50 protein-coding genes and 1 tRNA gene (2 of these 51 running past the window's edge) are annotated in these 57,671 nt (G+C 60.1%); 24 read left to right on the top strand and 27 right to left on the bottom strand.

Going from position 1 to position 57,671, the window contains the following annotated elements; all coding sequences use genetic code 11:
• Both IC235_RS10995 and IC235_RS10990 read right to left on the bottom strand, forming a co-directional pair.
• Window positions 1–288 carry the 5' portion of a hypothetical protein gene (locus IC235_RS10995; protein WP_191005224.1) on the bottom strand. It extends 150 nt beyond the left edge of the window, so only the first 288 of its 438 coding nucleotides appear in the window; it begins with the start codon at window positions 286–288; its stop codon lies beyond the left edge, outside the window.
• A 147-nt stretch (window positions 289–435) separates the two neighbouring features.
• Window positions 436–1,440: a tryptophan 2,3-dioxygenase family protein gene (locus tag IC235_RS10990; RefSeq protein ID WP_191005223.1), complete on the bottom strand. Its 1,005-nt coding sequence runs from the start codon at window positions 1,438–1,440 to the stop codon at window positions 436–438.
• A 316-nt stretch (window positions 1,441–1,756) separates the two neighbouring features.
• On the opposite strand from IC235_RS10990, the gene sdaAB reads away from it, so the two are divergent.
• The 6 genes from sdaAB to IC235_RS10960 all read left to right on the top strand — a co-directional run bounded on the left by sdaAB (window position 1,757) and on the right by IC235_RS10960 (window position 8,151).
• Complete coding sequence (gene sdaAB / locus IC235_RS10985; RefSeq protein ID WP_191005222.1) at window positions 1,757–2,437, top strand: L-serine ammonia-lyase, iron-sulfur-dependent subunit beta; 681 nt, start codon at window positions 1,757–1,759, stop codon at window positions 2,435–2,437.
• Between the two features lie 75 nt (window positions 2,438–2,512).
• Complete coding sequence (locus IC235_RS10980; RefSeq protein ID WP_191005221.1) at window positions 2,513–4,072, top strand: TolC family protein; 1,560 nt, start codon at window positions 2,513–2,515, stop codon at window positions 4,070–4,072.
• 117 nt (window positions 4,073–4,189) lie between these two features.
• On the top strand, window positions 4,190–5,596 hold the full coding sequence (locus IC235_RS10975) for an efflux RND transporter periplasmic adaptor subunit (RefSeq protein ID WP_191005220.1): 1,407 nt from the start codon (window positions 4,190–4,192) through the stop codon (window positions 5,594–5,596).
• Window positions 5,597–5,804: 208 nt separating this feature from the next.
• Window positions 5,805–6,794 (top strand): NAD(P)H-dependent glycerol-3-phosphate dehydrogenase, encoded by a 990-nt coding sequence (locus IC235_RS10970; RefSeq protein WP_223847212.1) that lies wholly within the window; start codon window positions 5,805–5,807, stop codon window positions 6,792–6,794.
• 9 nt (window positions 6,795–6,803) lie between these two features.
• Window positions 6,804–7,676 (top strand): glycosyltransferase family protein, encoded by an 873-nt coding sequence (locus IC235_RS10965; protein WP_191005219.1) that lies wholly within the window; start codon window positions 6,804–6,806, stop codon window positions 7,674–7,676.
• A gap of 49 nt (window positions 7,677–7,725) precedes the next feature.
• Complete coding sequence (locus IC235_RS10960) at window positions 7,726–8,151, top strand: EamA family transporter (RefSeq protein ID WP_191005218.1); 426 nt, start codon at window positions 7,726–7,728, stop codon at window positions 8,149–8,151.
• A 6-nt stretch (window positions 8,152–8,157) separates the two neighbouring features.
• Here IC235_RS10960 and IC235_RS10955 read toward each other — a convergent pair whose 3' ends face one another.
• The 5 genes from IC235_RS10955 to pdxH form a co-directional block, all read right to left on the bottom strand.
• Complete coding sequence (locus IC235_RS10955) at window positions 8,158–10,050, bottom strand: hypothetical protein (RefSeq protein ID WP_191005217.1); 1,893 nt, start codon at window positions 10,048–10,050, stop codon at window positions 8,158–8,160.
• Window positions 10,051–10,143: 93 nt separating this feature from the next.
• Complete coding sequence (locus IC235_RS10950; RefSeq protein ID WP_191005216.1) at window positions 10,144–11,919, bottom strand: hypothetical protein; 1,776 nt, start codon at window positions 11,917–11,919, stop codon at window positions 10,144–10,146.
• Window positions 11,920–11,931: 12 nt separating this feature from the next.
• Window positions 11,932–12,525: a Maf family nucleotide pyrophosphatase gene (locus IC235_RS10945; protein ID WP_191005215.1), complete on the bottom strand. Its 594-nt coding sequence runs from the start codon at window positions 12,523–12,525 to the stop codon at window positions 11,932–11,934.
• Window positions 12,526–12,542: 17 nt separating this feature from the next.
• Window positions 12,543–13,862: a DUF1015 domain-containing protein gene (locus IC235_RS10940; protein ID WP_191005214.1), complete on the bottom strand. Its 1,320-nt coding sequence runs from the start codon at window positions 13,860–13,862 to the stop codon at window positions 12,543–12,545.
• A gap of 161 nt (window positions 13,863–14,023) precedes the next feature.
• Window positions 14,024–14,674 (bottom strand): pyridoxamine 5'-phosphate oxidase, encoded by a 651-nt coding sequence (gene pdxH / locus IC235_RS10935; RefSeq protein ID WP_191005213.1) that lies wholly within the window; start codon window positions 14,672–14,674, stop codon window positions 14,024–14,026.
• 313 nt (window positions 14,675–14,987) lie between these two features.
• On the opposite strand from pdxH, the gene IC235_RS10930 reads away from it, so the two are divergent.
• The 3 genes from IC235_RS10930 (at window position 14,988) to IC235_RS10920 (ending at window position 18,262) form a co-directional block, all read left to right on the top strand.
• Window positions 14,988–15,545 (top strand): YqgE/AlgH family protein, encoded by a 558-nt coding sequence (locus tag IC235_RS10930; RefSeq protein WP_191005212.1) that lies wholly within the window; start codon window positions 14,988–14,990, stop codon window positions 15,543–15,545.
• Window positions 15,546–15,635: 90 nt separating this feature from the next.
• Complete coding sequence (locus tag IC235_RS10925) at window positions 15,636–18,059, top strand: DUF349 domain-containing protein (protein ID WP_191005211.1); 2,424 nt, start codon at window positions 15,636–15,638, stop codon at window positions 18,057–18,059.
• 130 nt (window positions 18,060–18,189) lie between these two features.
• A tRNA-Thr gene (locus IC235_RS10920) sits at window positions 18,190–18,262 on the top strand.
• A gap of 342 nt (window positions 18,263–18,604) precedes the next feature.
• Here the strand turns inward: IC235_RS10920 and IC235_RS22615 are convergent.
• Window positions 18,605–20,821, bottom strand: coding sequence for a M43 family zinc metalloprotease (locus IC235_RS22615; RefSeq protein ID WP_191005210.1), 2,217 nt, complete (start codon window positions 20,819–20,821; stop codon window positions 18,605–18,607).
• 964 nt (window positions 20,822–21,785) lie between these two features.
• Between IC235_RS22615 and IC235_RS10910 the strand changes: the two genes are divergently transcribed.
• From IC235_RS10910 to IC235_RS10890, 5 genes are all read left to right on the top strand, one after another.
• The gene (locus tag IC235_RS10910; protein WP_223847211.1) at window positions 21,786–22,436 is read left to right on the top strand and encodes an HD domain-containing protein; all 651 of its coding nucleotides are present in this window, start codon (window positions 21,786–21,788) and stop codon (window positions 22,434–22,436) included.
• Window positions 22,437–22,497: 61 nt separating this feature from the next.
• Window positions 22,498–22,728: a hypothetical protein gene (locus IC235_RS10905; RefSeq protein WP_191005209.1), complete on the top strand. Its 231-nt coding sequence runs from the start codon at window positions 22,498–22,500 to the stop codon at window positions 22,726–22,728.
• 144 nt (window positions 22,729–22,872) lie between these two features.
• On the top strand, window positions 22,873–25,464 hold the full coding sequence (gyrA, locus tag IC235_RS10900; protein ID WP_191005208.1) for a DNA gyrase subunit A: 2,592 nt from the start codon (window positions 22,873–22,875) through the stop codon (window positions 25,462–25,464).
• 199 nt (window positions 25,465–25,663) lie between these two features.
• Complete coding sequence (locus IC235_RS10895) at window positions 25,664–26,824, top strand: tetratricopeptide repeat protein (protein ID WP_191005207.1); 1,161 nt, start codon at window positions 25,664–25,666, stop codon at window positions 26,822–26,824.
• Window positions 26,825–27,194: 370 nt separating this feature from the next.
• Complete coding sequence (locus tag IC235_RS10890) at window positions 27,195–27,998, top strand: T9SS type A sorting domain-containing protein (protein WP_191005206.1); 804 nt, start codon at window positions 27,195–27,197, stop codon at window positions 27,996–27,998.
• A 268-nt stretch (window positions 27,999–28,266) separates the two neighbouring features.
• Here IC235_RS10890 and IC235_RS10885 read toward each other — a convergent pair whose 3' ends face one another.
• The gene (locus IC235_RS10885; protein ID WP_191005205.1) at window positions 28,267–28,473 is read right to left on the bottom strand and encodes a hypothetical protein; all 207 of its coding nucleotides are present in this window, start codon (window positions 28,471–28,473) and stop codon (window positions 28,267–28,269) included.
• A gap of 1,748 nt (window positions 28,474–30,221) precedes the next feature.
• Between IC235_RS10885 and IC235_RS10875 the strand changes: the two genes are divergently transcribed.
• Window positions 30,222–31,238 carry a hypothetical protein gene (locus IC235_RS10875; protein ID WP_191005203.1) on the top strand — a complete coding sequence of 339 codons (1,017 nt, stop codon included), beginning with the start codon at window positions 30,222–30,224 and terminating at the stop codon, window positions 31,236–31,238.
• 141 nt (window positions 31,239–31,379) lie between these two features.
• On the opposite strand, the gene IC235_RS10870 is transcribed toward IC235_RS10875, so the two are convergent.
• The gene (locus IC235_RS10870; RefSeq protein WP_191005202.1) at window positions 31,380–32,246 is read right to left on the bottom strand and encodes an SDR family oxidoreductase; all 867 of its coding nucleotides are present in this window, start codon (window positions 32,244–32,246) and stop codon (window positions 31,380–31,382) included.
• Window positions 32,247–32,330: 84 nt separating this feature from the next.
• Here IC235_RS10870 and IC235_RS10865 point away from each other — a divergent pair, with 84 nt between their 5' ends.
• Window positions 32,331–32,714 (top strand): winged helix-turn-helix transcriptional regulator, encoded by a 384-nt coding sequence (locus IC235_RS10865; protein WP_191005201.1) that lies wholly within the window; start codon window positions 32,331–32,333, stop codon window positions 32,712–32,714.
• A 64-nt stretch (window positions 32,715–32,778) separates the two neighbouring features.
• On the opposite strand, the gene hisIE is transcribed toward IC235_RS10865, so the two are convergent.
• The 7 genes from hisIE to hisG form a co-directional block, all read right to left on the bottom strand.
• Window positions 32,779–33,447 carry a bifunctional phosphoribosyl-AMP cyclohydrolase/phosphoribosyl-ATP diphosphatase HisIE gene (gene hisIE / locus IC235_RS10860; protein WP_191005200.1) on the bottom strand — a complete coding sequence of 223 codons (669 nt, stop codon included), beginning with the start codon at window positions 33,445–33,447 and terminating at the stop codon, window positions 32,779–32,781.
• Between the two features lie 92 nt (window positions 33,448–33,539).
• Window positions 33,540–34,295, bottom strand: a complete 756-nt coding sequence (gene hisF, locus IC235_RS10855) for an imidazole glycerol phosphate synthase subunit HisF (RefSeq protein ID WP_191005199.1) — start codon at window positions 34,293–34,295, stop codon at window positions 33,540–33,542.
• Window positions 34,296–34,373: 78 nt separating this feature from the next.
• Window positions 34,374–35,090: a 1-(5-phosphoribosyl)-5-[(5-phosphoribosylamino)methylideneamino]imidazole-4-carboxamide isomerase gene (locus tag IC235_RS10850; protein ID WP_191005198.1), complete on the bottom strand. Its 717-nt coding sequence runs from the start codon at window positions 35,088–35,090 to the stop codon at window positions 34,374–34,376.
• 20 nt (window positions 35,091–35,110) lie between these two features.
• The gene (gene hisH, locus IC235_RS10845; RefSeq protein WP_191005197.1) at window positions 35,111–35,698 is read right to left on the bottom strand and encodes an imidazole glycerol phosphate synthase subunit HisH; all 588 of its coding nucleotides are present in this window, start codon (window positions 35,696–35,698) and stop codon (window positions 35,111–35,113) included.
• 98 nt (window positions 35,699–35,796) lie between these two features.
• A complete protein-coding gene (gene hisB, locus IC235_RS10840; protein WP_191005196.1) occupies window positions 35,797–36,897 on the bottom strand; it encodes a bifunctional histidinol-phosphatase/imidazoleglycerol-phosphate dehydratase HisB in 1,101 nt (366 codons plus the stop codon).
• Between the two features lie 86 nt (window positions 36,898–36,983).
• On the bottom strand, window positions 36,984–39,416 hold the full coding sequence (hisD, locus tag IC235_RS22610) for a histidinol dehydrogenase (protein WP_317173555.1): 2,433 nt from the start codon (window positions 39,414–39,416) through the stop codon (window positions 36,984–36,986).
• Window positions 39,417–39,427: 11 nt separating this feature from the next.
• A complete protein-coding gene (gene hisG / locus IC235_RS10825; protein WP_191005195.1) occupies window positions 39,428–40,279 on the bottom strand; it encodes an ATP phosphoribosyltransferase in 852 nt (283 codons plus the stop codon).
• 93 nt (window positions 40,280–40,372) lie between these two features.
• On the opposite strand from hisG, the gene IC235_RS10820 reads away from it, so the two are divergent.
• From IC235_RS10820 to IC235_RS10810, 3 genes are all read left to right on the top strand, one after another.
• Window positions 40,373–40,561, top strand: a complete 189-nt coding sequence (locus tag IC235_RS10820) for a hypothetical protein (protein ID WP_191005194.1) — start codon at window positions 40,373–40,375, stop codon at window positions 40,559–40,561.
• A gap of 167 nt (window positions 40,562–40,728) precedes the next feature.
• A complete protein-coding gene (locus tag IC235_RS10815; protein WP_191005193.1) occupies window positions 40,729–41,295 on the top strand; it encodes a Crp/Fnr family transcriptional regulator in 567 nt (188 codons plus the stop codon).
• A 96-nt stretch (window positions 41,296–41,391) separates the two neighbouring features.
• Window positions 41,392–42,111 carry a sterol desaturase family protein gene (locus IC235_RS10810; RefSeq protein WP_191005192.1) on the top strand — a complete coding sequence of 240 codons (720 nt, stop codon included), beginning with the start codon at window positions 41,392–41,394 and terminating at the stop codon, window positions 42,109–42,111.
• A gap of 10 nt (window positions 42,112–42,121) precedes the next feature.
• Here IC235_RS10810 and IC235_RS10805 read toward each other — a convergent pair whose 3' ends face one another.
• Both IC235_RS10805 and rpe read right to left on the bottom strand, forming a co-directional pair.
• Window positions 42,122–44,692 (bottom strand): TonB-dependent receptor, encoded by a 2,571-nt coding sequence (locus tag IC235_RS10805; RefSeq protein WP_317173554.1) that lies wholly within the window; start codon window positions 44,690–44,692, stop codon window positions 42,122–42,124.
• 60 nt (window positions 44,693–44,752) lie between these two features.
• A complete protein-coding gene (gene rpe, locus IC235_RS10800) occupies window positions 44,753–45,475 on the bottom strand; it encodes a ribulose-phosphate 3-epimerase (protein WP_191005191.1) in 723 nt (240 codons plus the stop codon).
• A gap of 137 nt (window positions 45,476–45,612) precedes the next feature.
• Here rpe and IC235_RS10795 point away from each other — a divergent pair, with 137 nt between their 5' ends.
• The 4 genes from IC235_RS10795 (at window position 45,613) to IC235_RS10780 (ending at window position 48,843) form a co-directional block, all read left to right on the top strand.
• Window positions 45,613–46,209 (top strand): beta/alpha barrel domain-containing protein, encoded by a 597-nt coding sequence (locus IC235_RS10795; RefSeq protein WP_191005190.1) that lies wholly within the window; start codon window positions 45,613–45,615, stop codon window positions 46,207–46,209.
• Window positions 46,210–46,718: 509 nt separating this feature from the next.
• A complete protein-coding gene (gene adhP / locus IC235_RS10790) occupies window positions 46,719–47,753 on the top strand; it encodes an alcohol dehydrogenase AdhP (RefSeq protein ID WP_191005189.1) in 1,035 nt (344 codons plus the stop codon).
• 401 nt (window positions 47,754–48,154) lie between these two features.
• Window positions 48,155–48,586 carry a spore germination protein GerW family protein gene (locus tag IC235_RS10785; protein ID WP_191005188.1) on the top strand — a complete coding sequence of 144 codons (432 nt, stop codon included), beginning with the start codon at window positions 48,155–48,157 and terminating at the stop codon, window positions 48,584–48,586.
• 83 nt (window positions 48,587–48,669) lie between these two features.
• Window positions 48,670–48,843 (top strand): hypothetical protein, encoded by a 174-nt coding sequence (locus IC235_RS10780; RefSeq protein WP_191005187.1) that lies wholly within the window; start codon window positions 48,670–48,672, stop codon window positions 48,841–48,843.
• 320 nt (window positions 48,844–49,163) lie between these two features.
• Here the strand turns inward: IC235_RS10780 and IC235_RS10775 are convergent, their stop codons facing one another.
• The 3 genes from IC235_RS10775 to IC235_RS22945 all read right to left on the bottom strand — a co-directional run bounded on the left by IC235_RS10775 (window position 49,164) and on the right by IC235_RS22945 (window position 52,963).
• On the bottom strand, window positions 49,164–50,531 hold the full coding sequence (locus tag IC235_RS10775; RefSeq protein ID WP_191005186.1) for a L,D-transpeptidase family protein: 1,368 nt from the start codon (window positions 50,529–50,531) through the stop codon (window positions 49,164–49,166).
• A gap of 250 nt (window positions 50,532–50,781) precedes the next feature.
• On the bottom strand, window positions 50,782–52,290 hold the full coding sequence (locus tag IC235_RS10770; RefSeq protein WP_191005185.1) for an amidohydrolase family protein: 1,509 nt from the start codon (window positions 52,288–52,290) through the stop codon (window positions 50,782–50,784).
• 28 nt (window positions 52,291–52,318) lie between these two features.
• The gene (locus IC235_RS22945) at window positions 52,319–52,963 is read right to left on the bottom strand and encodes a hypothetical protein (protein ID WP_191005184.1); all 645 of its coding nucleotides are present in this window, start codon (window positions 52,961–52,963) and stop codon (window positions 52,319–52,321) included.
• A 153-nt stretch (window positions 52,964–53,116) separates the two neighbouring features.
• Between IC235_RS22945 and IC235_RS10760 the strand changes: the two genes are divergently transcribed.
• Entirely contained in the window at window positions 53,117–53,932 is an 816-nt protein-coding gene (locus IC235_RS10760) for a universal stress protein (protein WP_191005183.1), read from the top strand.
• Window positions 53,933–53,992: 60 nt separating this feature from the next.
• On the opposite strand, the gene IC235_RS10755 is transcribed toward IC235_RS10760, so the two are convergent.
• The 5 genes from IC235_RS10755 to IC235_RS10735 all read right to left on the bottom strand — a co-directional run.
• Window positions 53,993–54,463, bottom strand: coding sequence for a MarR family winged helix-turn-helix transcriptional regulator (locus IC235_RS10755; RefSeq protein WP_191005182.1), 471 nt, complete (start codon window positions 54,461–54,463; stop codon window positions 53,993–53,995).
• A gap of 77 nt (window positions 54,464–54,540) precedes the next feature.
• The gene (locus tag IC235_RS10750) at window positions 54,541–54,960 is read right to left on the bottom strand and encodes an SRPBCC family protein (RefSeq protein ID WP_191005181.1); all 420 of its coding nucleotides are present in this window, start codon (window positions 54,958–54,960) and stop codon (window positions 54,541–54,543) included.
• A gap of 120 nt (window positions 54,961–55,080) precedes the next feature.
• Window positions 55,081–55,746 (bottom strand): tRNA (guanosine(46)-N7)-methyltransferase TrmB, encoded by a 666-nt coding sequence (gene trmB, locus IC235_RS10745; protein WP_191005180.1) that lies wholly within the window; start codon window positions 55,744–55,746, stop codon window positions 55,081–55,083.
• 85 nt (window positions 55,747–55,831) lie between these two features.
• Window positions 55,832–57,142: a bifunctional folylpolyglutamate synthase/dihydrofolate synthase gene (locus IC235_RS10740; RefSeq protein WP_317173553.1), complete on the bottom strand. Its 1,311-nt coding sequence runs from the start codon at window positions 57,140–57,142 to the stop codon at window positions 55,832–55,834.
• Window positions 57,143–57,303: 161 nt separating this feature from the next.
• Window positions 57,304–57,671 carry the end of a hypothetical protein gene (locus tag IC235_RS10735; protein WP_191005179.1) on the bottom strand. Its footprint extends 514 nt past the window's final position, so only the last 368 of its 882 coding nucleotides appear in the window; its start codon lies off the right edge, out of view — the gene reads right to left on this strand; the stop codon is at window positions 57,304–57,306.

Below are 57,671 nucleotides of genomic sequence, written 5' to 3'. Positions count from 1 at the left end.
CAGCATCATCTGCACCAGGGTTTGCAGCTCCAGGGTGCGCTGCAGGCCCTCGGCGGGTACCACAAAGCTGAGCACCCCGAGGTTGTCGGCAATGGGCATTACTTCTGCCGGCTTCAACCCGAGCTTGTTGCCGAGTTGCAGCAAAAAGTCGCCTTCGTCGGTGCTCAGGCGGCCATCGGCCGCGGCGAGCAGTATCACGTTCTGAAAGAAAGCCAGCTTTTTCTGCGGCGTATTCAGCACGTCTTCGAGATAGTGGGTCTCTGGCATGTCCTTGGTGGGTTTGTTCAATGGAGGGGACAAACGTCCCCTTGGGCTATCCAATTGAACGACACCTTAGGCGGAAGGTTATCCAGCCGGGTGCTGGTAACGGGCTGGCGCGGGGCCGGTCCGGGCGCGTGGGGCCTACCCCGTGTGGGCGGTCCGCCGCCTGGGGCTTTAGCTTCGGTTCTTGCGCTTGGGGCCTTCGTCCAGCACCTGCTCTACCCAGCCTTTGCCCCAGTCGGCGAGTTCTTGCGCGGTCCAGAGCTGGGGGTAGAAAATGCGCCGCTGAAACTTGGGGGGCAGGTAGCTGCGCCAGTTAGTGCCACCGGTCGCGGCCAGGTCGGTGGGGTTGCGCTGCAGGTAGCGCACCGCCGACTTGAAGTGCATCAGGGGCCAGTTCACGTTCACGCTCACGTCGAGCTGGCGCAGGGCGCGGAGCAGGTGGGGGTGCTCGCGGTCTTCCTGGGGCAGGCGCTGGACCACGACCCACACGTTGCGGTCGTGGTAGGCTTCGGCGTGCCGTACCAGGTCGGCGGTGTATTTGCGCTCGAACTCGATGAGAGTAAGGGCCTTGGCCCCGCTCTCTTCCACGGTGGCACCCGCTTTCCAATAAATGCAGCCCAGCAGCTGGCCGTAGTCGTGGGCCGACGCTTCGCCCAGGGCCTGGCGCTTCACCTGGTCGGTGAGGTTGTCGAGGCTGGTGCTGGCAATCTCAATCATTCGGTACTGCACCGACTGGAAGCCCGAGGCCGGCATCAGGGCCATCCGGAAGTCCAGAAACTGGTGTTTGTCCATGCCGTCGACCATCACGTCGAACGAATCGATGAGGTTTTCGAAATAGCGGTTGATGCGGCCCAGGCGCAGCACGATTTCTTCGAGGGTCGGCGCGGTTAGGTTGCCGATTTGCTCGTACTCGCACAGACAGAGCTTGAAGTACAGCTCGGAAATCTGGTGGTACATGATGAAGATCCGCTCGTCGGGGAAGTTGGTGAGCGGTCGCTGCAGCGACAGCAGCGTATCGAGCTCAATGTAGTCCCAATAGTTGACGTACTTGGCGTGGTACAGGCCTTCGAGGTAGGCGGCCAGGTCTTGGCCGTCGGGGGCGTATTTCTCCTGAAGCCGGCGCAGCTGAGCGAGCACGGCAGGAGAAAATTCGTCCGGGGTGGGAGGTGCGGACATGCAGGAGAAGGAGAGGGGTGGAGGGCAAAGCGCCCGGACTGGGGCCGGCAAATATCGGTAAAATAGCCAGGTTCCGGGACGCCGATTCGCGCGCCGCCCCAGTCCGGACGCAACTTGCGCGCCGGAGCGGCATCTTTGCCCCTGATTCTCGCAACCCGTGCCGGGCGCTGCCGGGGTTCGGCCCGGGGGCCGGGCAACGAATAATGAGCACCCGGCATCTGGTAATCCGCGACGAGCACCCGGCCACCATCGCGGCGGATGGTATGGCCTCAATCCGCTAATTTTAGCCCCAAAGCCGTTAACCCAGCGTAAGCGCATGGCCGAGAAATCAAGTATTTTCGATATGATTGGGCCCGTGATGATTGGGCCCAGCTCGTCGCACACGGCCGGGGTGGTGCGCATCGCACGGGCCGCCATCCGCATTCTAGGCGCCGTGCCCACCGAGGCGGTGGTCACCTTCTATAACTCCTTCGCCCGCACCTACGAAGGCCACGGCTCCGACCGCGCCATCGTGGCCGGCTTGTTGGGCTACGCGCCCGACGATACCCGCATCCGCACGGCCTTCGACCACGCCGCCGAAGCGGGCCTGCGCTACACGTTTCAGAGCGTGGGCAATGCCTCGACCATGCACCCCAACACCATCAAGCTGAACCTGCTGGACGGGGCCACCGGCCACCGGGTGGAGGTGGTGGGCCAGAGCCGGGGCGGCGGCGTTATCCGGATTGTGGAAGTAGACGGGTTTCCGGCCGATTTTTCCGGCTCCCTGCACACGCTCATCATCGATGCCCACGACGTTCCCGGCTCCATCGCCTTCATTGCCTCGGTTATTGCCCACGACGACTGCAACATCGCCACCATGTTCGTGAGCCGGAAGGGCCGCAACGACGCGGCCCGGCAGTTCATCGAAATGGACAGCCCCATCAAAGAGATAACCCTGACTTATTTGCGACAGCTGAGCTGGGTGCAGCGCATTACTTCCATTCCGACGCTGGAATAGCCGCTCCGGCCCGTCGTAACAAGAGCGGGCCCCGCAACCGTTTTCCCGTTCTCCAAGCACCAACTTTTCTGCGCGATGAAACAAACAACCACCGTCAATGCGCCCGCTACCCGGTCCTTCACCCTGGCCGCGGTAGTTGGCACCCTGCTGGCGGGAGCCCCGGCGCAAGCCCAGACTCCGGCCCCCACCAGCCCCCCCGCCGCGGCCCTGGGCACCCCCGCGCCGACCACCACCGGCCCCTGGACCCTGCAACGCGCCGTCGAACACGCCCTGCAACATAACCTGAGCGTGCGCCAGAGCGAGCTTACGGCGCAGCAGCAGGAAGCCACGCAGCGCCTCAACCGGGCCGCGCTGCTGCCCACGGCGGGCGTGAGTGGCACCCAGGGCTATAACTTCGGCACCAACCGCGACCCGTTCACCAATCAGTTTCAACAGCTGAACGTGCGGTCTAACAACTTCTCAGCCACCGCCCAGGCCACGCTGTTTTCGGGGTTTCAGCTGCGCAATACCGTGAAGCAGGGAGTGCTGGATGCTCAGGCCGCGCGGGTCGACATCGACAAGGCCCGCAACGACTTGTCGCTGAACGTGGCTTCGTCCTTCTTGCAGCTGCTGTTGGCCAATGAGCTGATTCGGGCCGCCGAAGCCCGGCTGAACTCCGTGCGCGAACAAGTGACGCGCAGCGAAAAGCTCCTCAAAGCCGGGGCCGTGGCCGAAGGCAACCTGCTGGACAGCCGCGCTCAGCTGGCCAGTGAGGAGCGCACCCTGGTAACGGCCCAGAACCAGCGGGCCCTGGCCCAGCTGGCCCTGGTTCAGCAGCTCAACCTCGACCCGGCCACGGCCGCTCAATTTGAGGTGGTCGTACCGGACCTGCCCGATCCCACGGCCTTTGCCGCCAGCACGACCAACGAGCTCGACCCCAACGCCACGTTTGAGCTGGCCCGCCAGCGCCTGCCCGAAATTCAGGCCGCTGATTTACGCGTGCAAAGCGCGCAGCGGGGCATCGACATTGCCCGGGGCGCCTACTACCCGCGCCTGACCGTTGCCGGCGGCGTGCAAACGGGCTTTTCGTCGGTGCGCACCCAGCAGGTGCGGGTAAGCGGTGAGCCGGTGCCGGTGCCGGTGCTGCAGCCCGACCCCACCATGCCCGGCAAGTATGTGCCTTCGCCCTACGTGTTGCTGAGCCCGCAAACTTCCTTTGAGCAGCTGCCCTACAAGTTTCTGGATCAGCTGGCCGACAACCGCGGGGAGTTTCTGCAGTTCAGCCTCAACATCCCGATTGTGAACGGGCTCCAAAACCGGGTGGGCGTGCAGCGGGCCCAGCTCGGCCGGCAGCAGGCCGAGCTCCGCGCCGAGCAAGCCCGGCTGCAACTGCGCCAGACCATTCAGCAGAGCTTCGCCGACGTGCTAGCGGCTCAGCGCCGTTTCGCGGCCAGCTCGCGCCAGGTAGAGGCCCTGAAGCTGGCGTTTCGCAACGCCGAAATCCGCTTCAACAACGGCCTGCTGAACGGCACGGACTTCAACATTGCCCGCAACAACCTTACCGCCGCCGAGTCAGACATGATTCAGGCGAAGTACGAGTTCTTCTTCCGGCGCAAGGTGCTCGATTTTTATCAGGGCAAGCCGTTGGTAATGTGAATGATGAGCTAGCGAAGAAGGGTGGCGGTGCACCAAAGCGTGGTTTCCGTTGGTCCGGGCTTCCAGCCCAATTCTCCCTCATCACCTCACTGCCTGATTATTCCATCACCTGATTACATGAAAAACAACCGTTTACTCTACCTGCTCATTGGCGCGGTGGTGGTGCTGCTCGTAGGCTACACCGTGGCTAAAAAACAAGGCTGGATAGGCCAGCCCCCGCCCGTGGAGGTGCTCGTGGCGAAAGCCGGCCCGGCCAACATCGTCGAGAAAGTGAGCGCCTCGGGCAAGGTGCAGCCGGAAACCGAAGTGAAAATCTCGCCCGACGTGTCCGGCGAAATTATTGCCCTGTACGTTCAGGAGGGCGATTCCGTGCGTAAGGGCCAGCTGCTGCTGCGCATTCGTCCCGATAACTACCAGGCTCAGGTGGCCGTGCAAAGCGCCCAGGTAGGCACCCAGCGCGCCAACGTGGCCCAGGCGCAGGCCCGCCTCCAGCAACTGCTGGCCAACGCCAAGCAAACCGAGCTGACCTACCGCCGCAATGCCTCGCTCTACAAGCAGAAGGTGATTTCCTTGGCTGACTACCAGGCCAGCCAGGCGGCTTATAATGCCTCGCAGGAAGAAATCAACAGCGCCCGCGAGCAAATCCGGGCCTCGCAGAGTACGGTGAGCGCGGCGGCGGCTTCGCTGGAAGAAGCCCGGAAGAACCTCAACAAAACCACCATTTACTCGCCCGTGAGCGGCACGGTGAGCAAGCTCAACGTGAAGAAGGGGGAGCGGGTGGTAGGTACCACCCAGATGGCGGGTACCGAAATCATGCGCATCGCCAACCTCAACAACATGGAGGTGCGGGTGAACGTGAACGAGAACGACGTGAACAACGTGAACATCGGCGACTCGGTAAACGTCGAGGTTGATGCCTACAGCAGCAAGGACGAGCAGTTTAAGGGCTTGGTAACCAACATTGCCAACACCGCCAAAGATGCCCTGACGGCCGAGGCCGTAACCGAGTTTGAGGTGCGCATCCGCCTGCTGCCCGAAAGCTACCGGCACCTGGTGCGCACCGTGGGTGGGCAAACCATCGTGCCGTTCCGCCCCGGCATGACGGCTTCGGTCGACATCATCACCGACCGTAAAACCGGGGTGTTGAGCGTGCCGCTGGCGGCCGTTACCACCCGCTCCGACTCGGCTACCGTGAAATCAGCCGAAAAGAGTGGCCCCCGGGGGGGCAGTGGGCGCGGCAATGGCACGGCTACCATCATGGAGCCGACCACCGCGCCTAAAGCGGAAATTCAGGAGGTGGTGTTCGTCATCGAAAACGGCAAGGCGGTGCTCACCCCGGTGAAAACCGGCATCAGCGATTTCCAGAACATTGAGATTCTGAGCGGGGTGCCGGCGGGGGCCCAGGTCGTCAGCGGACCGTTCCGGGCCGTGGCCAAGACCCTGAAGAACGGCTCCCTAGTCGAAATCAAGGATGCCAAAAGCCTGAATAAGGAGGCCCTGAAGGAAGACGCCGACGCTAAATAGCGGAAAAGACGCGGCCACCGGCCGAAGCGTTTTCGCGCCGCGAACAGGGGAGAGGTAACCGGATTGAGCGGCTGGTCTGAACCGGGCCGTGCCCTGGTTCAATGGTCGTACCCGGCCTGGTTCGGCGTAGGCAAAAACGCCCCGGGCTCGTCGGAGGAAGAGAGTTTGTCGTTCTTTGCGTCCCAATCCCTCCCAACTTCCTCTTCCCTTGGAAAAAATTGCCATGCTCGGTGGCGGCTCCTGGGCCACTGCCCTTACTAAAATCCTCAGTGAAAACGGGGCCCGGGTCGACTGGTGGCTGCGGGCCAAAGACGACATCCAGCACCTGCTGCGCACGCGCCACAACCCCCGCTACCTCTCGGCGGTGCAGTTCGACCTGAACCGGGTATACCCCACCGCTGACCTCGACGAAGCCATTGAGGAAGCCGATTGGCTGGTGCTGGCCGTGCCGGCCGCCTTCGTGCAGCCCGTGCTCGACAAGCTGGACCGCGACGCGCTCAAACACAAGCGGGTGGTGTCGGCCATCAAGGGCATGATTCCGGGCAAGAACCAGCTGGTAACCGACTACGTGGCCGAGCGGTTTCGGCTGGGGCGGGCTCAACTCGGCGTTATTGCCGGGCCGTGCCACGCCGAGGAAGTGGCCCTGGAAAAACAGAGCTACCTAACCATTGGCTCGCCCGATGCCGAGCTGGCGCTGGGTTTTTGCGAGCTGCTGCGCAACCGCTACGTGCGGGCTCACCCGGCCAACGACCTCGATGGCATCGAGTACTGCGCCGTCATGAAAAACATCATTGCCCTGACCGGCGGTATTGCCCACGGCCTGGGCTACGGTGACAATTTCCTGGCCGTGCTGGTGAGTAATGCGGTGCAGGAAATCCGCCGCTTCCTGCAGGCCATCAACCCCCAGCCGCGCGACCTCTCGGCTTCTGCCTACCTCGGCGACTTGCTCGTGACGGCTTACTCGCAGTTTTCGCGCAACCGCACCTTTGGCAGCATGGTGGGCCGCGGCTACTCCGTGAAATCGGCCCAATTAGAGATGAACATGGTGGCCGAAGGCTACTACGCCGTGAAAAGCATCTTCGAGCTAAACAAAAAGCTCAAAGTCAACATGCCCATTACCGCGGCCGCGTACCGGGTGCTGTACGAAAGAGTGGCTCCGGCCGTGGAGCTGGAGATTCTCAAAGAACAGCTTCGTTAACCTACCGCCATGAAAGCAGTCGGCTTCACGTTTGTCCGCAATGCCGTCAAATACGACTACCCGGTGCTGGAAAGCATTCATTCGTTGCTGCCCTTGTGCGACGAAATAGTAGTAGCGGTGGGGCAGTCCGACGACGACACCCTGGGCCTGATTCGGAGCATCGGCTCGCCCAAGATTCGCATCGTTGAAACCGTGTGGGACGACCGCCTGCGCACGGGCGGCCGGGTATTGGCCGTGGAAACCGATAAGGCCCTGGCGGCCGTGCCCGCCGACGCCGACTGGGCCATTTACCTGCAGGCCGATGAGGTGTTGCACGAGGCCGATTACCCGGCTATCCGGGCCGGTATGGAGCGGTGGGCTGGCGACCCCAAGGTGGAAGGACTGCTGCTGAGCTACCGTCATTTCTACGGCTCCTACGATTACGTGGGCGATTCGTACCGGTGGTATCGGCGCGAAATCCGCATTGTGCGCCCGGGCATTGGCGTGCAGTCCTACCGCGACGCCCAAGGCTTTCGGGTGGACGGCACCCGCAAGCTGCGGGTGAAGCTGCTGGCGGCCACCGTGCACCATTATGGCTGGGTGAAGACCCCGGCCGCCATGCAGCGAAAGCAAGAATCCTTCGGCAAGCTATGGCACTCCGATGAGTGGATGACCCAGAACATCGCTCAAGCCGAGGAGTTTGACTACAGTCAAATTGATTCGCTGCAGCGCTTCACGGGCACCCACCCGGCCGTGATGACCACCCGCATTCGGGAGAGAAACTGGAGCTTCGACCACGACCTGACCCGGAACCGCTACCGGCTGAAAGACCACTTCAAACGGGTAATAGAGCAGCTAACGGGGTACCGCGTTGGTGAATATCGGAACTATAAGCTGGTGTAGGAATTATGCCCCGGCCGCCCGGTCGGCCACAAGCTTATTGGAATTACTTATGAATTGGCTGCCCCTTGCTTTGCTCACGGCCCTGTGCCTGGCGCTCTACAACTTCTTCCTTAAGCTCGCCGCCAGCCACATACCCCCGGCGGTGGGGGCGGTGGTGCTGCAGTTGGTCGCCGCGGCCCTGGGCGGCGCGTGGCTGCTCAAGCTTCGGCTCCAAGGCCAACCATTGCCCATCACCAGCCAAGGCCTAGGTCTGGCGGCCCTGGCGGGCCTGGGAGTCGGGCTGGCCGAGATCCTCTCCTTCGTCGTGTTTCGGCGCGGGGTTCCGGCTGCGGTGGGCACGCCGGTAATTGTGGGCGGCTCGGTGCTGTTGGCGGCCGTGCTCGGGGTAGTGCTGCTGCGGGAGGCCCTCACGCCGGCCCAGGTCGCCGGCTTGGGGCTGATTGTGGTGGGTATTGCGCTGCTGGCTCGTGGTTAGGCGCACTTATGGATTTTCATGTAAATACCAGTAAGGCGGTAGGCCCGCCGGAGCCGGCCCGACCGTCGGCACGCGAAATATCTCCACTTCCGCGTTGCGGAAAGCGGGCTCGTACGTGAATTTCGGCTGAAAATACCCGCGCTTATTGGGAAAGGCTACCACATACTGGTAGGCCCGGCCGGGGTGGGGCCGGCCATCGAGCTGCCACGTTTGGGCCGGGAGCTCCGACTTAAAGTACAGCCGCAGGAAAATGCTGTGCCGGGGCTCGGGCACCAGCACGGGGCCGCGCGGCTGGCGGGCCAGCCAGGTGAAGGCCGCGTGATACTCGACGTTCTGCTGGTGGGGCCCGCGGTTGTCGCGCCACAGATTAACCAATTGGTAGCTGGTCCACACAATAGCCAAGGTGCCCAGCCACGGGCGTAGGCCCCGCCACTGGCCGAGCCTGGGGTGCCGCAGTAGCCATTCAACTACCATTGCCAGCAGCACGAATAAGAAGAAGGCCTTGTAAAGCAGTGTCCGGTCCGGAGCAAATACGCGTTTGGCGACAATGATGGCGTATGGAAGGGCGTAAAACCACCAGGCCGCGGGAGCCAGCTGCCGCCAGAAAACGGCGTGCTCCGCCGGTAGCTGGCCGTTGGAAGCCCGCCGCATCAGGACTGCGCTGCCCACCCCGACCAACACCGTGAGCACGGCCCCCACCTGCATCTGACCCGTCAGAAAACCTTCTGACTGCCACAGGTAAGTGGGTAGCCCCGCCAGGAACTCACCGAAGGGGTGAGCGGTCACGTAGCCGTTGCTGAAAAAGAGGGTGGGGCCCGATACAAACAGCATTGGCGCGTACAGGAGCAAGGTGGCCGCCACCACGAGCAGCCCGGCCACCCCTAGCCGCAGGATATTCGCCGCGGCCCTTTGCCGACCGAACTGGTAGCCCAACCACGAGAAAGCCGAGGCAATGACCAGGGCAAAAGTGGGGACGGTATAAGCGCCGAGCACGCCGCTCACGACCAGCAGTACCCAGGCCGCCCGCGGCTGCCGGGTGCCGTGGGTGAGGGCCAGGGTAGCAAAAAACACGACCGCCGCAAAGGCCGTTAAGAGCCAGTAGCCGCGGCCCACGGCGGAATGATGCACGATTAATTTCGAGAGGCTGAACAGCAATACCGCCACCACGGCGGGCCGGAAAGCCAGGCGCCAGTGCCGCAAGCCCAGAAATAGCAGCACCGTGGTAGCCGTGGTGGTTAGCAGCACCGGCAGGCGCATGGTCCACCAGAAATCGGGGTTTACCCGGTAGAACAGCCAATCCAGGATATTGGACAGCACGTGGTTGTTGGGGACCGGATAATAGGTAGCTGTCGCAAACAAGCCCTGGCTCACGAAAAGCGCGTAGGAACCAGCGTCATCGCGCTCGGGAGTTACCGAAGCCTGGCTCAGGTACGCCCGCAACAGCGTCAGGGCAGCCAGCAGCCCCAGGGCAGTGTACCTTTCCCGGGTGGTTAGCGAAACGGCCGCGTCGACCAGGGCTTGCCAGGCCGCGTGGAGGCTTTTTCCCAGTGAAAACACTTCCCGTCGGCCCGGGGCGCCGAAGGCCAGGGCTCCCGTACCAATGCCGCCGGCTCCGGCCAGCGCGGCCAGCAGCTGCCACGCCTGCCGTAGGTCCTGGGCCGAGAAGAGCCGCGTATTCCAGGGGAAAAACGGACAGATAGCGTCCAGCTGGCGGGCTTCGGCCCAGGTAACGCTGTGCAATATCGCGGCGGCATACCCCGCACAAAGCGTCAGTAGGAACAAGCCGACCAGCGAAAAGAAGCGCCAGCCCGGAGTACTGAAAGTCTCATTAGCCCCATTCTCCGGTTGATTAGATGGTCGGGGATTAGGCGCAGGAGCAGAATGAGGAAATGAGGGCATGGCAATCGGCTGCACCGTGAATTCAGGCAAGGCGCTACCTGGAACTGTTGACGGAGAAGGGGAGGGTAAGCCCGCCAGAGCTGGTTCGGGCGGCTACGGAACCAGCTTCGCGGGGGTGGTTTTAAAATTGGGTGAGGTATAGATAGTAACTATATCATCCTGATACCGCACTTGCAACGGCAGGCTAGCCGCCCATTCAATGGGGTTTATCGGCTGGCCTTTGGGCAATACCACGTACCGAGGGCTGGTGGTGGGATGGTGCTCGTACTGCAACAGCAAGGGGGTAGGCTCGAGCAGGTTAAAGTGATAAAACAGCAGCCCGTGATAGTGGTCTTCCGTGAACACCGGGCCGGTTGGTTGCCGGCGTAGCCACTGATAGGCCCGAGCAATCGACTCCGTTTTTTCGCGGCTGCGTAGTAAAACTGGTAAGTGCTTGCTCAGGGCGAACAGTTTTATCAAAATCACCGCGGCTAGGGTACTCGCGACGGCGCGGGTAGCCCACGGCCGGGGCCAATGCCGCCACCCGTAATCGGCCGCCAGCGCCACCAGCAAATACAAAAAATAAGTGGTGAACAGCAGCGCTCGGGCGGGAATAAACAGTTGTTTCACGACCATTAGGGCCGCGGGAACCGCCAACAGGACCCAGCAGGTACTGGCTAACCAACGGGTAGACGAATTGAGCCCTGGTCGGACCAGCATCAACGGAGTGACAACCATGATGCCCGCCCAGAGCAAGAGGGCCGCTCGGGGCGGGCCGTAAAGCAGATTGGCCGCTTCGTACAGATAAGATTGCTCCCGGTGCAGAAATTCAGCCAGTGAACAGGACGCCAGGTAGCGGTTTTCCAGCAGCCGGGACCAGCCGGAAAGGCTGCCAACCGGCCAATAAAGCAGCGCCGAGATTAGCCCAATAGCCAACGCCGCCCCACCGACTTGTAGGAGAAAAGGCTTTCGGAGTCGCGCCGGGGCCGTAGCTCCGGCCGCGAGCAGCACCAGTAGCAAAGCCAGCATTGGCATCGCAAACGTGGGCACGGCGTATAGCCCCGCCGGGCAACCCACGATAAATGCCGCCCACGCCAGGCGTCGGCCGCGCGACCGGCTCACCAGCGTGAGCACCGCAAAAAAAGCCAGTTCCAGGCACACGAACTGCAGGTAGTATCCGCGTCCGGAAGCCGCGTAGGTGACGGTAATTTCACTAAGCCCAAATAAGGCCGTGACCACGGTAGCTACTCGAAAACTCCGAAAATAAGTGAGCAGCAGGTAGCTTACAGCCGTGCCCACCGTGGCCATCAGGAACGAAGGCAGACGCATGATGGCGCGCACATGGCCGGGCATAACCTGTTTTAGTGGCCAGCAAAGCAAGTTGTACAGAACGTGGTTATTCGGAATGGGATAAAATCCGGTGGTTGCCACCGGCCCTTGATGCACGAAAGCATCGTAGGACAATAGCTCGTCGGGGCTAAGGGAATCGATTAACAACTGAACCAACGGCGCCCCAACAAGGGCGAGCAGCAGCAGGCCCGCCAGCCACAATTCGGCTGCGCTGAGGGCCGCGATAGTGCGACTTAAGGCCGAAAGGGCCCTGCGTAGTTCCTGAAGGAGCCGTTTGCCCTCTCGTTGGAAAGACGGTCTTAGCAGTAAGAAGAACGTGCTGACCAAGCTAATGGCCAACGCAACCAGGATGCCAATGCGAAACTGGGCATAAGCAGCTAGTGAAATGTCGAGCGGCAGATAGCTCGGTCCGGCGGATTCGAAGTAAGCAATATGGCTTAATTCCGCGATTTGCGCGTAGCCAGCCGGGCCGTAAATCAATCCGAGCAGGGCACTCGCGGCCAGTAAACCCAGCACAGTCACCAGTAGTATTAAGCGCATGTCGAAGGTGGTTTAACGACTGCCGTGCCCAAAGGCTGGCAAAGCGCCCAGCGCCTCCAACTCAGCCCAGACCCGGTGCACGGGCAGGCCCATCACGTTAAAGTAGGAACCTTCCAGACGGGTGACCCCCACCATGCCTATCCAGTCTTGCGCGCCGTAGGCCCCGGCTTTGTCGAAGGGCCTTGCGGAGGCAATGTAGTGAGCAATTTCAGCCGAAGTGAGTGGGCGAAAATGAACCGTAGTTTGGTCGGAAAATATAGTTTGGCGCCCGTCGCCGCAGCGCAGGCACACCCCCGTGAAAACGTCGTGGGCCCGGCCTTGCAAGCGAGTGAGCATGGCGGTGGCTTCGGCCACGTCGGCGGGCTTGTTAAGCACATCCTCATCCAGGCACACGATGGTATCGGCCGTTAGCAGCACTTCGTCCGAGGCCAGGTCGCTGGCGTAAGCGGCGGCTTTGCGGGCGGCCAGGTATTCCGCTACCTCAGCCCGGCGCAGGTGCGCCGGGAAGTCCTCGTCGACTTCCCGCAGCCGAATCTCATAGCTCAGGCCCAAATCGGTGAGCAATTGGCGCCGCCGGGGCGAATTAGAAGCAAGGACGAGTCTCACGCGGATACGGTTGGGGCTTAGTGGGTGAGAAATTGCTCAGTGAATATGTTGCCCGCTTCGTCGTCGGCAATGCTGCTGAACAGGAAGCCGCCAATGGTTTTGGGATAGAAAAAGGTCGACTTCGGCGGCATCACGGCCCCGGAATGGCACACGGCTTCTACTTCGGACATGCTTACCTCGTTCACGATAAAGGCCGCACGGGCTTCGCCCCGATCCACGCGCTGCAAACACTCGGCGAAGTTGCGTACGTAAGCCACGCCCGGCCAGGCCCGTTGGGCGTCGGGCCCCACGATGCCAAGCGCTTTTTCCAGCACGAAAAAGTGGAGCACCGTCAAATCCAGGGCTTTTACTTCCGGGGTGGTATCCCAGTCCAGCAGGGGGTGAACCTCGGGCCGCAGCCGCAGCTTGTAGGCTTGCCCGCCGAGGTATAGCCCAAATGCCCACGGCTTGCCCGCAATTATCTCGGGCAAATCGTGCGCGGCATCCTTCAGCAGCACGTTGAAATACGGGGTCAGGCGGTCCAGCAGCTCGGCTTCACTCAGCTGGTCGGGCAGCTCCAGCAGCAGGCGGTGGGTGGCTAAAATGCGCAGGTCGTCGGCCGCCGCGTTGGTGAGGTACATCAGGTGGTAGTTCCACGGCTCGCGGCCGATGGCGGCCGGGTTGGCGGCCTGCCGGGCGCGGCGGTAGGTTAGCGAGCCTTCGTAGCGGTGGTGGCCATCGGCTAGAATGACTTGCCGGCTCGCCAATACCGCCTGAAAGCGCCGGATTACCGCCGCGTCCTGAATCACGGCCAGTACGTCGCGCGCGCCCTGGTAATCTTCCACCGTTTCGTAAATCGGCGACCGCATGGCCTCGTCCAGATAAGCTTCCAGCGCGAAGTCCTCGTCGCGGTACAGGCCGTGAGTGGCGCTGGTCTGGAACTGCGTGCGGGCCAGCAGCTGGGCCCGGTCATTCACCGAAGCGGGCAGGGTGTCTTCGTGCCGCAGCACCACGTTCTCGGCCCATTCGTAGGCCCGAATGTGGCACATAAAGCCTTTGCGGCAGTATTCGCGGGTGCTGCCCGGCAGCCTGAAATATTGATAATACGCGTAGAGGCCCGGCAGCTCATCCTGGCACAGCACGCCGTTGGCTTGCCATTCGCGCAGTCGCGCCAGGGCCGCCGCCGCGGGGTCATCGGTGCGGGGTACCGACAAATGAATGGAATTGAGTGGGTTGCGGTAAAGGGCTTCCCGCTGCTTCGCGGAAACTACATCGAACAGCGGCGACACGTACGCATCAATGTCAGCGCTCAGCGTCGGGTTGTAGCGCCAGCCGCGCAAAGGTTGAATCTCAGCCAAAATGCTTCGTTTAACATTTTACAAAAAAGCCCCGTCCCGCTCGGGCTGGTGCTGCTAACTAAACCTGGGGCTTCGCGCCTCCAGCAAACCGGAGTCGTACCCGGTAGGGGGCACCTGAGGTTCCCACGGCCAACCGGGGTATGCCGCCAATCGGGGAGAAGCTAGGGGGCCAGCCGGGTTCGGTGCCAGCTATTGTCCGTCGCGCGCTCGTACACAATCCGGTCGTGCAGGCGGCTGGGGCGGCCCTGCCAGAATTCCAGCCGCTGGGGCCGCAGCAGGTAGCCGCCCCAGTGCGGAGGCCGCGGTAGCGGGTCCTGGGAGCCAAACTGGCGGCTGAGGGCCGCTTCGCGGGCTTCTAATTCCTCGCGGCTGCCAATCACCTGGCTCTGGGGGGAGGCCCAGGCCCCCAACTGGCTGCTGCGCGGCCGGCTTTGAAAGTATTCGGTCGACAGGCTTGCGGGAGCTTTTTCTACCCGGCCTTCCACCCGGACCTGCCGCTCCAGCCCCGGCCAGAAGAAGTTAAGGGCCGCCAGGGGCTGGGCGGCCAGCTCCTGGCCCTTGCGCGACTCGTAGTTGGTGTAGAAGAGAAAGGCGTCATCGGGCAGGCCCTTGAGTAGGACCACCCGGGAAGAGGGCTGCCCGTTGGCCCCCACCGTGCTCAGCGTTAGGGCCGTGGGCTCGTCGAGCTGGGCAGCCACGGCTTCTTCCAGCCACAGCCGAAACTGCTGCATGGCATCGGGCCGCACGTCGGCTTCGGAAAGGGTGCGCTGGGCGTATGTTTTTCGTAAATTGGCAAGGTGCGGGTCGGTCATTCGAAGGGTAATCAATAGCGACTGCTCATTTCCGGGTCTTAGGGGCCCGAAGTACGCTGCCGAACGGGCGTCAAAGGAACAAATTTGGACCAGCGGCAGTCTGGGAAAATAACAAGGAAGATTCTGGTTAAGAACCACGCTCAGGGTACAAAGTAACGACAGTTGCGAGGCAGCTGGGCAACTGAGCTGATCACCAATTATTCCTTGCTTATTTCCCGCTGATTGAAACCTTAGCGCGGTCCGTCTCGTGCCAATACCAGCTAGTGGCCTGCTCTAGTGGTTTTCGCGGCCTTCCTCCTTAAAAAAAATACGTATGCGCCCCGGTACTCTGCTCATTTCTCAGCCCTTTCTCGGCGACCCTACTTTTGAGCGCAGTGTGGTTTTGCTCTGTCGCGATGAGCCTGACGAAGGCACGTTTGGCTTGGTGCTTAACCGCCTCACTACCCTTACCCTGGCCGACGTGCTGGACCTGCCCCCCACGTTGGGCCCGGCCGTGGCCGACCTGCCCATCTACGTGGGCGGCCCCGTCGAGCCCGATACCCTGCATTATCTGCACCGCCGGGCCGACCTGCCCGGCGCGACTGATTTGGGCCAGGACGTGTACTGGGGTGGGGATTTTGAGCTGTTGCTCGGTCTCATTAGCAGTGGCGTCGTCGAGGGCGACGACGTGCGCCTGTTCGCGGGGTATTCCGGGTGGTCAGCGGGCCAGTTAGCTAACGAAATGCAGGGGCAGAGTTGGATACGACACCCGGCAAGCGCGGGGAAAGTGTTTACTTTGGCATCGGATGCCTTTTGGCGGGACATTTTGCGGGAAAAAGGTGGCCGGTTTAAAGTACTGGCTAACTATCCCGTCGATCCCCGCCTGAACTAACGCAGCCTTAGGTTATATCGCTATTTCAATTCTCCACTTTTTTGCGCTCGCTTCTGGCTCCTAGCGCGGAGCTGGCTTTTTCGAATCTATATGGCTGCTGAAGAAAACCCTACCGCCCCGCACACTCCCGGCACTCCTGTGCCTGCCGAGGACAACATGACCATTCTGCAACGTCGCCTGGCTGAGATACAAGCTGGTTCTGGCCAGCCGGCTACGGCCGAAGGTCAGACGGAGCAGCCCGCCCAAGGCACGCCCGAGCTTCCCGCCGACCAGCCTACGGGGGCTGGTACCGCCGAGCCCGTCGTGGCTGCTTCGGCGGCCTCAACCATCGGCGAAACCGTGCCCGATGCTGGCACCCCCGAAGCCCGGGCGGCCGCCGAAACGGCACGGCACGTCGCCGAGCCGAGCTCCGTCAGTGGCCACGACATCTCCGCGCCGCAAGCACGGGCGCTGGATCACTACGGGGCCAAAACGCCCGCTGTCGAGGCGCTGCCCGCCGCTGAGCAGATTGCCAGCGCCGCCCCCGCGCCCCTGGCCGACCCCGAAACCCTCAGCAGCTCCGGCGCTGCCGCCACGGTAGAAGACCAGGCCCCCGCCGTGCCGACTACCTCCCTGGTGGCGGCCCATGACTTGGATGCCGCCCCCGCCGCCGTAGCTCACCTGTCAACCTCCGAAGCTACCCCCCTGAACGCGGCCCCGGCCGACGTGGCAGCCATTGACGCGGGGGAAGAGCCCACCGGCGAGGCGGAGGGGACTGAGGGCGATAATGCCTACGTACCCGAAACGGCCGCCCCCGATTTCACGGCGCTCGACCTGCCCGCGCAGGCGGCCTACCTGGTTGAACTGCTGCGCCGGCCCGACGCCCGCCAGAACCGCAAGCAGATTCAGGACCTCACTCGTCAGTACGAGGCCAACGTGGGCTTGGCCCGCAGCGCGGCCCGCCAAAAGTTTGCCGAAGGTGGCGAGGGGGCCGAGGCTTTCGCCTTCCAGCAGCCCGAAGGGCAGCAGGAGCTGAATAAGGCCCTGCAGGAGTTCCGCGAGAGCCGCGCCAAAGAGGCCAAGGCCGAAGACGTAAGCCGCGTCGAAAACCTGGCCAAGAAAAAGCAGCTGCTCGACCAACTGCGTGGTATTGTGGAGGCCGCCGAAACCAAAGACAGCTCCGCCCGGCTCAAGGCCCTGCAAGCCGAGTGGAAGGCCACGGGTGCCGTGCCCCAGGCCGACAGCCAAGCCATCTGGGATACTTACCACGGTCTGCTCGACATTTACTACAGCAAGCAAGGGCGCTTCCTGGAAATGAAGGACCTGGACCGCCGCCGCAACTTGGAGGCCAAAGAAGCTCTGATTAAGCGGGCCGAGGCGCTGATCCAGGTGCCCGGCATTAACAAGGCCCTTGATGAGCTTACCAAGCTGCACGAGGAATGGAAGCACATCGGCCCCGTGCCCAACGACCAGCGCGAGCCGCTGTGGCAGCGGTTTATTGCCGCTTCCGACGCCCTCCACCAGCGCCGCAAAGAGTTTGTGGACCAACGCTCGGTTCAGGAGAAAGCCAACCTCGTGGTGAAGCAGGCTCTGCTCGAGCGCGTACTGCCCTTCGCTACCTTCGATACCGACCGCGTAAACCTGTGGCGCTCGAAAACCGACGAGCTGCAGGAAATTAAGGCTGAGTGGGAGGCCGCCGGCCTCGTGCCCCGCGCCCAGGCCGACGCGCTGAACAAGCAGTATTGGGGAGCCTACAAGGCCTTTTTCAACCGCAAAAATGAATTTTTCAAGTCGCTCGACAACGAGAAGTCAGCCAACGTGAAAGCGAAGGTCGCCCTCATCGAGCAGGCGGAAGAAGCGGCCCAGAACCCCGATGCTGATGCCGCCCGGCAGGTCGTTATTCGGGTTCAGAAGGAGTGGAAAGAAGTGGGTCGCGTGCCCGATAAGCTGGCTGACAAGCTCTGGCACCGCTTCCGGACCGCCTGCGACGCGGTGTTTGAGCGGCCCAAGCACGAGGCCCGCCAGCGCGAAGAGAAAGTGAAGCAGTCATCCGTGGAGCAAACCGCCCACCTTGACCGCATTGCCGAGCAAGTGAATGCCCTCAGCGCTGATAACCCTGGTACGCTGGAAGGCTTCCGGGAATTGTTGGCCGGCTGGGCGGCCGAGTTTGACGGGCCCGACGGGGGGGGGACTTCCGACCACAGCGAAGAACAACTGCTGGGCCTGCTCGGCAAATACCTCGACCACGTGCCGGACCTGAGCTACGCCGACCGCCACGACTTGCTGTTCCAGGTGGAAGTTGCCCGCCTCAAAGCCCGTCCCCAGGCCCAGCAGGAGCTATCGCGTAAGGAAATGGCCCTGCGTAAGGAAATCAACGAGCTGGAGAACGATCATGCCACGCTGCAAACCAATCTGGACTTCTTTGCCCGCTCGAAAAATGCGGCTCAGCTGCGTCAAGAGTACGAAGGACGGATCGCCGAAGGCCAGAAGCGTATCGAAGCCCTGAAAAAGCAGCTTAAATTTATTCGCAGCTAATAAGCCGGAATATTCTGCTAATCAGCGAAAAGAAGCCCTGCGTTAACAATGCAGGGCTTCTTTTTTAATAGAAAACGGGTGTTAAGGCTGGCAAAAGCGCGGGCGTTGCGTACTTTTGCGCCACCTCAACGCCTCCTTAGCTCAGCTGGTAGAGCAACTGACTTGTAATCAGTAGGTCGCTGGTTCGATCCCGGCAGGAGGCTCTTGGTAATTTTAAAGCCCCTCCACAGTACCGTGGAGGGGCTTTTTATTTGTAGCTACCTTTTCAGCTAACAGTTAGCTCACGACGGTGTTATGGACCTGTGAGTAAATTGAGGCTGGTGGCTTTAGCGAGCATGAGTCCGACAAAGGCCCATTCGTCGGTGACGTCGCTGTGATAAGCGCGGCGGGTAACTTGCATCCCCGCTAATTTCGCCCACAAGTTCACAACACCCTCTTAGTCATTGACTGCGGTCCCACAGGCGGGCAGGAAAGAAGGGTGTAGGGCTGGGGTTGGCGCCCCGGCACCCGCATTCCTTCTTTCCGCCGTCGCCAATGGGAAGGCATTAGTTTTTCAGCACCTGAATGAGCTGGCTTTTGCCGCCGGGGGTGGTGAGCTTCACGAAGTACAGGCCCTGCTTGGCCAGGGCCTGCGCGGGCACCGTGGTTTGGTGGGTGCCCGCAGCTTGCCGGCGCACCATGCGGGCGAGGCGGGTGCCCTGGCCGTCGAGGAGCTCGATGGTGACTTCGCCGGCCGCCGCCATGCTATAGCCCACGGTGAACTGACCATCGGTCGCCATGACGGGGTTAGGATACACGCTGGTTGCCCCAGCGGTGGACGGGGGCGTGGCGGTGGCCAGTCGGGCGGCGGCGATGGTGATGTTCACGTCCAGGTTGCCGGGGGCCGACCAGTTGTTGGCTGCGTCCTTGACCAGACTCTTGATCTTGGCCCCGGGCGTGCCCGAAGTGCGCACGTCGTTCGTGTTGGCCGAGCCCACGGTGATAGTGGCCGAGGCGCCGCGGCTCTTGTACACCTTCAAGTCGTCGAACTCCACGTCGGCCGTGGCCGTGCGCAAGGAGATGTACGTGCCGCTCGTCAAAGGCGTCGTGTCGGTCCAGCTCGCCACCAGGTTGTTGTTCTGGAAGACCTGAATGGTGCCCGTGCTCGTGTCATACAGCACCTTGTAGTCGCTGAACGTGCCGCTGGTCAGCACGGCCGGGGCCGACACGCGCGCATTGAGCACGTTGTCCACGGTTTCGATGATGGACACGGTCTGCTGGTCGAGCGAGAACCAGACCAGGTAGGAGTTACCCCGCTCGCGCAGCGTGTTGCTGCTGGCCATCAGGTGCAGGCCGAAGCGCCGCGTGCCGCTGGTGCTGTTCACCTTGGCGGCGAAGTTGTACACGTAGGCGTTGCCGCCGGCTGTCTGCGAGAGGAACGTCGAGAGGCCGGTGTTGGTGGCCGTCGTGTTGCTCTGGCGCAGCGTACCCGCCGCCGTTTCGGCCCAGGTGCCCTGCCAGTCGTCGAGGCCCGTCACGTAGTCCGGGTGCAGGGCGGCGTTGCCAAAGTTGTCGTTGTAGAAGCCGTTGCCCCGGTTGGCCCGCCACTCGTCCGTGCGCCACTCCAGCGGCTGGTAGAACCGGTTGGTCACCCCCACGTTGTCGGCGTCCGTGAACGTGGCCGTGAAGCTCGCCGAAGCGCTCGATGGGCCCGTAACTGCCGTCGTCGGCGCCTGCGTGTCGTCCGGTCCGCCGGGAGTCGGTCCGCCGGGACCTGGTCCGCCAGGAGGCGTGCCCCCGAGCGAGGTCTTGAGCGAAGCGCGGGCGCCACCGGTGGCAAACAAGGCGTTCATGCGGGTGCTCTGGCCGGTAGAGAACATGTACATGCACCTGTCGTCGGTGTAGTCCATGTAGTTCATGAACATGTCGCCGCTGGTGGTGTTGCCGCAGCTGCGTTTTGGGAAAGACGGGCAGCCCGAGTTAGGGGCTTGCTGAGTAGGCGTGTCGCTCACGCCGTCGTTGCCGCAGGAAGCATCGCCCCAGATGTGGCGTAGGTTCAGCCAGTGGCCCACTTCGTGCGTGGCTGTCCGGCCCTGGTTGAAGGGTGCCTGCGCCGAGCCGTTGCGGCCAAAGGCGTTGGTGAGGATAACAACGCCATCGGTAGAAGCCGCGCCGCCGCCGGGGAACTGGGCGTAGCCCAATAATCCTTCCCCTAGGTTGCACACCCAGATGTTGAGATACTGGCTGCTGTTCCAGGCGTTGAGGCCGCCGGTGGCGGTGCTCTTCATTCGGTCGTCGGAGCCCCAGCTGGTGATGGTGGTCGACTTGCGCTCAATGCCCGTGGTGGCCTTGCCGGTGGGGTCGCGCTTGGCCAGGGTGAAGGCAATGTTCACGTTGGCTGCCAACCCGGCAAAGGCCGAGGGCGTCTTGCTCACGTCCGCGTTGAGTTTCTGATAGTCTTCGTTCAGCACAGTAATCTGCGAGGCGATTTGCGCGTCGGAGATGTTCTGCGCGGCTGTGCTATACAGCACGTGCACTACCACCGGAATGGTAACCGAAGCCATGGTGCGCTGGGCCGTCCCTTTGGATTGAGCCGCGTACTGCAACGCCTGGTTATCGATGTCTCTCATTCGCTGGGCCAACGCGGGGTCGGCTGCCATGTGGGCGGCTAGGGCTTCCATGCTGGCACAGGTACGGGTAGCGGGCGCCTGCGCGCTGGAGGAGAGTGAGGGTAGCACCAGACCAGCAAGGCCCAGGGCGAATGCGTGAAAATTTGTCTTCATGAAAAAGGTTTGGTAGATAATTATGACTTTGGTGGTAAGCTGTCAGATGCTTGCCTTTCTGGGCCCAGGCCCCTAGGATGGCCAGTGCCAGCCCTCGGTCAAGAGGGGTTGCGGAAGTGTAAAGCTGTCGTCACGGTAGGTTTATTAGGGTTGGTGGTGAGGTTGATTAACGGCTTTGGCCATTGACTGATAACTCATAAGAAAACGGGAAAAAAGTATGGTAAATCAAATTTGCCCAATTCCTTGCCCGCTTCCTAGCTCCTTTCCCACCACTTGGACCAACGACAGCAGCAGTAGGACCAACGACATAATTTCTTTGTTCAAGAACCTCGTCCTCCCTGGCTCGCTTTGGCATACCTCGCAACGTTTATAGGGATAGGGGTGGCTCTCCTGCTCTACGCACCCATTTTTTAGTTAGCTCGAAAGGGCGCTTCCTCAACCGCACAAGTTGTGGTCCTGCTGTTGGCTTTTGCGCTTATCGTTTTAGACAACGGGGCTTTCGGCCCCATCATGATGTTGAGCCCCCCGAAGCTTCCTGTTTGCCCGGCTTCCGTTTCTTATGTGCCTGCCCTCGTCGTGTTTTACAAGTGGGTGCAAAACCGCTAGCCCGTGGAGAAATTAAGTCCCCTGCGGATTTTGCACAACCACCGTTTAAAATGAGGTTCCTTTCTCTGAACCGCTAAACTAAATGCAGGAAGAAGGTAGTATCGTGCTGCTGCATAGCGAGCAATTTTATTTTGGTGCCAAATTAGTGGATGTTAGACATCACCTGAAGGAGCTTGGACTGCTTGAAGTAGTCGTTAATTTCCCAATGAATGGTCCTGGCTATATTGTATTGGGTATAAGGAATGCAGCTCCACTTCTCAGAACAAAGACTAGTATCGATGAGCACTGCTTGATGCAACCTTGTGAGCCCATTTTCATGCATTCATTTTAGTAGGTGACTCAAAACCTGAACTTTCCATTGGATTTAATCATTGCCACCGCCCATTTTATCGAACAAAAGTTTGCCCAGGAGGGCAGCGGGCACGACTGGGCCCACATCCGCCGGGTATGGCTGATGGCGCGGCGCCTCGCCGCGGCCGTTCCCGAAGCCGACCGGGAGGTGACCGAGCTAGCCGCCCTGCTGCACGACATTGCCGACTGGAAGTTTCACAACGGCGACTACGAAGCCGGTCCCCGCGCCGCCCGGGAATGGTTGCACCATCAGGGGGCCCCGGAAAGCGTGATTACGCGGGTGGAGACCATTATCCGGGAGGTTTCATTCAAGGGGCTAGGGGTACCTACACCGGTTTCCTCCATCGAAGCCGCTTTAGTCCAGGATGCTGACCGACTTGACGCAATTGGGGCCATTGGCATCGCCCGCGCCTTTGCTTACGGGGGGCACAAAGGGCGCCCCCTGCACGACCCGGCCGTAGCGCCCGTAGCCCACGACAGCTTCGCCAGCTACCAAAAAAACGCGGCGCCCACGCTCAACCATTTCTACGAGAAGCTCCTGCACCTTAAAGACCGGCTGCACACCGCTGAGGCCCGGCGAGTGGCTCAGGAGCGGCACGCTTTCATGGAAAGCTACGTGGCCCGGTTTTTGGCCGAGTGGGATGGGGTGGACTCCTAGCGGCGTTTTTTCCTGGAAAACAGCCGCCTCGACCGCTTCCTTTCTCCGTTACCTTTGCGTTATGAAGCTGCTCTGCCGTCTGGTTCCTTGTTTGTTGCTGCTCGTGGGGGTAAGCTGTCGCACCTGCCCCATGGAATCGTGCCACGTGCGCAAGGTGCACCTGCACAGTGGCGTCAAGTACCGGGGGCAGCCCTGGTTTAAGAAACAGAATCCGGAAATCGGCGAGAAAATCAAGATTTATACGCCCGAAAAGGATAAGCGCGGTAACGACCACAGCAAGACGCTGAAGTAGGCGGGCTAAAACGCCTGAAAAAGGCCGCAGCGCTTGTCGTTGTGGCCTTTTTGTCGTATCTTCGCACGCGTATAAAGAACCTCTCACTTGCGGCTTAAATCCCCCCTCTAAGGGGATTATTTCGGCTGCCTATAAACCCCCTCAATGGCGGAAGGCGAAAAAATCATTCCGATTAATATCGAAGACGAGATGCGGGGCGCCTACATCGATTACTCGATGTCGGTTATCATCTCCCGGGCCCTGCCCGATGTGCGCGACGGCCTCAAGCCCGTGCACCGCCGGGTACTCTACGGCATGAGCGAGCTGGGCGTGAGCTACAACAAGTCCTATAAAAAATCTGCTCGTATTGTTGGCGAAGTACTGGGTAAATATCACCCTCATGGCGATACCTCCGTGTACGACACCATGGTGCGCATGGCCCAGGATTGGAGCCTGCGCTATCCCCTGGTGGATGGCCAGGGTAACTTTGGCTCGGTCGATGGCGACTCGCCGGCTGCCATGCGCTATACGGAGGCCCGCCTCAAGCGGCTGGCCGACGAGATGCTCAGCGACCTGGACAAGGATACCGTTGACTTCCAGCCCAACTTTGATGACTCGCTGGAAGAACCCAGTGTAATGCCGGCCCGATTCCCTAACCTGCTGGTTAACGGTACCTCGGGTATCGCCGTGGGCATGGCCACTAACATGGCCCCGCACAACCTTACGGAAGTAGTCAATGGCATTATTGCCTACCTCGAGAACCCCGACATCACGGTGGCCGAGCTCATGCAGTACGTGACGGCTCCCGACTTTCCCACGGGGGGCATCATCTACGGCTATGAGGGTGTGAAGCAGGCCTTCGAAACCGGTCGCGGCCGGGTCGTGATGCGGGCCAAAGCCAGCTTTGAAACCAGCAAAACAGGTAAAGAGCAAATTGTCGTCACGGAGATTCCCTACATGGTGAACAAGGCGTCGATGATTGAAAAAACGGCCGCCCTCATCAACGACAAGAAAATTGAGGGTATTTCCGACATGCGCGATGAGTCGGACCGCGACGGCATGCGCATTGTGTACGACCTGAAGCGCGACGCCATGCCCAGCGTGGTGCTCAACAACCTCTATAAGTACACGCAGCTGCAAAGCTCCTTCGGCGTCAACAATGTGTGCCTGGTCAAGGGCCGCCCCATGACGTTGAACCTGCAGCAGCTCATCCATTATTTCGTTGAACACCGGGCCGAGGTTGTTATCCGCCGAACCAAGTACGAGTTGGCCGAAGCCCAAAAACGGGCCCACATCCTGGAAGGCTTGCTTATTGCGCTCGACCATCTCGACGAAGTTATTGCCCTGATCCGGGGCTCGCGGGACCCCGAGGTGGCCCGTGGCCAGTTGATCACGCGCTTTGCTTTGAGCGAGGTGCAGGCCCGCGCCATCCTCGACATGCGCTTGCAGCGCCTTACTGGCCTGGAGCGCGATAAGATCGTGGCCGAGTACGAAGACCTGATGCGCTTGATTGACCATCTGAACGCGGTGTTGGCGTCGGATGCGTTGCAGCGCGGCATCATCAGAACAGAACTGGAGGAGCTCCGGGAGCGGTACGGCGATGCCCGCCGCACGGAAATCAACTACGTGGGTGGCGATTTCTCGACCGAGGATATGATTGCCGACGAGGCCATGGTTATCACCATTTCCCGCGAAGGCTACATCAAGCGTACTTCGCTCGACGAGTACCGGGCGCAGGGCCGGGGCGGGATGGGCTCCCGCGGGGCCGTTACTAAAAAGGACGATTTTACCGAGCACTTATTCGTGGCCACTACCCACGAGTACCTGTTGTTCTTCACGGAATTGGGCCGGGTGTTCTGGCTGAAAGTATACGAGGTGCCAGAAGGAGGGAAGGCTACCAAAGGCTTGCCCATCCAGAACCTCATCGAGATTCCGCGCGAAGACAACGTTCGCTCCGTGCTCAACGTCCGGGGCCTGAAGGACCCGGATTACCTGGAAAATACCTATCTGATGTTCTGCACCGAGCAGGGCACGGTGAAGAAGACGCCGTTGGAAGCTTATTCACGCCCTCGCACGGCCGGCATCAACGCCATCACCATCAACGAAGGCGACCGAATCCTGGATGTGCAGTTGCTCGCCCCGAATTCAGAAGTAGTGCTCGCCTTGCGCTCCGGCCGGGCTGTGCGCTTCAACGAGTCCAAGGTGCGCTCCATGGGCCGGTCGGCGGCGGGGGTGCGGGGCATTAGCCTCACCGAGCCCGGCGACCGCGTGGTGGGCATGGTTTGCTTGACCGATCCTTCGCAGGAACTCCTGGTAGTGAGCGAAAACGGGTACGGCAAACGTAGCGCGCTCGATGAGTATCGCGTAACTAACCGCGGTGGCAAAGGCGTCCGGGCAATGAAAATAACGGAGAAAACCGGCCGTCTCGTCGCCATCAAGGCCGTGAGCGACACCGATGACCTGATGATTATTAATAAATCAGGTATTACTATTCGTTTGCGAATGAACGAGTTGCGTACCATCGGCCGCGCTACTCAAGGGGTTCGTCTGATTAAGGTTGGTAGCAACGATGAGATTTCCTCCGTGGCTAAAGTGGCCGCCGAAGAGAAAGACGAGTCGGAAACCGATGGTGCTCTGCGGATCAGTGCAGGCTCGGATGATCCTGCCGAAGCCAATAACGGAGTCGATGGGGACGCTGACCTTGAAATCGAGGAGATTATTACCGACGACGGAGCAGATTCGGAAGATCTGGCATAATAGCTGAATAGGAGCGGGGCGGTCCATTTGGACCGCCCCGTTTATTTTTGGCGAACTCAATGGCGGCTTTGGTCGTTTTTTGCCGTGCTGGAATAGCACTTTTTCTCACCCTTTATTCCAAACTTTTTCGCCTTTGCCGGGGTGGCTGGTAGTTTAGACCATCTTCAGTCACTGGAAAAGGACCCATCATCTCACTTTTATGAAGAAAACTTTTTTCATCCTGGGCGCCTCCGCTTTGCTCACGGGAGGTATGCCTTCGCTAGCGTCGGCTCAAACTTCCGCAGTTACTAACGCAATTCTCAACCAGCGTACGGGCTTGCTTGATAAGGCGCGGACTGATATCGACAAGGCCATCGTCAACGAAAAAACCAGCGGTAAAGCCAAAACCTGGTACACGCGGGGCGAGATCTACCAAGGCATGCTTGAAAGCCCCATTTATAGCAAACAGCTTCAACCCGGTGAGGGCTTGCAAAAGGCCTACGAGTCTTATGCCAAGGCTGTCGAGCTCGACGGTCCAACCGGGGAATTTGGTAAGCAGGCCGTCGCCAAGAGGGAGACCCTGTATGGGCAAGCCTTTAATGAGGGGGTGAACAGCTACAATGCCAAGGATTATGACAAGGCCATTGAGAGTTATAAGCTGGCTTCCAAGATCAAGCCGCAGGACACAACGGCGGTACTTTACTCAGCTTATGCCTCGGAAGCGAAGCAGGATTTCGCAGGGGCAAAGGCAAGCTATAATCAGCTGCTGGGGATGAACTACAAATCGGTAAATGTGTATCTGCGTCTGCTCCAAATGGCCAGGCAGCAGAAAGACAATGCCGAAGCGGCTAAGGTAATCCAGCAGGCCCTTGCTGCTTATCCCACTAACAAGACTTTCATGTTGGAGGATCTAAACCTGTCGCTGGCTAGCGGTAAGGGCGACGATGCTTTAGCGAAAATCAACAAGGCAATTGCTGCCGATCCAAGCAATTCGAACCTGTATGCGGTACGTGGTTCCATGTACGACCAGCAGAAAAAGAACGATTTAGCCCTGGCAGATTACCGTAAGGCGGTTGAGCTGGACCCGAATAACTTCGATGCGCAGTTCAACCTTGGGGTGTCGAACTATAACCGGGCTGCCGACGCGTACACCAAAGCTAGCAAAATGGACTTGAAAACGTATCAGGTATCGGGCAAGAAATACGAAGCAGAAGGCAAGAAGTACTTCGAAGCCTCCGTACCGTATTTTGAGAAAGCACTGCAGCTGCAGCCAGACGACCGCAACACGCTGGTATCGCTGCAGAAAGTTTACTTCCGTCTGGGCCGCAACGCTGATTCGGAGCGGTTGAACGCGAAGATTCAGTCACTCAACAAAAAATAAGCTCTAATCTCCGATGAGAGGGAGAGGCCCATCCGCAACGCGGATGGGCTTTTTTGTGTCGAATGGCGGCGCTAATCTATTCCCCACAATTTAAAGTTTATTCACGCTTGCAAGCGATTAAAATCAAACGTGGCTTCGTCGGCGGTGGGCTCGTAGAGTCCCGGCACGTCGAGCAGACGTAGATAGCTCACTTACTGCCCGCATCAATATCACACGGGACGTGCTCAAAAACGGGCGGAACGTGAAAGAGCGGTTGCCGACCGGCTACGATAGGGCTTTCTATCTATTTTGAGGCCTATAAAGGGTCGGATATGCACTTTTTATTGTTTTTTTTCACCTTTGTTCATTCTAAAACCCTTTAAACAACCCAATGAAACATTTTCTACTCTCTCTCGCACTCCTAGTAGTGGGCACGGCATCAGCTCAGGCCCAAGTAACGCTGGAAAAACGGTACGCCGGCTACCTGGAAACCATCAAGCTTTCCGATGGCAGCGTGAAATATTACGTGCCGTCTTCCAGCAGCCCACAGCTGCGCATCTATAACCAAGACCACTCCATCTTCCGCACCATCACGGTGCCCGCCGTGGCCGGCGTTACGCTCCGCTACATTCAGGGCGTAACCGACAAGCTCTTCAACCAAGATGGAGCGTTGGAGTACGTGGCCTTCTACAATGACGTCGATCCGACAACCTTCGTTGAAAAAGACGTGATGCGGGTATGGAACGAAAGCGGTGGGCTGCTGGCAGCCGGCGACACCGCTGAATTCGCCCAGTTCTACAACACGCCTACGGGTACTAAGATGCTGATTAGTGGCGCTACTAGGACGAGTTCCATCTTTGGAGGTGGCCCCTACATTGAGGTAACCCGCGTGTACGCGCTGGGTGGCACCTACACGCCGTTGCGCACACAGGTTGGCGCTACGGAAGCCTTAGCGCAACCCTACCCGAACCCAACGAATGAGCTAATCCAGCTGCCTTACGCTATAGCGCAGGGGCAAGTAGGCACCTTGCGGGTGTTGGATGCGGCAGGCCGCGTGGTGGTGCACTATCAAGTAGATAACCACACTAATCATCTGTTGCTGCGCACTGACCGCCTGCCAGCGGGCGTGTACACCTACACCATCGAAACCACTAGTGGCGTAAGCGCCGGCCGGCGCTTCGTGGTGCAGAAATAAGCCCTGCTACTTTTATATAAGAAAGAAGGCCACTGGCTTGGATGGCCTTCTTTCGTTTACTCGGTGCTGACTTCCACTTTCCAGCTGACTATGCGCCGCTTCTGTTCAACCCTAGTGCGGTTCTCATGCTTGGCCTTGGTTAAATTATATGGGTGACACGGGCGCCTTAAGTGAACGAGCGTTTTATTCACATAATAATATCATTTGGCTATTTATTCCTTATTTACCACGCCTTCTCCGACCAGCCCTTGCCGCCCAAAGCCCCGTTTCACATGGACTTGATTGCCGCTTGGCAGCCGTCAAGCAAACCTGCGTAGGCCTGAGTCGGAGGTTTTGTTCTGGATTTGGGGTGGGGCTGCCAGTCGAGCTGACTGTCTGGCAGGCGTTCGAATACGCGGCGGGTGAGAATTATTTCCCGGTCCAGGGCATGGAGCAGGGTGGGAGCCGGGGCGATGTTGGGAGCGGGCTGGCACATAGGTGGGCTGTGAGAGTGAAATCTCGGTTTCGTCCGCTGCCGTGGGGTGCTCGTGCACCCAGCCGTACTGGTGTTTGCTATCCCATACTTGGCGCGCCGCGACGGGGGCAAAACGTACTACGGCCGTTTGGTGGGCCAGCGGGCAGCTTGCTTTTGCCAGTACTGTTGCAAGGTTTCGGGGTGGGGCGCGAAGGTGTCGTCACTCAGTTGTAAATGCACAATGCGGTCGAGCCGGAAGTCGTGGAACTCTTGGCAGCCGGCAATATGCCACCACGTGCCAGTACCGATCCAGGTACACGCCGATAGGCTTAATGGTGCGTTCGATGGTGGCTCCCGAATAGCCCATCTGGTAGTGGGGTGCACCACGCGCCGGGTGTCCGCGGCCGTTAGGTTAGGTTGGGCTGGCGGAGCACGGCCCGCAGTTTGTCCACAGCCGCCGTGGTTTGGGCGGTGGTGTCATCGGTGAAGCGAGCAGTTAATTTTTTGCCATCAGCAGGGCTATGGCTTCTTCGCGGGTAAACCGGCTTCTTCCAGAGTGCGCAGGCTCACGCCAAACTGTTCGGCTAGGGCAGGGCCCCGCACCACGCGCTTGCTTTGCAACTGTATTAAGATCGATTCATAATATGGAAGGGAAACGTGACGACGAAAGTGGAATCGATGGCGTTATTTCCGGTCAATTCCAAAGGATTGAAAAAAGCTTACTTAACATAATATAAATTATAAGACAAATATAAAATTAAGTTTTGGTCGTCTACATGCTGGTGTATTTTACAAGCTTAGCTTGATTACCGGATTTGGGCAGGCATTGGTTTGAGCTTGTTTTAGCAAATTTATGTGACTGTATCCAAGGTATCCTGGCGAGCCTGTTAGAGCGTTGAAACAACCTGTTTCCAGTGACTTGGTTGGCATAAGCGAAACGTTCGGCATTGGTCATGGCAGCGACACGATTTGGTTCTTCATGTTCCACTCATATTGAGTGCGAGTCAAAGTGACACTCTAAGGCTCATACTATCGGTTGACAAAGTTTGTGCATTTGTTTATGGTCATGTGTGGACCCACCACCGCGCTGGCGGAACTCGCAAACAAACGGACTGTAAGCTTATGGGCGCTGCTTTGGTGGACGGATGACGAATTGCACTTGTTGCTTAGGACCTGCCGTCACGACACGTCGCAGGTCCTGATGTTGCTTGAGACACTCACGCTGGCTCGGTGCGGGTTGTAGCTATGGATCTTATGCTGTTATCTGTTCCTAACTGGTTCTCTATCTACTATGATGTGGTAAGCTTAGTATCCCATAGTTTTAAAGATCCTTTTTAAAGATCCTTCCTGGTTGTGTCTTCTCATCCGCATTTCAAAGTACATAAAAGTAAAAAAATTTAGTATCAATTATGTGCTGTTATTTACTTTGAAATGCCAAAGCACCTCTCTCCTGCCCTTATCTCTTATGCAGCACAAAACATCTTTGTAACTTTAGCGGCTTTTGTCGCATAAGCTTCTGAGTAGCTTTTACTCTTTTGTGATAGTCTAATACTAACGGGATTGCGAACTACTTCAAGTATACTTGCTCATTTTTAATCGAAAGCAGTCTACTAGTATAATATCAATCCAGGCAATAGGTCGCCTTAGTACATAAAAGCATAAAATCACTTATCGATTTATGCTTTTATGTACTTTATTTTAAACCTTAATTTTTTTAACCCGTACCCCATATACTTGTACCGTCGACCGTACAGCACTTCCCTTATACTATGCCCAAACTTATAGACTATCCCCGCACAACCTACGCAAGCGCTTGGGAATTAGCTGAAGTAATCGACGATACCGGTGGGAAATGTGCCATCGAAACAGCAGCTCGAAAGCTTAATCGCAAGGTGAGTGGCTCTTTTAAAGCCATCATTGGCTCTGCGGTAAAGTTTGGGCTCCTCACCAGCAAGCGCGATTTGCTCACGTCCACTACGCTATTTAAGCGCATCAAGCATGCTTATGATAAGCAAGAGGAACTCGTGTTTCACCGCGAAGCTTTCCTTACCCCACCCCTTTTCACCCAACTATGCCGAAAATTTCGCTCCAGAGAGCTGCCTGTCCAGATGCTGGACGTAATGCTCATCCGCGAATTCGGCGTAGAAGAAATCAACGCCCAGGGCGTGGCAAAGGCCTTCGTGGAAGGGTGCCGGATGGTGGGCCTCCTGGATGAGCGAAATATCATTGCCGATATCGACGCACTGGCAGCTCAGCAGTCGCCCCGACGAGAGCTTGCGAGCCCCCAACCAACCGTTAACACCTTCCGAAAAGAGCCTATTGAACTCACTAGTGGCTCAGCCGGGATCACTCCCTCTATAGCAGCCACGTCCTTAACCTCACCCGAGCTTAATCCAACATTAGCTCCGGGGCCCCTCACCTCATCCACTCTTCGCCCCCCAGCTACGCCCACCAGCCAGCCGGGTAACTCTGATGCCATTGCCAGCTTATTCGGCCTGTTAGGAGATATCCCCAAGTCAGCCGAACCAGAAAGCTCCCAACCAGAACCCAAAGCATTAACTCAACCAGAAACAGTAACGAAGCCACCAGCACCAGTTACGTCAGCACCACTGCCGACGCCAACTCAGGCGGTAACGCCACCATTAGCCCCCTTACCAACAACCCCGGCATACCAAATTCAGGTCAGCGGGCCAGGCGTGAACACCACCTTATCCATTACTGAAGAAGAGGATATTAGCATAGCCCTGGCCCTACTCGAAAAAATCCGAAGGCAACTAAAGGCTTAAAGCCAAAGCTTCGCGATTATAGCGTGAAACTTAACCCCAAACAGCACGTCGATGGCCATAGGTAAATCCATCAGGTCATGAACCTTGGCCACACCGGCCAAGCCGAGGGCCGCATCGTTGAACTCGGGTAGTTGGCCGCGGTCAGGTACTTGTTGCGTAGGCGACGAATCTGGTTTGTGGTTTTCCCAGCTCCTGCCAGGTCTCCGCCGCTTCAAATTTTTCGGGATAGTTGTTGAGGGCCTCAACGATGTTTGCTGCATAGTTGAATTTATTGGTCAGCATCCCCAGGAATCGTAGCACACTAAAAGGCAATTTCACGACTTTGATTTGGGCTTTAGTATAGTTGCTCGCAAAGATGCGGGCCGCCTCATCCGCGGTATACCCATCTGGCCCCTGCACTACGTATTCGCTATTTCCGTGGTCGCGCTCAAAGGCTTTTACTACTTGTTTTCCGTAGTCGCTACCGGCTATTAAAAACATGGGGTATTTTGACGTGCCCGCAAGATTAAGCTTATTTCCCTGGCGGTAAGCACCTTTGTCGAAGTTTTCCATAAACGTAGATGGGTAAAATATAGCGTAGGCTATCCCACTTCCTTTTATCGCCTTAACGGCTTGCTGCTTCACGTCAAAAGCCCACCAGTTAAATCCATTCTGCCCCTGATAGCGATGAACTAAGGACGATAAGTACCCAATCCGATGAATGGTTGATTTTTTGGCAGCTTCAATAAGATGCTGAAGGCCCTCTCTCTCCGGTTGAAAATCTTTCTCACTGCTGGAGGGGTCTACCGATAAGTTCAGGTACAACCCCTCCTGCCCTTCGAGCAACCGCTCGATACTGCCTTTATCTTCTAGGTTCCCTTGAACAATCCTAGCTGGTGCATTCAAAACCTTTTTAGCTTTCTCGGCATCCCTGGCTAGTATCGTTACTTCAAAACCAGCCTGCACAAATTCCTTGGTCACTGGCTGGCCTAGCATCCCCGTTGCACCGACTATGGCTATCTTTCTCATGGTTATCAGATTAGTCAGGGCAAAACTACCTACATTTATAATCCACTGCTAAAAAGCAGGGTACTGATATTTTTGTAAGTAGGTATGAAGAAACAATACAAGTCACTCTATCCACGGAATGTAGCTGTCGAACAAGGCCGCCCGTTGAATTACTGCGGTATCCGATGCTGTTTGGAAGTACTCGGTGGCAAGTGGAAGTTGCTGATCATCGCCGAGCTATTCGGCGGAACAAGGCGCTATTCCGTTTTGAAAAGGGCCATTCCTGAGATAAGCGAAAAAATGCTCATTAGTTCGTTACAGGAGCTAGAGTTCCACGCGATTGTGGTCCGTAAAGTGGTGGAAGCAGTCCCTCCGCAAGTCGAGTATTCCTTGTCAGCGTACGGGCAATCAGTAAGCCCGGTGTTAGAAACCTTACTTGGCTGGGGAGAGGGTCACATCTCACAATATAGTGACAAAATTTTCAATTAGGGAAGGCTCAGCACGGTTGATCAAGACAGCACCGAATAGCAGATAAAGTATTGTCTATTTGAATTTACTTTTCCGTAAGGTGCCTGGTGTTCGGCAGCCGGTGACGTTCTTGTAAAACACTAATAACCTCAGCCATTGGTACGCCAGCGGCCACGAGTAGTACCAGCAAGTGGTAGAGTAAATCAGCCACTTCGCCCGGCAAGCTGTCACGGTGCCCAGCTACGGCGTCGATTACGGTTTCTACGGCCTCCTCTCCTACTTTTTGGGCAATTTTCGGCATTCCCTTCTTGAATAACGAGACCGTATAAGAAGTCGGAGCCCGCTCCGGAAACTGCTGCCGCTCCACAATCAATCGTTCCAGGGCCGCCAGAAAGCCAACGGGTGCGGCGGGCGACTGAGCCTGCTGCGGCTGGTCAAAGCAGCTTACGGTACCGCGGTGGCAAGTGGGCCCGGCCGGTAGCGCGCGCACCAGCACCGTGTCGGCATCGCAATCGACGTGCAAGCTGACTACTTTAAGGTGGTTGCCGCTGGTTTCGCCTTTGAGCCACAAGCAGTTCCTAGATCGCGAGAAAAACGTAACCCGCCCCTCCTGCTGGGTCCGCGCCCAGGCTTCCTCGTTCATATAGCCCAACATGAGCACCTGGCCGGTATCAGCATCCTGCACAATAGCCGGAATCAGGCCGGTAAGAGCATCGAAACGTAATGCAGCGGTAATGGAAAAGGCGGGCGTCATTAGCAAGCAGTATTAGTGGGTTACAGGCCCTTTAGGCAGCCAGGCATGCGACTGGCCGAAGACAAACAAGTAACAAAAGTCGACCGGGATAACTACAGCCGAACCGGAATGCCGGCCAGGTGCAGGTAGTGCTTAAGAGTGGGAATGGCCGTTTCGTTGAAATGAAAGATACTGGCAGCCAAGGCGGCATCGGCCCCGCCGGCTCGGAAAACAGCCGTAAAATCGGCCGGTTGCCCCGCCCCGCCCGAAGCGATTACGGGCACTGAAACGGCCTCGCTCACCGCCTGCGTTAAATCCAGCGCGAAGCCGGATTTAGTGCCGTCGTGGCTCATGGAAGTCAACAACAGCTCGCCCGCCCCTAAACTGGCGGCTTCCCGACACCAGGCCACGGCTTCACGACCAGTCGCTACCGTGCCGGCCCGCGTCATTATCTGCCATTGGCCTTCGACTAGCCGCGCGTCGACGGCTACTACCACGCACTGCGAGCCAAACCGCTGGGCCAGCTCATGGATAAGTTCGGGACGGGCCAAGGCGGCCGAATTAATCGATACTTTATCGGCGCCGCTCAGCAGCAAGGCTTCGACATCGGCCACCGTACTGATGCCGCCGCCTACCGTGAACGGGATATCGAGTACCCGGGCAACATCACGCACCAGCTCGGTGAGCGGCTGCCGGCGCTGATTGGTGGCAGTGATGTCGAGAAACACCAACTCGTCGGCACCTTCCCGGGCGTAGCGGGCTGCCAACGCGACGGGGTCGCCGGCATCGCGCAGGCCCTCGAACTGAACGCCTTTCACGGTGCGCCCGTCGCGGACGTCGAGGCAGGGAATGAGTCTTTTTTTGACCACGGAAGTGTTGAAGGTTTTGCGTAATGAGGTAAACTGAGGATAGCGCCACCCAGCCGGGAACCAGCCGCTGCGCAGGCTTTACAGGAAAGGCCGCAGATCCGGTAATGCAATCGTGCCTTCGTACAGCGCCTTGCCAATAATGGCCCCGTACATCCCGGCTTCGGCCAATGCTTCCAGGTCGGCCACGGTGGTGACGCCGCCACTGGCAATGAAGCGGGCGCTGGGGAACTGCTGCACCAGGGTTTTGTAGGTGGCCAGCGACGGGCCTTGCAGCAGCCCGTCCTTACTCACGTCGGTGCAGATAAAAGTCGTGCCTCCGGCCGCCAAATAGCTCGCAATGAAACCAGCCAGGGTTAAGAGACTTTGCTCGGCCCAGGCATTCACCATGATGTGCTCGCCCTTGAAATCGGCCCCCAGAAAGACGGTATCAGCCCCGTACTGCGACAGCCAGGCGTGGACCGTGGCGGGCTCGCGCACGGCCAGGCTGCCGGCCGTGACGTGAGCCGCACCAGCATTCAGCACCCGGGTGAGCGCCGCCTGGGTTTGAATACCGCCCCCCGCGTCGATGTCGAGCGTGGTTTGCCGGGCAATGGCTTCGAGCACGGCCAGGTTCACCGGCTGGCCGGCGCGGGCTCCGTCGAGGTCCACCAGGTGCAGCCGGCGCAGGCCGGCGTCCGCAAAGCGCCGGGCGACGGCGACGGGGTCGGAATCGTAAGTAGTCTGGCGAGCAAAGTCACCGGCGCTCAGCCGGACGCAGTGGCCGTTTACCAGGTCGATGGCGGGAATAATTTCCACAGGATACGCAAAAAAAGAACCTACAAATCGAGAAAATTGGCCAGTATACGGGTTCCGACCGCCCCACTCTTCTCCGTGTGGAACTGGACGCCGTGAAAATTGCCGTGTTGCACCGCCGCGCTAAACGGGGCTGGGTGCAAGGCCTGGGCCGTGGTGTACTCTCCCACCGGGGCATAATAGCTATGCACAAAGTATACGTGATCAGCCGCGCTGACCCCGGCAAACAAGGGCCCGCGCAGGGCCTGCAGGTTGTTCCACCCCATGTGCGGGACCTTGTGGGCAGCATCGGGCACGAAGCGCTGCACCGTGAATGGCAGGAGGCCCAGTAAAGAAGTATTATTCTCTTCACTGTGTTGCCCGAGCAGCTGCATACCCAGACAAATGCCCAGAAAGGGCTGCGTGAGCGTAGGCAGCACCACATCGAGGCCGGCCGCCCGCAGGGCTTGCATCGCGGATGACGCTTCTCCTTCGCCGGGGAACAGCACTTTGTCTGCTTTCCGTAAAGCTTCGGGGTCGGCGGTCAGGGTCGGCTGTACTCCTAGCCGCTCCAGGGCAAACAGCACGGACTGAACGTTGCCTCCCTTATAATCTACAACTGCAATCTCCATAAGGTAATCTATATTTATTCATTTGGGAAATGGCAGTACTACACAAACTCATTCCCTTTATTGTACATTTGGATAAAAAAGATCGTTCGGCCCTATTCCTAGAGAATACCTTTTGTGCTGGGAATGGCTGAGGAGTTATCCCGCTGCAAGGCCATCTTGATGGATTTGGCGACCGCTTTGAAGATGGCTTCGATTTTGTGGTGTTCGTTATCGCCGGTACACGAAATGTTAAGAGTTGCGCGGGAGTTGTCAGTGAACGACTTAAAGAAGTGAAAAAACAGTTCCGTGGGTAAGTCCCCTACCCGCTCGCGGCGGAATTCTGCGTTCCAAACCAGCCAGGGACGCCCCGAGAAGTCGATGGCTGCCTGAGCCAGGGCCTCATCCATGGGCAACAGAAACCCGTAGCGCGCCAGGCCCCGCTTATCGCCCAGCGCCTGGGCAAAGGCCGTCCCCAGGGCCAGGGCGGTATCCTCTACGGTGTGGTGCTCGTCAATGTGTAAATCACCTTTTACACTTATGGATAAATCAACACCGCTGTGCCGGCCGAGCTGTTCGAGCATATGATCGAAGAAACCCAAGCCGGTGTGAATGTCGGTTTGGCCGGTTCCATCCAGGTTCAGGCGAATCGCGATTTGGGTTTCGTTGGTATTACGCTCCATCACGGCTACCCGGGCCGGGTAGCGCAAATGCTGGTAGATGGCTTCCCAGCTGGTAGTGGTAAGGGCCGCCCGGGAGTCGGGCTCCTCTCCTATCAGAATAGCCTGGCTGCCGAGGTTAGCCGCCAGCTCCACATCGGTGAGCCGGTCACCGATGACGTACGAGCTCGCCAGGTCATAGTCGTTGGCGGGTTCGAGGTAGCGGCCGAGCAGGCCGGTGCCGGGCTTACGGGTGGGCAGGCCCTCGTGCGGGAAGCTGCGGTCGATGTGTTCGGCCGCGAAATGAATGCCCTCGCCGGCCAGGATGTCAAGCATGAGCCGATGTGCCGGCCAAAAGGTGTCTTCGGGGAAGCTCGCCGTGCCCAAGCCGTCCTGGTTAGTTACCAGCACTAATTCGTACTCGGGCAGCTCGCGGGCAATGCGGGCCAGGGCGCTGATGCAGCCGGGCAGAAAGGCAAACTTCTCCAGGCTGTCGACTTGCTGGCTGGGCTGGGGTTCCACGAGGATGGTGCCGTCGCGGTCAATAAACAGGGCCTTCTTCACTTCAATGGGATTAAGTTATTGGGAGCCGGGTGCCGGTGGTCAGCGGAATACGGAATCCCGATTACCAACCCCGAACCCGGGAATGTTCAGGGCACAACCGTTGCCTCGGCGGCGAGTTCGGTTTGAATTTCCGTCAGAGCGTCCAGTAGCCGGGCATTTTCGGTCGCAGTTCCCACGGTCAGGCGCAGGCAGCCGGCGCAGCCAGGCTGGGTGGTACGGTTGCGCACCACGATGCCCCGCGCCCGCAGCTGCTGATACACGGCCGTCGCATCGACGGTAAAGCGCACGAGCAGAAAATTGGCGTCCGAAGGGAAAACGTGGGCCACAAAAGACAGCCGCGGCAGCCGCTCAGCCAGCCACGCGCGACCGCTCAGCAGCTCGGCCCGCAGCTCAGGCAGGCGCGGAGCGGCGGCCAACGCCGCCAACGCATGCGCTTGGGTGGCTGCCGAAATGTTGTAGGGGGGCTTGATTTTATCGAAGTAGGCAATAAGGGCCGGCGCGGCGTACGCCACGCCCAGCCGCAGCCCCGCCAGGCCCCAGGCTTTGGAGAAGGTTTGCAGCACCACCAGGCGCGGAAACTCGCCCAAGCGGGTGGTCCAGCTCGGTGCATTCGCGAAGTCGGCATAGGCTTCATCCACCACGACCAGCCCTTTGAACGTCCGCAGAATGGTGGTTACGGCCGCCTCCGCCAGTAAATTGCCGGTGGGGTTGTTGGGCGAACACAGGAATACCAGCTTGGCCGCCGATGCCGCCAGCACCTCGGCCGCATTAGCCGGCAGCTGAAAATCGGGCGTGAGCGGCAGCCGCTCAACCCGTACGTCGTTGAGGTTGGCCGCAACCTCGTACATGCCGTAGGTGGGCGGACACACGACCAGCGCATCCTGCCCGGGTGTGCACGTAAGGCGCACCAGCAGGTCGATGGCCTCGTCGGACCCGTTGCCCAGAAAGATATTGGCCGGGGAAACGCCCTTGAGCCGGGCCAACTCGGCCTTGATGGCGCGCTGGTGGGGGTCGGGATAGCGGCTAAAATCAGCCGGGCCCACCGACCCCAGGCTGTTTTCGTTGGCGTCGAGCATAACCGGCGCCAGGCCCTCAAACTCATCGCGGGCCGAAGAATACGGCTGCATGCGCTCTATGCTGGGGCGAATCAGACCCGCGTACGGACTGGCCGCTTCGGCTGGGGCTGATTGCGGAGCGGGCATAGCGGCGTCCTCCCCCGAACGGCCACCGGCCTGCTGAGCGGCGAGCCGCAGCGAGACGGCCCGGGCGTGGGCGGTCAGCCCTTCGGCGGCGGCCATAGCCTCTACCACCGGACCAATGGCTTGCAGGCCCACCGCCGACAGGCGCTGAAAGGTGATGTTTTTGACGAACGAGGCGAGCGACACGCCGCTATACTGCCGGGCATACCCGCCGGTGGGCAGCGTGTGGTTGGTGCCCGAGGCATAGTCGCCCACCGCCTCCGGCGTCAGGTGACCCAGAAATACCGAGCCCGCGTTGGTTACCTGGGGGGCCAGGGTCTCAGCGGCATCGGTGGCCAGGATGAGGTGTTCGGGCGCGTACTGGTTGGAGAACGCCAGCATGGCGGCCGGGTCCGGCAACAGCACCGCCCGGCTGTTGGCCAGGGCCTGGGCGGCCACGGCACGGCGCGGCAGGGCGGCCAGCTGCAGTTCGAGCTCCGCCTGCACCTGCTCCACGACGCTGAGTGAATCGCTGAGCAGCACGACCTGCGAATCGGGCCCGTGCTCGGCCTGCGACAACAAATCAGCCGCTACGAAAGCGGGGTTGGCGCTGGCGTCGGCGATGACCAGCACTTCGGAGGGCCCCGCGGGCATGTCGATGGCCACACCGTACTCGGCGGCGGCCAGCTGTTTGGCGGCCGTCACGTAGCGGTTGCCCGGGCCAAAGATTTTATCGACGGCCGGCACGCTCGCCGTGCCCAGGGCCAGGGCGGCGACGGCCTGGGCCCCACCGGCTTTCACCACCGTGGTAATTCCCAGCAGCTGGGCAACAAACAAAATCACCGGGCTCACGGAGCCATCGGGCTGGGGCGGGGTGCACACCACCACCTGGGGGCAGCCGGCCAGGCGGGCGGGGACGCCCAGCATCAGCAGGGTGCTGAACAGCGGGGCCGAGCCGCCGGGCACGTACAGGCCCACGCGCTGCACCGGCACCGCCCGGCGCGAGCAGACCACTCCGGGCATGGTTTCGACCCGCAGCTCGGGCTCGCGCTGGGCGGCGTGGAAGGCTTCGATGTTGGCCCGGGCCTGGCGAATGGCCGCTTGCAGGTCGGCGGGCACTTGAGCCGCGGCGGCCGCCAGCTCGGCTTCCGACACCAGCAGGCTGGTGAGCGGGGCCTGGTCGAGCTCGGCAGCCAGGGCCAGCAGGGCCGCATCGCCACCCTCGCGTACCTGGGCAAAAATGGCGCGCACCCGGTCGGCTACCTGGGACGCTTCGCCCGCGGCCGGGCGCTGCTGCAGCGCGGGCCAGGTGCGGGGGTCGGGGTAAGAAAACAGCTGCATGGCGAACCGGGCTAAGCAATCATTTTTTCAATGGGCAGCACCAGGATGCCCTCGGCCCCGACGGCTTTGAGCTGGCTGGTGATGTGCCAGAATTCGTCTTCCTGCACCACCGACTGCACCGATACCCACCCCGCCTCGGCCAGGGGCGTGACAGTGGGCGACTTGATGCCGGGGAGCAGGCGGCGCACTTCGTCCAGGGCCGTCAGCGGGGCGTTCAGCACGATGTATTTGTTGCGCTTGGCCCGGCGAACTGCCTGCATGCGAAACCGCAGCTGCTCCAGCAGGTCGGCTTGCTCAGCGGATAAGCCGGGCTGGGCAATGAGCACCGCTTCGGAACGAAACACGGTTTCGACCTCGCGCAGGCCGTTGCCGAGCAGTGTAGAGCCGCTGCTCACAATGTCGCAGATGGCCTCGGCCAGGCCGATGCTGGGCGCAATCTCCACCGAGCCGCTGATGGTGTGCAAGTGCGCCTGCACGCCGTGCTCGGCCAAGTAACGACCCAGAATGTTCGGGTACGAGGTGGCGATGTTCTTGCCCTGCAGGGCCGCCACCGAAGGATAGGCGGCGGCGCGCGGCACGGCCAGGCTCAGGCGGCACTTGCTGAAGCCGAGGGCTTCCACCTCCAGGCCTGGGAAACCGGCCTCGACCAGGACGTTCTGGCCAACAATGCCCAGGTCGGCCACGCCATCCTGCACGTAGCCGGGAATGTCGTCGTCGCGCAGAAACAGGATTTCGAGCGGAAAATTGGTGGCTTCGGTTTTGAGCTTATAGGAGCTGCTGATGAAGTTGATGCCGCATTCACGAATGAGGGCGAGCGAGTCCTCGCTGAGGCGACCGGACTTTTGAATGGCTAATCGGAGCATGAAAAGGGTAAGAGGCGGGCCGGGCCCGGCAAAGAGCCCCACTAAATTCCGCGCGGCGGGGGATGACGGCAGAATTTCCCGGAATGGTAAGACGTGAAGTCCGGCGCTACTGCTCACCGGACGGCGGCGGTGGAGGCGCGAGCGGCCGGGGCCAGCTTAGCAGCCCCCGGCGCACAGCCCGGCCTCCCCCAGATGGTGGTGATGGTGAGAAGCACCCACGCCAACGACCCGACCCGCGGCCAGACGGAAGGCCCGAGGGGTCGTAACAGCCAAAGTAAATAAGCGAGCCAATCGGGTCATGGAGGGCAAAGGTAGGACAGAAAACCAAACGGCCAGCAGCTAACCGGCCCTTTTCGGTTTGCCGCACGATTACCGATGAGGCTAGTGAAAAGTTTACTCAGGCGGCAATAATTTTCAGCGCCGCCCGTACTTGCGCTAAAAAACGGGAGATGTCGAGCCTGCTTACTTTTCTAAATTCGGTGCAGCCCTTAGGCGAGGAACTGCGGACGGCCATTTTGCAAAGAACCGTCCGGGAGTACTTGCCCGCCCGCACGCTGCTGCTGGCCCCGGGCAAAGTGGCGCGGCAAGTATACTTCCTTGAAACCGGACTGGTGCGGGGCTACACGCTGCTGCACGGCCGCGAAATCTCCTCCTGGTTTATGCAAGCAGGCGATTTTGTCATCTCCATTGTCAGCTTCCTCACGCAGCAACCTTCCGAAGAATACCTGGAATTGTTGGAGCCCGCCGTGGTACACTCCATTACGTACGACCAACTGCAAGCGCTGTACCACGACTTCCCCGAATTCAACTTCATCGGCCGGCGGCTGATTGAGAAATACTACGTGCTGAGTGAACAGCGGGCCCAGCACCTGCGCTCGCGCACGGCCATTGAGCGCTACGAGCTGCTCTTGCAGGACTTTCCCTCGGTGTTTCAGCGGGTGGCGGTGCAACACATTGCTTCCCACCTGGGCATGGCCCCGGAAACCCTGAGCCGGCTACGGAACAAGCCCGCTTAAGGCTCCCGGCCGGAACCGAATATGACAATTATCAGGAAAATGGCCGGGGCTGGCCGGCACCTTTGGGGTATTGTTTCACCCCTTAAACTTTAGGCCATGCTCCCCCTTATTTTCGCCGTATTCGTCGGCTGTTTTCTGCTCGAACGCCTTTTCCCGGGCTGGAAGCTACCGGCCGTCCCCACTTGGACCATCCGGGTGCTGGCCGTTAATCTGCTGCAATTGCTGGTGGTCGTCGTGGCCGGTTTCAGTTGGGAGAAGTGGCTGTCGGCGTATTCGCTGTTTCACTTGTCGCGGCACGTGCCGGCCTGGGCCGGGGGCCTGCTGGCGTATTTCGTGGCTACGTTCGTGTTCTACTGGTGGCACCGCTGGCGCCATACGGTCGATTTCCTGTGGCAGCACTTCCACCAAATTCATCACAGCCCCCAGCGCATCGAAGTCATTACTTCTTTCTATAAGCACCCGCTGGAGATGACGGTCAATTCCATTATTGGGGGCTTGCTCATTTACACCCTGCTAGGCCTGAGCCCGGAGGCCGGGGCCATTTATACGCTCTGTACGGCCCTGGGCGAGTTTTTTTACCACACCAACGTCCGCACGCCCCGCTGGGTGGGCTACATTTTTCAGCGGCCCGAAATGCATCGCATTCACCACGAATACGAGAAGCACGCCAACAATTACGGCGATATTGTGTGGTGGGACATGCTCTTCGGCACCTACCACAACCCGGAAAAATTCACAACTTCCTGCGGCTTCGATACCCCTAAGGAGCTGCGCCTGCTCGACATGCTGCGCTTCCGCGACGTGCACAAAGACTAGCGCCCGGGGGTCAGAACCGGGCAATCAGCCGCAGGTTCACCACGCGCTGCGACAGGTAGCTGGGCACGGAGTACGTCACGCCGTTCACATCCTGCAGGTAGCTATATCCAGCCACATTGTTGGCGGCCAGCACGTTGAGAATCTCCAGGCCCAGCCATAGGCTTTCGAAGCTGTAGAAATGCGCTTTAACCGCATTGGCGTTCTTGAGGCCCACGACTTTGGAGAACCCTAAATCCACCCGCCGGTAGGTGGCTACCAGCGCGTTGGTCCCCCGCAAATCGGGCTGGTTGGGCGGGCTGAACGGCAGCCCGGTCCCCACGACCAGGTTTACGTAGCCGCGCACCGAAGGATTGTTGGGCATGTGGTCCTGGAAAAATATACCCACGTTCAGCCGCTGGTCCTGCGGACGGCGGATGAACCCCTTGGCTTGCCGGCTGATCAGGCGGCCATCCGCGTTGTAGGAGCTGCTGGAGTCCCCGTCCACGTTTTCGCGCGTGGTGAGCACGCCCAGACTAAACCAGGACTCGGCGCCCTTCACGAATTCGCCGCTCAACCGGGCGTCGAAGCCCGCCGCGTAGGCCCGGGCGTTGTTCTTGGCGAAATAACGCAGCCGCACGTTGTCGACGTCGTACGGCACTACGTCGGTCAGGTACTTGTAGTAGGCTTCGGCCGAGAACCGGAAGGGCCGGCCGTACTGCTGGAAGCTGATTTCCTTGCCCACGATGAAGTGGTACGAGCGCTGGGCCCGCAGCTCGGGGTTGAGGTAGGCCCGCTGCACCCCGAGCTGAATGGTTTGCTGGTCGCGGAGCTCGCGGTAGAACGGGGGCTGGTAATACACCCCGACCGCCGCCTTAAACGAGCGGTTGGGATGGCGCCGGCTGATTTGCGAGTACTGCACCCGCGGGCTAATGACGAGCTGGCCATTGGTAGTCCAGTAATGCGCGCGAACGCCGTAGGTCAGGGTGCGCAGCGTATCCAGGCTCCAGGTGTCTTGCACGAAGCCTTGGCTGCGCGTGCTGGTCAGGCCCAAGTCGGTGCGCAGCCGCAGCCGGCGGGCATCGGGCACGAAATCGGCCGAGTCGGCAAAGCTGTACTCGTCGAGGGTATCGTCAATTTTTTCGCGGCCGATTTTGGCGCCCCAGCGGACGGTATGCTCGCCGCCGGGCGTCCAGCGGCCGCGGGTTTCAGCGGTATAAATCTGGGCCTTTAGGAAGTTGCGCGAATGCTTAAACTGCGAGCCAATGTCGCGCTGGCGCACGGCCTGGTTGAAGTCGGGCGAGTTGGGGTCGCGGTTGATTTCAGCAAACGTGTACGCGGCTTCCACATCGCGAAACTCAAATTCCCGCGAAACCAGGGCCGAGCCCAGCACTTCCATCTGCAGCCGCGACGAGAAGTCGTGCTTCAGGCTCAGCCCACTCTGGTAAGTGTCGAACTGCATGCGCTCGCGGCCCGCGTAGCCAATAAAAACGCGGGTAAACTGGTTGAGGCCGGTCGAGAAAGTAGCCTGGCCGGTTTGCGGCGAGAAGCGGTAATCGTTGTGGGCCACCACGCCCAGCAGCCCGAGCGTAGTCCGCTGCAGGTCGTCCTTCGGGCCCAGGCCAATGGTTACGAAGGCCTGGGCGTCGTAGAACGTGGGGTTGTAGCCGCCCTGCGCCTGCTTCAGGGAGCTGAGCACGTACTGCGCGTTTTTATAGCGCACGCCAGCCAGGTAACTCACCCGGCCGTTGGCGGAGCGGGCCTCGGCGTGGGCCGCGCCGCCCACCAGGCTGCCCGTGAGCGAGGCGGCGAACTTCCGGGGCGTTTTGTACTCAATGCTCAGCACCGAGGCCAGCTTGTCGCCGTACTTCGGCTGCCAGCCGCCCGCGCTGAACTCTACCTGCTGCACTAAATCGGGGTTGATGAAGCTCAGTCCCTCCTGCTGCGCCGCGGTCACCAAGAACGGCCGGTACACCTCGAAGCCGTTGACGTACACCAGGTTCTCGTCGTAATTACCGCCGCGGACGTTGTACGTGCTGCTCAGCTCGTTATTAGATGCCACCCCGGGCAGCGTCTTCAGAATCGCATTGAAATCACCGAATGGCGAAGGAATTTCCTTGGCGGCCCGGGGGTCGATGCGCGTGATGCTGACTTGTTCGCGGGAATTCCCCTGCTCGGCCCGAGCAGTTACCCGCACGCCCCCCAGCGCCTTGGTATCCAAGCGCATGATCAGGCTTAAGGGCTTGGTGGCATCGGCCGGCAGCTTCAGCGGCACCCGCAGCGACAGGTAGCCCAGGCGCCGCACCACGAGCACGACGGCCTGTCCTAGCGGGGGCACCCGCACCGATAAGGAGAACGTACCGGCGGCGGTGGTATTAGCCCCGCCCGGCTGACCCTCCACTCCCACTACCGCCAGTTCCAACGGCTTGCCATTGGCATCACGCAGGGTGCCGCTGACGGTCACGACTTCCGCCGCGGGGGCCTCAAGAGAACCTGGCGTTTGGGCCGGCGCCGCTTGGGGGGTGAGCATTACCAACAGCGGCCACAAGGCCAAGGGTAGCGCGGGGGCCACGCGGCAACCCGTAATTTTGGAAAATGGCAACACAGGGGACGGGGGCGGCGTAACGAGTTGTTTCACGAGGCTTAAAACGTGTGAGCGCCGCGTCTATTGCTGACGGCTTGCCGCCGACAGGTTTGGCAAGCCGGCTTCCACTTCGTCCAGGTGCTTCCGCAGGCGGGCCAGCGTGGCCACCGGCCCTTCGGGGGCACTGAATACAAAGTTGCCGGCCACCAGCACGTCGGCGCCGGCTTCCACCAGCGGGCCCGCGTTGTCCAGGCTCACGCCGCCGTCGACCTCAATAAGCGCATCGGAGCCGGTATCGAGCAGCAGTTCCTTGAGCATGGCCACTTTCTTCAGGGTATTGGGAATGAAGGCCTGGCCCCCAAATCCGGGGTTTACCGACATTACCAGCACCACATCCAGGTCGGCGGCCAGGTCTTCGAGCAGCGCCACCGGCGTGTGCGGATTCAAGGCCACCCCGGCCCGGCAGCCCAGGTGCTTGATTTGCTGCACCACCCGGTGCAGGTGGGGGCAGGCTTCGTAGTGGACTGTGATGTTGGTAGCGCCCGCATCGCGAAAAGCGGCCAAGTAGTGCTGGGGCTCCTCAATCATCAGGTGCACGTCAATCGGCTGCTTGGCGTAGCGGGCCACGGCTTGCAGCACCGGCAAACCAAACGATATATTAGGAACGAAGCGGCCGTCCATGACGTCAAAATGCAGCCAGTCGGCGGCGCTGGTGGCCAGCCGCTCGGTTTCAGCTTGCAGATTGGCCAGGTCAGCGGCCAGAAATGAGGGGGCCAGCAGCGGGGCACGGCGAGTAGGATTCATGCGGACGAAGATACGGCCGAGGCGCCCTACCAGAACGCGTCCAGCCGGCGCCCCGGCTCTACTTTTGCGGCGGAGCAGCGGGCAGCCCCGGCTGGGTAGCCGCTCTCCGTTCCGCCTCGCCTCACGTTCCACTCCCCGTGCCCCACCTCGTTCCTCTGCTCATCCGCGGCATCAACAACCTTTCCGATGCGCGCTACTGCGCCGGCATGGGCGCCGATAAACTCACCTTCGTTCTCGACCCCGCCCTGCCCGGCTACCTCGACCCGAAAACCGTTAAGGAGCTGGCCGGCTGGGTGGCCGGCGTTGAGCTAATAGGTGAATTCGACCAGCTCAGCGCCCCTGAAATCAATGCTATAGCTACCGAGTGCGCGCTCGATGCCGTGCTCCTGCGGCGCCCGCGCCCAGCGGAGGAATTAGCCGAAATTGCCCCTCCCGTTTACCTAGAGCTGGCCGCGGAGTCCCGCTCCGCAGACTTTCTCTTTCCCCCTTCGGTAGCGGGGCTCGTGTTAGAATTACCTGAAGCGGCCGGACCGGCCACGCTGGGCTTAGTGGGTGAGCTGGCGGGCCGCGGGCCGCTGTGGTTGGGCACGGGCCTGCACCCGAGCCGAGCCCGTGACCTGGTCAGTCAATTCTCTTTAGCGGGCTTGGTGTTTCCCTCCGGCGACGAGGTGAAGCCCGGCCTGCGCGACTTCGACCAGCTCGAAGCCGTATTTGAAGCGCTGGAAATTGAATAGCTAGCTTTACTAGGTACCGATTATGTGATCACCCCGCTCATGATGCGGCACAGGGCCCTTTGGACCGCGAGCCACCACCCGACTTTGTGCTTGCCCCGGCCGACGAACGCCCACACCTCCCCCACTTCAAGGCTTCCGGTTTCCGGCGCTGGGCCTTTTCCGTCCGACGCGGCGGCAGCCGGAGCCAGACCAGCGCTACTTTAGCCGCTGGCCATCCGCGCCACACCAGTGGCACACACGTGCGATACGCAGACCGGATCAACCGCTTCACTGATCGTGTCAGTGCGCGGCTCAATAAATAGAATATTCCATTGCATTACCGGGAACCTGCGCCCGGCTCGCCCGCAGCGGAGTCGGGGCGGCAAGGCGCCGATTATTTTCACCTGATAAAAGTCGCGTTTCGACCTGACTTTTATCAGGTTTTTGCTTTCCTAGCTACGCTTATTTCGGACCGTCATTACACGCCGGCCAGCAACGGTGCTGGGCCGGCGTGATGCCCGAACTTCCCCATGCCTTCCCACACCATGAAAGCCGCCGTGGTTCATGCCTACGGCCAGCCCCTCCAAATTGAACAAGTGCCCGTGCCCAAGGTGGTGCCGGGCCGCATCCTGGTGAAAGTCGCGGCCTGCGGCGTGTGCCACACCGACCTGCACGCCATCAACGGCGACTGGCCGGTGCAAGCGACCCTGCCCCTGATTCCGGGCCACGAGGGTGTGGGCACGGTGGTGGCCGTGGGCGAGGGCGTAACGGCCGTTATGGTCGGTGACCGGGTAGGCGTACCGTGGCTGCACACGGCTTGCGGGCATTGCGAATACTGCCTCACGGGCTGGGAAACCCTCTGCCAGCAGCAGCAAAACACCGGCTACTCGGTGCCCGGCAGCTACGCCGAATACGTGCTGGCTGACCCCAACTACGTGGGCATTTTGCCCGATAATCTCTCGTTTCAGGCAGCCGCGCCAATCCTCTGCGCCGGCGTCACGGTGTATAAAGGCCTAAAAGAAACCGAGGTGAAGCCCGGCCAGTGGGTAGTGATTTCGGGCGTGGGCGGGCTGGGCCACTTGGCCGTGCAGTATGCCAAGGCCATGGGCATGCGCGTGGCGGCCGTGGACGTGCGCGACGACAAGCTGCAGCTGGCCCAGGCCATGGGCGCCGAAGTGGTGGTGAATGCCGAGCGGGAAGCTCCCGTGGCTGCCATCCAGCGGGCCACTGGTGGCGGGCACGGCGTACTCATCACCGCGCCCTCGCAGCCGGCCTTTGCGCAGGGCGTGAACATGCTGCGCCGCCACGGCACGCTGGCGCTGGTAGGTTTGCCGCCGGGCAGCTTCGAGCTCAACATCTTCGACGTGGTGCTGACCCGCAAAACCGTGCGCGGCTCCATCGTCGGCACCCGTCAGGATTTAACGGAAAGCCTGGCTCTGGCCGCCGAGGGCAAGGTGAAGGTGCACTACCGCTGCGAACCTCTGGAAAACATAAACCCGGTGCTGGAGGCTATGAAAGCCGGACAAATTGAAGGCCGGGTGGTGCTAAATTTCGAGGCAGCATGAAGCTGGCTGCACCTGTTCACTACTCAATAGCCATTCGCTCATTCAATGGGGGCTAGAGCGCCGGCAGCGCCAACTAGAAGCTTCACTATGAGGTGCAAAACTGGTTTTCTGGCGCGGCCCCGCCCGCTTTTGTTCACACTTATCAGATGCGACAAAATATTGGCTACGTTGACCGGCGGCGTCTGATTCTGTAATCATCATTGGGGTGCTCTTGCGGGAGCAGCACACCGGCGCAACGCTTGCGGCCGTTGTCAGATGCCCAAGCCCCGTGCTACACAAACGGACTACTTGGTTTAAGCAGCTCGGTCGGTCACGACCAGTGTTGATCAGGTAGTTTTCTCTTTGGTCAACTTAACTTGGAAGCCCAGGCTTCGCAACAACCTCTTACTTTATTTAAAATCATGACCCCGACTGCCCCTCTCCCAACTGGAAAAATATTAGCCGAAATACCAATATCAGCGACGGATTCCTTGGCGGCCACTTCCGTCACTGCCCCGCCTTCGCTGGCCGAGCGCCTAGCCCAAATTCTCAGCAGCTCGGTCACGGCCCGCACGGTGTACGGCGAGGCCGTGTCGCGCGATGGCGTAACAGTGATTCCTGTAGCGCGGGCCATGTACGGCTTTGGCGGCGGGAGCGGCACCGGTCCCAACGCGCAGGGCGGCACCGGGGGCGGCGGGGGTGTCACCCTGTCCCCCATGGGCTTCATCGAGTTGAAAGAAGGAAGCAGCCGCTTCCGGCCCATTCGAAACTCCGTGGTGCCGCTCGTGGCCGTGAGCGGCGTGGTGGCCCTGTTGCTGTTGCGCAGCGTGCCGATGCTGCTGAAGCGCCGCTAGCGACGCGGCAGCGCCCTGGCCTGAAGCTTCGGGCCAGGGCGCTGCCGGCCTGAGAAGGCAAAAACCACGGGCTGCTTAACCTCATGGAGTCGGCGGTGGTCATCAAAAGCTTCGTGCGCAAAGGCTACGAGGAAGAAATGCTGGACGCTCTCGATGCCGTGGAGCCCAGCGGACCGGTGCAGCCCACGCACCTGGGTGGCACCTTCGAAGTGCGCCACGTCAGCTTCACCTACCCCACCGGCACGACGTCAGCCTGACTATCGTGACCGGCGATACCACGGCCCTGATGAGCGGCGCCGGCAGAAGCACCGTGTTGAACCTGCTCTGCCGCTTCTACGAGCCCAACAGTGGTGACTAGGCTGGCGACGGGCGCCCAACTGCGAGCTTAACGCAGCCAGCGCACCAGCCAGCAAAACCGAAAAGTAAGAGTGAGGAAGTGACGATGCCGAATGATGCGCCCGCAGGCCGGGCACGGTGGGAAATGAGATTGCCCAACATTCGCTATTTGGCGCCCTCGGCACGCTGACGCAGTTTAGCCTTGCCCCATGATTTTCGTCATGTTTTGCTACGCCCACTTTCACTTTACTCTCACTGCTGCGCCTGCTTCGAACAAGTTCCGTCGCACCGCCTCGTCACGGCCGTACACGTCGGGGAAAAACCGGAGGTGGCCCGCTTCGCCCACGCAGGTGGCGTAGCGCACAAACAGCGGCAGTGGGCGGCGTAAGCGCACGTCGTGAGGCTGGGGCTGGCGGGCACAGGCCGCCTCGTTGGGCAGTTGCACGGAGCGCCCCTCGCGGTGCAGTAGGTAAGCTGCCAGCGCCAGGGGCTCCGCCAGGCGGATGCAGCCGTGGCTGAAGGCGCGGGTGGGCCGGTCGAAATACTGGCGCATGGGCGTGTCGTGCAAATAAACTGAGTAGGGATTGGCAAAGCGGAAAACCACGTTGCCCAGGGCGTTCTCGCAGCCTGCCGACTGCCGGATGGTGTACGGGAAATGCGCGGCCGTCACGGCCACCCAATTGATGGAGTACGGGTCGAGCCAGCGGCCCCGCTCGTCGTAGAGCGACAAGTTGTTCAAACCCAGGTAGCCGGGGTTTTCCTTGAGCCGGGGCAGCATTTCTTTGGTGGCAATGGAGTGTGGCACGTGCCAGTCGGGGGCCAGCGTAAAGTAGCGAATCGTGCTGCTGAGCGTGGGCGTGGGCGTTTCGGGCTTGCCGACAATGACACGGTGGTGGCGTACCACGGCATCGTTGGCCACTACCTGGAGCTCGTAGGCCGGCAGGTTGATGTAGACGTATTCGGGCACCGGGCCCCAGGCTTCCCAGCGCCAGCGTTCCAGGTTGAGGGCCGCTTTTTCATACTGCGCCCGGCGGGCGGCGGCCGAATCCGGCGGCGCGGGCTGCGCTAGCCACTGGGCCAGGGCCTGCTGCAGCTGCTGGTACTCGCGGTTGACTGGCTGGCCCGACAGCATGGCGGCCGTTACCCGGCCCTGGCCCAGCGCCGCCTGCAGCACGGCCACCGACTGCCACTGTTCCTTTCCTCCTTTGCTGCGGGCCGGCATGGTGTAAGGCCGCAGGCGGCCCCGGTGCAGGTCGCGCATAAAGCGCAGCACAGCATCACTGAGGCCTATTTCCAGCCGGGCCAGCTGCCAGGCGCGCTGTCGGGGAGCAGCCGGCAGACGGAGCGAGTCGCGCAGCGCCAGCAGCGGTGCCGGGAGGTAATCGGCGGGCAGACCGAACTCAGCAGCGCGCCCCAGCAGGCGCAGGGCGGCGAGGGCATCAGGGTTGAGGGTGTCGGCAGGCGTGGTCCAGGCGGGCGCACAGGCCGGAGCATAGAAGGCCCGCACCTCCGGGCCGGCTTGCAGAGCCGGGCTGGCCGCGGCAATGGTATCGAGTAGGGTGCAAATCAGCGGGGCCACCGACACGGGCTCAACAGCAGAAAAGGGCATTTTCACCGGCACAGCGGCTGTTGGCAAGCCCTGCGGGGTAGTACTGCATTGCAGCAGGGTCAAGCCTATGGAAAGGAACCAGAAACGAATGGCCGCCAGCATAACAGGAAAATTAATAAACCGAAATGTGATTCAAGGAAGCAAGCCGACTAATCCAATTTTCCGCAACTACCTTGAACTAAACCCATGCTTCACCGGGTGGTAGCTGGGCCGCCAGGCCGCGGCGAGTGCGGGATGGACAGACAAGCAGTTATCGCACAATAGCCGTGGCCTGCGCCGCGCTCTGCAACTGGGCAGCCTGCTCGGCTTCCGTGGCCAGGCCAGCCAGGGCGGGTAGGTCGAACAAGCGGCCGCGCAGCACCACGGCTTGAATCAGACGCAGGTTGCGGATGTCATCGAGTGGGTTGGCATTGAGCAGCACCACGTCGGCCTGGTAACCGGCATAGATGCGGCCCAGGTCAAAACCATGGCCGGTGGCCATGGCTGGGTTCACGGTGCCGGCGCGCAAGGCCTCGGCCGGCGTGAGGCCAATAGCCTGCAGACGCTCCAGTTCCTCGTGCAGGCTGCCACCGTGGAACAGGTTAGGCGTATCAGAACCGGCATCGGAGCCGGCCACCAGGCGCACTCCCAACTTCGCAAAAGTGGCTACCATGCGGCGTTGCAGCGAGTCGGCCAACCGGATGGTAGCCAACTTGCTAGCCGACAGGCGCGGCCGGTCGCGGCGGGCCTGGGCCCACCGCTGGCGCACGGCGGCCGGCACCGAACGCAGACGCGGGTCTTCCGGGTCGACATCGCGCCGGAGGCTAAAGTCGCGGGCCACTAGCCCCGGCGTCACGGAGATGCAGTAGTCCACCAAAGCTTGGGCTAGTTCGGTGCAGCGGCTGGCACTGAAGCTGGCGAGAATGTCGTGCTGCTGGGCCTTGATGCGATTTTGCAGGGTAGTGAGCGGCCGGGCACCCCCTAAAGCCAGGGCACGCGCTGCCACCAGCTCGGCCTCGCGGCTGGAGCAGCCCAGCAGCAGCTTATCGGTCTGCTCGATACCGCACTGGCCGGCCGAGACGGCATCCAGCACCGGCACGGCTTCGGGCACCGGCCCAATTAAGTGCACACGCCCTTCCCGGGCTGCCGAGGCAATGCCCCGGAAGGCATCGTGCGACAGGTACGGCCCGGGCTGTAGATTGCACCAGCCTGCCCGAATCAGGGCTTCGGCCCGGGCCCAGCCTTCGGTGCGGGAGGCGTTCAGGCCCAAACCGCTGCGCCAGTCGCCCGAGCCGTCGAGCACGGGGCCAGCCAGCTCGATGCGGGGCCCCACCCGCCCGCCAGTTTCCAGCGACTGGTAGGTGCGTAGCAGGTCGTTGAGGGGCCGGGCCGTGGTCACGTCGCGGATGCTGGTGATGCCCTGGGCCACGTACAGCGGCAAGGCCACCCGCTCGTCCTCCACCGAGGTCAGGGCATGGGTGTGCCCGTCCCAGAGGCCCGGCACCAGGTACTTGCCGGTGCCATCCACCGTGGGTACGCCCCGGCCCGCGGGAATCCATTTACCCACCGAGAGGATGACCCCGTCGCGCATCACCACGTTTTGGTGGGGCTCGATTTCGCCGTGGTCTACATTGACCACGTTCACGTTGGTAATCACCAGCTCATCAACGCGCGGTGGCATTACTACTGGCGGAATTGCAGCGGCCGGACGCTGCCCGATGGCCAGGTGTCCGGAGAAACTCAGCCTCAGCAGCAGTCCCAGAATCATAAGTGGTTTCATGGTCAAATGCAGTAAAATGAGAAACTTATCAGCAAATCAGTGCAGGGTAAATCACCGCCTTCGAACAGGCAGACGACCTACAGGTATTCGGGCACTTCCACGTGGGACCAGTGACGCAGGCGCAGGGTGGCGGCCAGGTCGTCAGTGGCCGGCGGTTCGCCGTGCACCACGAACGTTCGCCCGGGCGCGGGCTCAAACTGGTCGAGCCACTGCAGCAATTCCGCGCGGTCGGCGTGAGCTGAGAATCCGTCGAGCTGCTCGACGTGGCAACGCACGGGTCCCATTTCGCCGAACATTTTGATGGCTTTTCGCCCACCAGCAGGCGCCGGCCGCGGGTGCCTTCCGCCTGGTAGCCGATGAGCAGCGTATCCAGGGGGCGGGACAAGCGGTAGGGCAGATGGAGCACAATGCGCCTGCCCGTGTACATGCCGTTGGTCGAGATAATGATGCAGCGCCCCATCCGGTCATTCAGTGCCTTCGACTGCTCCACTTCCGTGACCAAGGGCGGCTCGCTGAAATCGAGCACGTTGCCGTGGCCCAGCTGGTGTACCGTGGGGTGGCGCGGGTAGAGGCCAGCCACCCGCAGGGCCATGAGACTGCCCACGAATACTGGCACCGGGGGGATGTGGCCGGCCGCCAGCAGCTTTTTCAGGTGTTGCCGGTTGACGTTCATGGCGGGAGTAGTAATTAGTGCTGCAAGGTTCCCCCTCTTCGCCCCCGGAAAGCATGACTATAATCAGGTGATTAACTAATTTTCGACAGGTCGCGGGCAGGCTCGCTGCCAGTCCTTTGCGGCAGAACGAACCGTTAAAATTGCCGCTGACTCATGGAACCTTCCCTGCTCATTCTCACGAATTTCTTTCCGGCCGCCAACAAGGCGCTGGACTACACCACGTGCCTTGCCGAGCCCTTAAAGGCCCGCTTGGTGCTGCTGTACGTGCGTCGCGGCTCCATCCTGGATCCGGAAATGTTCACCGGCGTGCTCTCGAAAGAAAACCAGGCCGCCGCCACCCTGGCTTTTAACAGCGTGGCCCGCCAAACCAAGGTGCCCGTGGAGGCCAAAGTAGGCCACGGGGGGGTAGCTTCTGCCGTTTCCGAAGCCGTGCGTGAGCATCATCCGCTGCTGGTGGTGCTGGGCCGCTCTGACTATTCAGATACGCCCGATGAACTGGTGCAGACCACTTCCCTCGACCTGCTGCGCCATGCTCCCTACCCCATGCTCGTAGTGCCGCATTCCGTGGTCAGCACGGTCCTGCCGAAGCGCGTGCTGCTGGCTGTGGATGGCGCGCCGTTCTCCTTGGGCGACCACCAATGCGCGGCGCATCACATCCTGACCGTCCTGGGAGCGGAAGTCACCATCTTCCACGTGGTGCCCGACGCTGGGCCCGCCGAGCTGCCCCTTGTGCTCGATTCCGTGCAGCGCACGGGCTTAACGCTCGGCCTGCCGCCAGTACAGAGCCACACTGTGGTGAGCGGGCACATCGCGGCGGCCATCCTACGAGCTGCCCAGCCGGAAGCCTACGACCTAGTAATACTCATTGCCCGGCGGCGCAGCTTTATGAGCAACCTGTTCCATCGCAGTGTCACCTCGCAGGTCCTGCTAGCCAGCAAGCTGCCGGTGCTCGTGCTGCCGGCCAGTTAGAGAATAGTTGTTGTATGCTTTCCATGATTTCGTAGCCCCTGTAACCGAACGGTGCTTAGCTCAGCTCGCATTTTTTCTGTTTCTGTCAAGCAAGGTTAATAAACTCTTATTGAGCTCAGCCATCTTGTCATCAGGTAGGGAGAAAAACTCCAGATCGAATTTTTCAACTGTAATCACTGCTTTTTTGATTATTTCTTTTCCTTCTCCCGTAAGCTCAACCGTTTTTGCTCTGGTATCCGTCAAGTGCTCTTGTCGCTGAACAAACCCTTTTTGTTGTAGAGTTCTCAAAACAGTTGAGGTTGTCATCGGGTCGATTTTAGTATGATTCGACAGGACTATCTGTGTTACAGCTTGTTCCTGGACAGCCAGCCAATGAATGCTTGCCATCAGAACGAATTGTGCATGAGTTAACCCGTATGCTTCTAATGCTTTCTTAATTTCTCGCTGCCAGAGATTGGTTACTTGCCATAGTAAAAAGCCGGAGCTTTCCTCTGGTCTTTCTATCTTAAAAATATTATCTGGTGATTTCATCGCAGCTCACTTAACTTAGGGAATGATAAGGTCGGAGGCCTCTTCTTTAGCTCCTAATATGCTTCGGAATAACTGCTTCATAACCTAGAAGCTCCTTTTATTTGTTGCTCGGTATCCTGTGGCAAGGCCTCAGCGATTTTCGCTGCTACCAACTTTACCCAAATAAAGCCTAATAATCCTTTAACTGAAACACTGTTAGTTATTTTTAATCCTTCTAAAACTTCCTCGAAGCGATGTTCAACGTACATTTTTGCAAACGGGAAATGAGTAAGCACGAGAAATCTTTTGTTTTCAATAAGCTCGATCAAATCGACCTTTAAGGTAGGTCCGCCATTAGGTCTTAGTGTAATCCTGTTCCCACTATCAAACCTGCCTTCTAACTTGGCAAACTCAATTCCTTTGTCCCAGGTATGCCAATTGTTTACATCAGCAAACAGGGCCCACATTTGTTCCTTGGTAACGTCCTTGGTTACTATCGAATGAGACTTTGTCCACATACGCTTATCGCTTTAAGAGCTTGTTGAATTGTCAGTACAAATATAATAATCGCACTTACAATAAACAAACTTAGGCACCTAGCTAAACTTATGGACTTGGCTGTCAGGAAGTGCTCCGCCTCACGTCAGGCGAAACTGCACATACTTAATGGGGACCCCCACCGCCCGATACTTTCCTTCGAAGTTGGTTTGAATAGCCTGCGCTTCAGCAAATTCCGGACTGCTTTCCGAATACAAGTCGCGCGTAAACCGCTCTATTGCAGTGCCAGGCCGCGCGGTTAGCGTTTCCAGGGTGTAGTCAAACAAACCGGCATTGTCGGTTTTCAGGTGCAGCAGGCCGCCGGGAGTTAACAATTGTTCGTACAGCGCCAGGAAGCGGGGCGACGTCAGCCGGCGCTTGATGTCGCGGTCGCGCGGGCGCGGATCGGGGAAGGTAATCCAGATTTCATCCAGCTCGCCGGGGCCAAATTGCGCGGCCAGGGCCTCGGCCCGCGTCCGGACGAACCCCACGTTGGTCAAGCCCAGCTCGGTGGCCCGGGTACTGCCCCGCCAGATGCGCTCGCCTTTGATGTCGAGGCCCAGAAAGTTCCGGTTGGGATGCCGCTGGGCCAGGCCCACGGTGTACTCCCCTTTGCCGCAGCCTACTTCCAGCGTCAGCGGGTGCGGGGCCGCAAAGAAGCTCGTGCGCCAGCGGCCCCCGAGCTGCTCGTATTCGGGCTTGCCGGGTTCAATGATGTCGGGCCGGGTGGCGTTATCCGTAAAACGGTGCAGTTTGACGCGGGGCAAAGCAGAAGGGATCAGAAATGAGGAAGGAAGCGTGAGAAGGAGAAAATAACTCCAATGGCTATTCTTTCTCTCGTATTCTTCCCTCTTAGTTAGTATACAGCTCGTTTACTTCGGCTACTACGAAGGTACTGCCACCGATGAACACCACATCTTCGGGGGCCGCCGCGGTGCGGGCCGCCGCTACGGCCGCCGCCACGGAGTCGTACGCCCGGCCCGATAAACCCGCTGCCGCGGCTTGCCGGGCCAGCTCTTCGGCGGCCAGGGCCCGCGGTATGTTGGCCGCACAAAAGTAATAAGTGCCCGTGGGGGGCAGTAGGGTCAGCAGGCTGGTCACGTCTTTGTCGTTCACGACGCCAATCACGGCGTGCAGCTGCTGGTTGGGCAACCGCTGCAGCTGGGCCACCACCGAGCGCAGGCCCGCGACGTTGTGGCCGGTGTCGCACACCACCAGCGGGCTTTGGCCGATGATGCTCCAACGCCCGCGGAGGCCCGTTAGGGGCACCACCTGGCGCAGGCCGGTGCGCACGGCTGCTTCGGTGACGCGGAACCCCTGGGCCCGCAGCTCGTCGAGGGTAGCCAGCACGCCGGGCAGGTTAAACCGCTGGTAGTCGCCGGCCAGGCCCAATTCGGCGTTGGGCAGGTAGGGCCGGCCGTGTTGGGTGAGCACCAACGGCCGCAAGCCGGTGGCCGGAGCGGGCTCGGCGGCAAAAGCGGCCTGATAAATGTGGTCGGCCATGACCAGGTGCGCTAGCTTGGCCGCGGCTTCGCGCGCAAACACGGGCGCTACTTCGGGCTGGGTTTGGCTGACCACCACCGGCACGCCCGGCTTGATGATGCCGGCTTTCTGGCTGGCGATTTCGGGCAGGGTATCGCCCAGCAGCGCCTGGTGGTCGAAGCTGATGTTGGTGATGAGCGACACCAGCGGAGTGATGACGTTCGTGGAGTCCAGGCGCCCGCCCAAGCCGACTTCCACAATGGCCACGTCTACTCGCTGCTCAGCAAAATAGGCAAAGGCAAGGGCCACGCACATCTCAAAGAACGAGGGCTGCACTTCCTCAAACAACGGGCGCCAGCGGGCTACCCACTGCACCAGGTAGTCGGGCGGCAATTCCTGACCATTGATTTTAATGCGCTCGGTAAACTCCCGCAAATGCGGCGAGGTGTAGAGCCCCACTTTGTAGCCCGCCGCTTGCAGCACCGCCGCTAACAAATGTGAACTGCTACCCTTCCCGTTGGTGCCCGCCACGTGTACGCTACGGAACTGCTGCTCGGGGTGCCCCAGCGCCGCCACGAGGGCTTCGGTATTGCCCAGGCCTTTCTTGAAACCCGCGGCCCCCACTCGCTGGAACATGGGCAGTTGGTCGTAGAGGTAAGCCAGGGTTTCGGAGTAAGTCACGAATCTAGGTAAAGTAACGTTGCAGCGGGCAAGTTAATAACAGGCTTTATTATCCAACTGGCTATAAATTCGACCAGCTTAGCATGATCCACTGGAGGCCCTAGCCAGCTTTAACCTACCCGCTGCACAACAGAAGGTAGACGCTTAATGGCAACCACTAGTTATCTCACTGTGTAGCGGAAGTTATAAAATCCCGTTGCTCCACCGGCCTTACCGTTAACATTGCGGAAGGATGCATTCAGCAGGGCATCACGGACAGCCTTTGCCTGCTCCGGCGAGATGCTGCCCGACACTTTTGTTACTGCCTGAACCTCCCCCTCCGCATCGATTATAATTTTGAATCGCGCTACCCCCGGGTTATCATCAAGCTTGGGAATTTCTGGGACATTTGTAATTGCCCAGCCGCTCATCTCCAGGCCCCCACTACCGGGGCTGCTGCCGCTGCCGCCACTGCCCGGCGCACCGTAGAGGGCTTTGGCATCGAGCGAGCCGTTCGGGTTGCCCTGGTCGCCCACGGTGCCGGGCCGGT

It is taken from the genome of Hymenobacter montanus, from assembly GCF_014699115.1.
Classification (GTDB): Bacteria; Bacteroidota; Bacteroidia; order Cytophagales; family Hymenobacteraceae; genus Hymenobacter; species Hymenobacter montanus.
Note: the sequence above shows the minus strand (reverse complement) of the source record. Positions and strands in the feature narration are given on the sequence as shown.

Coding starts and splice junctions, on each gene's coding strand:
- IC235_RS10760 (WP_191005183.1), top strand. CDS start 53,117: ATGGAACCTTCCCTGCTCATTCTCACGAATTTCTTTCCGGCCGCCAAC.
- IC235_RS10905 (WP_191005209.1), top strand. CDS start 22,498: ATGAAGCTGCTCTGCCGTCTGGTTCCTTGTTTGTTGCTGCTCGTGGGG.
- gyrA (WP_191005208.1), top strand. CDS start 22,873: ATGGCGGAAGGCGAAAAAATCATTCCGATTAATATCGAAGACGAGATG.
- IC235_RS10990 (WP_191005223.1), bottom strand. CDS start 1,440: ATGTCCGCACCTCCCACCCCGGACGAATTTTCTCCTGCCGTGCTCGCT.
- IC235_RS10755 (WP_191005182.1), bottom strand. CDS start 54,463: ATGAAATCACCAGATAATATTTTTAAGATAGAAAGACCAGAGGAAAGC.
- IC235_RS10975 (WP_191005220.1), top strand. CDS start 4,190: ATGAAAAACAACCGTTTACTCTACCTGCTCATTGGCGCGGTGGTGGTG.
- IC235_RS10875 (WP_191005203.1), top strand. CDS start 30,222: ATGCCCAAACTTATAGACTATCCCCGCACAACCTACGCAAGCGCTTGG.
- IC235_RS10785 (WP_191005188.1), top strand. CDS start 48,155: ATGACCCCGACTGCCCCTCTCCCAACTGGAAAAATATTAGCCGAAATA.
- IC235_RS10750 (WP_191005181.1), bottom strand. CDS start 54,960: ATGTGGACAAAGTCTCATTCGATAGTAACCAAGGACGTTACCAAGGAA.
- IC235_RS10960 (WP_191005218.1), top strand. CDS start 7,726: ATGAATTGGCTGCCCCTTGCTTTGCTCACGGCCCTGTGCCTGGCGCTC.
- IC235_RS10980 (WP_191005221.1), top strand. CDS start 2,513: ATGAAACAAACAACCACCGTCAATGCGCCCGCTACCCGGTCCTTCACC.
- IC235_RS10815 (WP_191005193.1), top strand. CDS start 40,729: ATGTCGAGCCTGCTTACTTTTCTAAATTCGGTGCAGCCCTTAGGCGAG.
- IC235_RS10955 (WP_191005217.1), bottom strand. CDS start 10,050: ATGCCCTCATTTCCTCATTCTGCTCCTGCGCCTAATCCCCGACCATCT.
- pdxH (WP_191005213.1), bottom strand. CDS start 14,674: ATGACCGACCCGCACCTTGCCAATTTACGAAAAACATACGCCCAGCGC.
- IC235_RS10865 (WP_191005201.1), top strand. CDS start 32,331: ATGAAGAAACAATACAAGTCACTCTATCCACGGAATGTAGCTGTCGAA.
- IC235_RS10965 (WP_191005219.1), top strand. CDS start 6,804: ATGAAAGCAGTCGGCTTCACGTTTGTCCGCAATGCCGTCAAATACGAC.
- IC235_RS10925 (WP_191005211.1), top strand. CDS start 15,636: ATGGCTGCTGAAGAAAACCCTACCGCCCCGCACACTCCCGGCACTCCT.
- IC235_RS10890 (WP_191005206.1), top strand. CDS start 27,195: ATGAAACATTTTCTACTCTCTCTCGCACTCCTAGTAGTGGGCACGGCA.
- IC235_RS10930 (WP_191005212.1), top strand. CDS start 14,988: ATGCGCCCCGGTACTCTGCTCATTTCTCAGCCCTTTCTCGGCGACCCT.
- hisIE (WP_191005200.1), bottom strand. CDS start 33,447: ATGACGCCCGCCTTTTCCATTACCGCTGCATTACGTTTCGATGCTCTT.
- IC235_RS10895 (WP_191005207.1), top strand. CDS start 25,664: ATGAAGAAAACTTTTTTCATCCTGGGCGCCTCCGCTTTGCTCACGGGA.
- IC235_RS10770 (WP_191005185.1), bottom strand. CDS start 52,290: ATGAAACCACTTATGATTCTGGGACTGCTGCTGAGGCTGAGTTTCTCC.
- sdaAB (WP_191005222.1), top strand. CDS start 1,757: ATGGCCGAGAAATCAAGTATTTTCGATATGATTGGGCCCGTGATGATT.
- IC235_RS10775 (WP_191005186.1), bottom strand. CDS start 50,531: ATGCCCTTTTCTGCTGTTGAGCCCGTGTCGGTGGCCCCGCTGATTTGC.
- IC235_RS10885 (WP_191005205.1), bottom strand. CDS start 28,473: ATGTGCCAGCCCGCTCCCAACATCGCCCCGGCTCCCACCCTGCTCCAT.
- IC235_RS22615 (WP_191005210.1), bottom strand. CDS start 20,821: ATGAAGACAAATTTTCACGCATTCGCCCTGGGCCTTGCTGGTCTGGTG.
- adhP (WP_191005189.1), top strand. CDS start 46,719: ATGCCTTCCCACACCATGAAAGCCGCCGTGGTTCATGCCTACGGCCAG.
- IC235_RS10780 (WP_191005187.1), top strand. CDS start 48,670: ATGGAGTCGGCGGTGGTCATCAAAAGCTTCGTGCGCAAAGGCTACGAG.
- IC235_RS22945 (WP_191005184.1), bottom strand. CDS start 52,963: ATGAACGTCAACCGGCAACACCTGAAAAAGCTGCTGGCGGCCGGCCAC.
- hisG (WP_191005195.1), bottom strand. CDS start 40,279: ATGCTCCGATTAGCCATTCAAAAGTCCGGTCGCCTCAGCGAGGACTCG.
- IC235_RS10870 (WP_191005202.1), bottom strand. CDS start 32,246: ATGAGAAAGATAGCCATAGTCGGTGCAACGGGGATGCTAGGCCAGCCA.
- IC235_RS10810 (WP_191005192.1), top strand. CDS start 41,392: ATGCTCCCCCTTATTTTCGCCGTATTCGTCGGCTGTTTTCTGCTCGAA.
- hisH (WP_191005197.1), bottom strand. CDS start 35,698: ATGGAGATTGCAGTTGTAGATTATAAGGGAGGCAACGTTCAGTCCGTG.
- rpe (WP_191005191.1), bottom strand. CDS start 45,475: ATGAATCCTACTCGCCGTGCCCCGCTGCTGGCCCCCTCATTTCTGGCC.
- hisD (WP_317173555.1), bottom strand. CDS start 39,416: ATGCAGCTGTTTTCTTACCCCGACCCCCGCACCTGGCCCGCGCTGCAG.
- IC235_RS10950 (WP_191005216.1), bottom strand. CDS start 11,919: ATGCGCTTAATACTACTGGTGACTGTGCTGGGTTTACTGGCCGCGAGT.